Below are 46,926 nucleotides of genomic sequence, written 5' to 3'. Positions count from 1 at the left end.
GATCGAGCCAAAAAGCTCGGGATCACGATCAGAAAGGGACTGGGTGAAAAATCCGGTATCACGAAGATTGGCGTTCATGGGCGCTCCACATGGCTGGGTAAAAATCTTGCGGATTTCCTATCGGAAACGCCACATTCGCAAAAGGCTTAAAGCGACGATTTGGCCCGCTGCGGCGTCAAGACTGGCCTATCGGGGAAAGGTATGTTTGTTTCGGAACCAAATGTGCAGCACCGGAAACCGGAAAACATGAAAAAAAGAATCGCCTTTCTTGCCAGTGAGGTCAAAGTGGCGCAAACGGCCCGGGATGCTCTGGTGTCCAAACACGGTAATGCGGCGCCCCGCGACGCAGATGTTGTGGTTGCTCTTGGTGGGGATGGCTTCATGTTGCATACCCTTCACAACATGCAGCATCTTGATACACCGGTATACGGGATGAACCGTGGCACAATCGGGTTCCTGATGAACGCGTATCACGAAGACGACCTGATGGCCCGCCTAGAGGATGCCGAGGAAGAGGTCATCAATCCGCTGGCGATGCGGGCGATGGATCAGTCCGGAAAGCTGCACGAGGCGTTGGCGATCAACGAAGTGTCATTGTTGCGGGCAGGCCCGCAAGCCGCGCGGCTGAAGATCAGCGTTGATGGCCGCGAGCGAATGGATGAACTTGTATGCGATGGAGCGCTGCTGTCCACAGCAGCGGGGTCCACGGCGTATAATTACTCGGCACACGGGCCTATTCTGCCGATTGGCTCGGACGTTCTCGCGTTGACCCCAATCGCCGCATTCCGCCCCCGCCGATGGCGTGGTGCCTTGTTGCCAAAAATCGCGAAGGTACGGTTCGATGTGCTGGATGCGGACAAGCGACCCGTTATCGTTGCCGCTGATTCCGTAGCTTTCCCAGACATTGACTGGGTCGAAATCCGGTCCGAGCCTACGATTTCACATCGCATTCTTTTCGACCCCGGGCACGGTTTGGAAGAACGACTGATTTCCGAGCAATTCACATAAAATTGTGCCTCTGCGAGGATTTTTTGAAACTGTGTGAAGCAGTTCACAGGGAATCTTTCGGCAATTGGCTAATGTGAAACTGCCCGGAGAACACGCCAAGGTGGGAGTGAGTGGCCACCTAAACGGCGTATTCGAATGATTGCGCAGATTTTGCGCTGGCGAGGGTGGGTGGTGCTACGCTCGTCATCAGAAATCCGGGCTTATTTTAGCAGTCGGGCCCCGGGTACAATGTCCCGGGGTCTATTTTTTGCAGCGGCCCAGCAACTCTGACTTTTCCCAAAGCGGCAGGCACATTTGGCCCACGCGTGCCTCGATTGCCGCGGCCGCATCCACCGCCAGATCTTCGCGCCAGCGCTGTGCCGCAATCTGAACATTGATCGGCTGGGGGCCCTTAGGCAATTCAGCCAGCCGGGCCGGGACACATGCCGCAGGCAGGCCCAGAAAGTTCATCGCATAGGAATATACGGCGCACCCCAGAACCTCATGCACTCCGTCGGCGCCTTCGGTGTCCCGGTCAGGTTTGAAGAACGGTTGTGGCAGGAAAGGCGACAGCACCAAAGGGTAATCCTGCATAAACAGGGACCATTCCCGCGCATAGTGGCTTCGTTTGGCCAGCATCTGAACCATCTCGGTTTCGACAATAGGCGGGAATTCCTGGAAATAGACCGCAAAGATATTCTGAATGGTTTTCGAACCGGCCGCTTCGATATCTGACTGCATGAGCGTGAGCACTTCGCCCATCAGCGTACGGTAACCGATCCGACCGCATTCAAATACATCAGGCGGTTCAATCTCTTGCACCACATAACCCGCATCGGTCAGCGCATCCCGTGCCGTGTCGAGCGCTTTTTCCACCTCGGGGTGCAGGCCATAGCCGAATGTGTTCTTGGTAAAGGCCACCCTGACGGGAACGTCTGGATCAGGACCACGCCAGGGCATCGGCACGTGAAACGGGTCACGCGCGTCGGCGGCGATCAGGCTTGGCATGGACAGATGCAGGTCAGCGGCCGACCGGGTTATCAGGCCCTGAACTGACATCGACTGCGCCAGCGAACCGCGTTCGACTTTCTGGCTTGGGTTCCATGCCGGGACACGCCCCAGCCCGGGTTTCACCGTCACGGCTCCGTTGGCCGCCGCGGGAAAGCGCAGGCTGCCGCCGATATCGTTGCCGTGGGCCAGCGCGCCGATTCCGGCCATGACCGCGGCGCCAGCCCCACCGGAAGAGCCGCCGGGCGAGATATGCCGCCCCCAGGGGTTGTGCGTACGGCCATACAGCGGATTGTCCGTGTCGGCGCGGAAAGAGAACTCGGGCGTGTTGGTTCGCCCGACAACAACAGCCCCGGCCTTTAGCAGATTGCTCACAACCGGGGCGTCATCCGGTGCAATCACATCCTTCAATGCGACGACACCGTTGGTTGTGGCATGGCCTTTTTGGTCAATGTTCACCTTGATCGTGACCGGCACGCCATGCAGCGGACCCGTGGGTTTGCCGCCAGCCCGCGCATTGTCCAGCGCTTCGGCACGTTCCAACGCTTGCTCGCGCAGGTCTTCCACAACCGCATTCAAATCCGGGTTGACCTCATCCATTCGCTCGATCGAGGCCCGAACCGCCTCGGTCGCACTCAGGTCGCCGCGTCTTGTCAGGGTGGTCAGGTCTGTGGCGCTGAGACGCCAGATATCGGTCTGTGTCATGGGTCCTCACTGTCTTAACGTGACAGTAGAGGGGCTGCTTCCGGTTGCAAGAGAAGACAAAAAAATGGGCGGCTGATGCCGCCCCCCGGATTACTTGGCGTAACCGATTGTCTGCAAGGCCTCTTTGATCTCGTCCAGAATGGCTGGATCATCGATCGTTGCAGGCATTTTGTAATCCTGACCGTCTGCAATCGACACCATCGTACCCCGCAGGATTTTACCCGAACGTGTCTTGGGCAACCTGTCGACGACGACGGCCAGTTTGAAGGCCGCCACCGGGCCGATCTTTTCCCGCACCATCTTGACGACTTCCTGAACCACGTCGCCATGATCCCGATCAGCACCGGCATTCAGGCACAGGAACCCAACGGGCATCTGACCCTTTAGCTGATCCGTTACACCGATCACCGCGCATTCGGCCACATCCGGGTGAGCGGCAAGCACTTCCTCCATCCCCCCGGTCGACAGACGGTGACCCGCGACGTTGATGACATCGTCGGTGCGCGCCATGATGTAAAGATATCCGTCCTCGTCGATCATGCCGGCATCGCCGGTTTCATAATAGCCGGGGAAATGTTCAAGATAGGATTTCCTGAACCGTTCCTCGGCGTTCCACAAGGTCGGCAGGGTGCCCGGAGGCAAGGGCAGTTTGACCGCGATGGCCCCCAGTTCGCCGGCTTTCATCTGGTGGCCGCCTTCGTCGAGAATTTGCACGTCATAGCCAGGCATCGGTTTCGCGGGCGAACCCAGCTTGATCGGAAGCTCTTCGATGCCCAGCGGATTTCCGGCGATGGCCCATCCGGTTTCGGTCTGCCACCAATGGTCGATCACCGGAACCTTCAGCGCATCCTGCGCCCAGATGATGGTGTCGGGATCAGCCCGTTCCCCCGCAAGATACAATGCCCGCAGATGAGACAGATCGTACTTGGCGATCATTTCGCCTTTGGGGTCTTCTCGTTTCACGGCACGGATCGCCGTAGGGGCGGTGAAGAAGCTTTTCACCTTATGTTCAGAGATCACGCGCCAGAAGGTTCCCGCATCAGGGGTGCCGACCGGTTTGCCTTCGAACACAATCGTCGTGTTGCCGTGGATCAGGGGGGCATAGCAGATATAGGAATGTCCGACGACCCAACCCACATCGGATGCCGCCCAGAATACATCACCGGGATCAACGTCATAGATGTTCTTCATGGTCCAGTTCAGTGCCACCAGATGCCCGGCCGTGGGCCGCACGACGCCCTTGGGCGCCCCCGTGGTGCCCGAAGTGTACAGGATGTATGCCGGATCGTTGCCGTCGACGGGAACACATTCCGCCGGTTCGACACCGTACTGGAACCCGTGCCAGTTGTAGTCGCGCCCTTCGATCAGCTGCGCAACTTCCTGTTCGCGCTGAAAGATGACGCAGAAATCCGGCTTGTGCTCGGCAAGTTCGATGGCACCGTCCAGAAGCGGCTTGTAGTGCACGACCCGGCCAGGTTCCAAACCGCAGGACGCCGCAATGACGGCTTTGGGTTTGGCGTCGTCGATGCGGACTGCCAGTTCGTTGCTGGCAAATCCGCCGAACACAACGGAATGCACGGCGCCCAGACGCGCGCAGGCGAGCATCGCCTCAAGCGCCTCGGGGATCATCGGCATGTAGATGATGACGCGGTCACCTTTCTCGATGCCTTTCGCGCGCAGCGCACCGGCAAGATTGGCCACGCGGTTGCGCAGCTCGACATATGAAATCTCGCGCTTGGTATGAGTGATCGGGCTGTCATAGATGATGGCGGTCTGCTCGCCACGCCCGTTTTCCACGTGGCGGTCCACGGCGTTCCAGCAGGTATTGACTCGTGCGTCGCTGAACCATTCATACAAAGGCGCGTTGTCGTCGAACAGAGCTTTGCTGGGTTCTTTGACCCAATCGATCCCCTTGGCGGCGTTCATCCAGAACGCCTCGGGGTCTTTCTTCCAACTGTCATAAACGTCCTGATACGCCATCTCGTCCTCCTCACAACGACTTGGTCTTTGTGTTAGGACCCAGAAAACTATCGGGCAAGCGCGTCAAATGACGACGCGTCAGTTTATCGCAAAATATTTGCAGTAATTCGCGCAACAGCTTGCAAATTTTTGCAAACTTCTTTTCCAGCATTGGATTTTCTGCGCCAAATAGGCCATTTTGCAAACTTGCAAATTCAACCGTGCAAAAGATCACGTCCGAGCCGACTCGGCGCAATGCCAATTCGCCCTTCTTCCGCGTGCCCTATGGCTCCCACGGAGATGCAACGGCATATAGCAGTCAAAAGGTGAGAATTGTGTTAACCGCACCCCCGTAGGGGATGCGGTTTTGGGCGTCGGGCGGCCGGCTTACCCGTAATGCGCCACCGGGGTCCCCGCGATGGCAGCCATGTTCAGCAATCCGCGTGCGGTAATGGATGGGGTGACGATGTGCGCCTTGTTGCCCATCCCCATCAGAATGGGGCCAACTTCGATCCCGTCCGCTTTCATTTTCAGGATATTGCGCACGCCGCTGGCCGCATCCGCATGAGCAAAGATCAGCACATTTGCCGCGCCCTGTAGGCGAGATCCCGGAAAAATCCGCGCCCGAAGATCCGCATCAAGGGCCGCATCCAGGTTCATTTCGCCTTCATAGACAAAGTCGCGCGGTTTCTGGTCCAGGATGTCCAATGCAGCGCGCAGGCGTTTTCCCGATCCTTCCGCCTGATTGCCGAATTGTGATTGCGAACAGAATGCGATCTTGGGTTCGATCCCAAATCGGCGAACATGCCGCGCGGCGCCAATGGTGGATTCCGCCAGTTCTTCGGGCGTCGGCAATTGCCGGACATGCGTATCGGCTATGAATAGGGGGCCGTCTTCCAAAATCATCAGCGACAACGCGCCGTGCGGACGCAGGTTGCCATCGTCAAGCACCTGTTCAACATAGTTCAGATGCCAGCGATATTCGCCGAACGTGCCGCAGATCAGGCTGTCAGCCTCGCCCCGATGCACCATGATCGCGCCGATGGCGGTTGTATTTGTGCGCATGATCGCCTTGGCCAGATCCGGGGTCACACCTCGGCGCTGCATGATCTGATGATACGAGCTCCAGTAATCGTAATAACGCGGATCGTTTTCTGGGTTCACGATCTGGCAGTCTGTGCCCGGGCGAATGGTCAGGCCCAGTTTTTCGCATCGGGATTCGATGACTTCGGGACGTCCGATCAGAATCGGTGTTTCCGTCGTTTCCTCAAGAATAGCCTGTGCAGCCCGCAGCACCCTTTCATCTTCGCCTTCGGCAAATACGATGCGACGGGATGCGACGGCTGCGGCCTCGAATACGGGGCGCATCAAAAGCGCCGACTTGAAAACAGACTGGTTGAGTTTTTCCTTATAGGCCTCAAGATCTTTAATGGGGCGCTTAGCGACGCCGCTTTCCATGGCTGCCTTGGCAACGGAAGATGAGACGACACCCACCAAACGCGGATCAAAAGGTTTCGGAATCAGGTAATCCGGCCCAAAGGTCAGTTGCTCGCCCTTGTAGGCGGCTGCCGCCTCGGCGCTTGTCGTCGCGCGGGCCATTTCCGCAATGCCGTCAACGCAGGCGATCTGCATTGCGTCATTGATCTCGGTCGCGCCCACATCCAGAGCACCCCGGAAGATAAACGGAAAGCACAATACGTTGTTGACCTGATTGGGAAAATCGCTGCGCCCCGTGGCGATGATCGCGTCCGGTGCAACCTCACGCGCGGCCTGAGGCAGAATTTCTGGCGTTGGGTTGGCCAGTGCGAAGATGATCGGACGATCGGCCATTTTCTGAACCATTTCAGGCTTCAGGACATTCGGGCCACTAAGGCCCAGAAACAGATCCGCATCGCCGATTACATCATCCAGAGTCCGCAATTCCGTTTTCTGCGCAAACTGCGACTTGTGCGGGTTCATATCCTCGGCGCGCCCCTCGTAGACGAGCCCGTGAATATCGCACAGCCAGATGTTTTCCTGTTTCACACCCAGTTTCACCAGCATGTTCAGGCAGGCAATCCCAGCAGCCCCGCCGCCAGTTGATACGACTTTGATGTCCGCAAAGGATTTCCCCGCCACATGCAAAGCGTTCTTGGCCGCGGCCCCGACGACAATGGCGGTTCCGTGTTGATCGTCGTGGAAAACGGGAATGTTCATGCGCTCGCGGCACAGTTTTTCGACAATGAAACAATCCGGTGCCTTGATGTCTTCCAGGTTGATGGCCCCGAATGTCGGTTCCAGCGCGCAGACGATATCCGCCAGCTTTTCCGGATCAGGCTGGTCTACTTCGATATCAAAACAGTCAATGCCAGCGAATTTCTTGAACAGGACGGCCTTGCCCTCCATCACCGGTTTCGAAGCCAGCGCCCCGATATTGCCCAGACCTAGAACCGCGGTGCCGTTGGATACCACGGCGACAAGGTTGCCGCGTGCCGTGTACTTTTCCGCGTTTGCGGCGTCGGCTTTGATTTCAAGGCTGGCCTCGGCCACGCCGGGCGAATAGGCGCGCGCCAGATCGCGACCGTTGGCCATCGGTTTCGTGGCCTTGATCTCAAGTTTTCCGGGTTTCGGATGGGCGTGATAGTCAAGCGCGGCCTGTCGCAGGCTGGGGGTGTCAGACATTGAAGTTTCAGTTCCCTCTTAGAATTTGATTTAACATTAAACTATTCGTCCAAGCTTGGCTACGTTGCGTAATTTTGCCGACGTGGCGCAGTTGCACACCCGAAATGGGTTGAATTTTGACATATTTTTTTTACATCTAGGCAACTTTGCAAAACGAACAAACACTCAGGCAAGACGAAGCAGTAATGACTTTCAAGGCAAATGATCAGGTCGATGGCCTGTTCTCCGGTTCTGTGGCGGATACCGGAGTTGTGCGGCTAACCCTTTGGTTGGCGGTGCTGTCAGGTGTTGTGCTTCTCGGTGCTGTTGGCATCTGGCCAGAACAGGCACTGGTTTTCAATCAGGAAGGCGGGTTGTTTGAAACAATTTCCGCGGCGTGTTTGTTTGCAGCGGGTGTGGCCGCTTTGTGGCGATATCCGGGTGTCACCCGGCTGTATATCGGGCTGACATTCCTGTTGTTGGCCGAGCGTGAGCTGGAAGCAGGCGTTTATCCTGAAGGCAGCTTGCCGTTCATGATCCTTGACGGTCTGGATTCGGTGCTGGACGTCACTCTGGTCAGGGTCTTGCTGGCCTGCGTTGTTCTGGGCGGTGTCATGTGGCATGGGATCCCGACGGGATGGCGTGCTGTCAAGCGGCGCGCGCCTTTTATGATCGTGTTCATTGCGGCCGGCTGTCTTGCCGTCATCGCTCAGCTTCTTGAAGAATTCACAGGGCTGCACGGCGAAGCTTTGTCGTCAGTTATGAAGGCGCGGCTTTTCGTGATGGAAGAAACGCTCGAGATGTTCTTTTCGATTGGCATTTTGGCCTCTGTTCTGATCGGATGGTCAAAATCGAGTTCTGACGAGACATCTCATGACAAAGACATCCGAGCCTTCCCGGACCCAAGCTGAATTTCGTTTGCCTACCCAGGAAATTCGAAACGACATCCCCTTTTATACCAAGGTGTTGGGGATGCAGATGGACATGATCTATCCCGCGGACGATCCGCGCGTCGCAGTGTTTTCAGGGCACGGTCTGCGGCTGCGGATTGAAAAAGACGCGCCCGAAGGTCCGGGAACATTGCGCATCCTGACAGATGACCCGGAAAGCTTTGCAGATGGCCAACGCGTTCTTGTCGCGCCGAATGGGACCCGGATCGAAATCGAAGAGCGTAACCCGCCGCTGGTGATGCCTGAAACGGTTCATTCCTTCGTGGTGCGCAGGCTCAAGGATCAGGCGCCATGGATCATCGGTCGGGCGGGGATGCACTATCGCGATCTGGTGCCGGATCGTCTGGGCGGATCGATCATCGCCAGCCATATCCGCATCCCGGACGGGGGTCCGGTGCCCGATATGGTGCATTTTCACAAAGTTGGGTTCCAGCTGATATTCTGCATTCATGGCTGGGTGGATGTCGTCTACGAGGATCAGGGAGAGAAAATGCGCCTGACCGCAGGGGATTGCTTTATCCAGCCGCCGGAAATTCGTCACCGCGTGCTCGAGGCGTCAGACAATGTTCAGGTCATCGAGATAGGTGTGCCTGCGGAACATGTCACGGAAATCGACCATGACATGCAGCTTCCCACGCCGCATTTTCGCCCGGACCGTGAATGGCAAGGGCAACGCTTTGTCTACAACCAGGCCAAGGATGCTGAATGGGTGCCATTCCGTCTTCCAGGTTACATCTGCCGCGATACGACAATTGCCGAGAACACCAAAGGGGTCGCCGGGGTCCAGGTCGTCCGTAAAGGGCCGGGCGATACCGAATGGGCCAGTCACGATACGGACATTCACTTTAACTTCGTGATGGACGGGGCGGTCACGCTGGAAGGCGAAGGGCGCGAGCCCTACCGGCTGGAGCAAGGAGACGCCTTTGTCATCCCGCCCGGGATGCGCACGCGCTTGTCCTCGCCCTCGGACAACATCGAGTTGCTGGAAGTCACCTTGCCCGGTACGTTCACGACAACACTGGGCTGACTGAAAAACATCGGCTGGGGGCTTCAATTCTTCGGCCTTTTTACGTAACGATCCAATTTTCTGACCAGATGATCAAAAAACGGGGAATCGCCATGTCGCTCAAAGACGCTGCCTTGTCAGTCCGCGAAAACGCCTATGCGCCTTATTCGAATTTCAAGGTTGGCGCAGCGCTTCGGACGTCGACGGGTCAGATCTTTTCCGGGTGCAACGTTGAAAACGTGGCCTATCCCGAAGGCACTTGTGCCGAGGCCGGCGCAATCGCCGCGATGGTCGCCGCAGGAGAGCAGGAACTGACCGAGGTCTATGTGGTCGCCTCCAGCCCTCAGCCTGTGCCGCCTTGCGGTGGGTGTCGCCAGAAACTGGCCGAGTTTGGCAAGCGCGATGTGAAGGTTACCCTGGCAACCGTGGACGGCGCTGAATTCGAGACAACCATCGGGGATTTGTTGCCGGGCGCATTCGACGCGTCTCATATGGAGGATGTCTGAACGCATGGATGCCCGCTCGATCATAGCAAAACTGCGCAGGCAGGAGGTGCCCGGTCGCGAGGAGCTGACCTGGTTTGCGCAGGGGCTTGCAGATGGAAGCGTCAGCGATGCGCAGGCCGGGGCATTCGCCATGGCTGTCTGCATGGGCGGATTGGGCCCTCGGGGGCGTGCGGATCTGACGATTGCGATGCGCGACAGCGGTGACGTTCTGACCTGGGACGTGGACGGGCCCGTGATCGACAAGCACTCGACCGGAGGGGTCGGGGACAGCGTCAGTCTGGTTCTTGCTCCGGCGTTGGCGGAATGTGGGGCGTATGTCCCAATGATCTCGGGCCGGGGTCTTGGGCATACCGGCGGAACGCTGGACAAGCTAGAGGCGATACCGGGGGTCAGCACTCAGATTGGGCAGGACCGTCTTGCGCAGATTTTACGCGATACCGGCGCGGCCATCGTCGGGGCGACCGGCCAGATCGCGCCGGCAGACAAGCGCCTTTATGCGGTGCGGGATGTGACCGCGACGGTCGAAAGCTTGGATCTGATCACAGCGTCGATCCTGTCCAAAAAGCTGGCCGCCAGCCCGGACGCGCTGGTTCTGGATGTCAAAACCGGCAGCGGTGCTTTCATGAAAACGATGGAAGATGCCCGCAAATTGGCCACCGCATTGACCCAGACCGCAAACGCAGCAGGATGCCGCACGTCGGCGGTTATCACGGATATGAACCAACCATTGGCCCCGGCGTTGGGCAATGCCTTGGAAATCGCGGAAGTGATGAAAGTGCTGACCACGTCGAATGCGTCCCCTTTGGCAGACATTTCCGCCGAGCTGGGAGGCGTCCTGCTGACCGATGCAGGAATGTGCGGAACGGTTGAGGAAGGGCGTGAGAAGATCTTTGAAATCATCCGTGACGGTTGCGCTGCCGAACGGTTCGGTCGCATGATGGCAGCGGTTGGTGGCCCGGTTCAGTTTGTCGATACCTGGGCCCGGTTCCTGCCTGAGGCGAATGTCATCCAAGAGGTTCCGGCCCCGCGGGACGGCTTCATCTCGGCGGTCGATGGTGAAGCTCTGGGTCTTGCCGTGGTTGCGCTGGGGGGTGGCCGTCAGGTCGAAAGTGATGAGATCGACCCCGCCGTCGGCATATCCAGTATTCTTCGGCTTGGGGATCAAGTGTCAAAAGGCGCGCCGATTGCAGTGATCCATGCTGCTCGGGAAGATGCCGCGCGCACAGCCGCAGAAACCGTGCTGAGCGCTATTGAGATCAGCGATACGGCTCCGACGCTTCCGGATCTGATCCAGGAAAGGATCAGCGTATGAGCCGTGCATTTCTCGTCGTCATGGACTCCGTCGGAATAGGCGGTGCGCCTGATGCCGATCGTTTTTTCAATGGCGACGTCCCGGATAGTGGAGCAAATACGCTGGCCCATATCGCGCAGGCCTGTGCCGAAGGGCGGGCCGAAGACGGGCGCTCGGGCCCCTTGAACCTGCCGAACCTCGACGCGCTGGGTTTGGGTGCGGCTGCGCGACTGGCGTCTGGGGACGCAACCCCCGGATTGAACGCGAAACCCAATGGGCTGTGGGGCTGCGCGCGCGAGCATTCGCCCGGCAAAGACACGCCCTCGGGCCACTGGGAACTGGCAGGTCTGCCGGTGCCGTGGGATTGGCACTATTTCCCGGATACGGTTCCGGCTTTTCCTGCGGACCTGAGCCGCGCAGCGGCTCAGGCCGCCGGGACCGAAGGCATCCTTGGCGATTGCCATGCCTCGGGCACGGCGATCATCGCCGAACTGGGTGCCGAGCATATGCGAACCGGCTGGCCGATCTGCTACACCTCAGCCGACAGTGTGTTTCAGATCGCAGCCCATGAAGAGAGTTTCGGACTGGACCGTTTGCTGGGTATGTGCCGCGCCCTTGCACCGCGCTTGCACGAGATGAAAGTGGGCCGTGTCATTGCGCGCCCCTTTGTCGGCTCGCCAGAGGCGGGATTCGAACGAACAACCAACCGCAAGGATTTCGCCATTCTGCCGCCCGCACCGGTTCTGACCAATTGGGCGCAGGATGCCGGGCGGAAGGTGCACGCGGTGGGCAAGATCGGCGACATCTTTTCCATGCAGGGTATCGACACGCTGCGCAAAGGGTCGGACTCTGAACTCATGCGGCACCTTTCAGATCTGGTGGATGACGCCGAACAGGGCAGCCTGACTTTTGCCAACTTTGTTGAATTCGACAGTCTTTACGGACACCGCCGCGATATCAGCGGTTATGCCCGAGCATTGGAATGGTTCGATCACGAGATCGGCAAGATTCTGGCCAGGCTGCGCCCCGGCGACTTGTTGGTGTTGACCGCCGATCATGGCAATGATCCCAGCTGGACCGGGACAGATCACACACGTGAACAAGTGCCGGTTCTGATTTCCGGGTCGGGTACGGGGCAGATCGGCCAGGTAGACTTTGCCGATATTGCCGCCAGCATCGCCCATCACCTGAACATTCCGGCGCAAGGGCCGGGAAGGAACTTTCTATGAGCGTCGCCGATCTGCCGAAAATAGAACTGCACCTGCATCACGAAGGCGCCGCGCCACCGGCATTCATACGTCAGCTTGCGCATGAAAAACGGGTGGACCTGAGCGGTATCTTCAAGCCGGACGGATCCTATGATTTCCGCGATTTCGCGCATTTCCTGAATGTGTATGAAGCTGCTTGCGAAGTCCTGAAGACGCCCGAAGACTTTCGGCGGCTGACATTGGCCATTCTCGAAGAAAGCGCCGAAAACGGTGTCGTCTATTCTGAGACTTTTCTGAGCCCTGATTTTTGTGGTGGCGGCGACCTGCACGCCTGGCGGGACTATCTGAACGCCATTCAGGACGCGGCGGACGAGGCCGAGCGCAAGTTTGACATCACCCTGCGCGGCGTCATTACCTGTGTGCGCCATTTCGGCCCCGATCAAGCCAAGCGCAGCGCCTATTGCGCGGCAGAGACTGCGGGCGACTGGATCACCGGTTTTGGCATGGGTGGAAACGAATCCGTTGGCACTCAGGGCGATTTCAAATGGGCGTTCGATTGCGCGCGCGAGGCCGGCCTGCGGCTGACGACACATGCCGGCGAGTTCGGAGGTCCGGAAAGCGTGCGCGATGCCGTCCGTGATCTGGGGGTCGAGCGCATCGGGCACGGTGTTCGCGCCATCGAGGATCCGGACCTTGTTCGCGAACTGGTCGACCGGGACATCACTCTTGAGGTCTGTCCGGGATCGAATGTGGTTCTGGGGCTTTTCCCGGATTTTGCGACACATCCAATCGCGGCCTTGCGTGATGCGGGCGTGAAGGTCACCGTCTCAACGGATGACCCGCCATTTTTTCACACGACCATGCGGCGGGAATATGAAATGCTGAACGCAGCTTTCGGCTGGGAGGCCGAAGATTTTGCGGCCCTGAACGAAACCGCCCTGGAAGCGGCCTTTTGCGATGACGCTACCCGTGCACGGGTCAAGAAAAGACTGGAGAAAACATGAGCGAACATCTGACCATCGTCGATCACCCTCTGGTGCAACACAAACTGACGCTCATGCGGGACAAGGGCACCTCGACCGCCGTGTTCCGGCAGTTGCTGCGCGAAATAACGCTGCTGCTGGCCTATGAGGTCACGCGCGAAATTCCGTTGACCACGCGCCATATCGAAACACCGATGGAAGAAATGGATGCACCCATTCTGGCGGGCAAGAAAATGGCGTTGGTGTCGATCCTGCGTGCTGGAAACGGGATGCTGGACGGGGTGCTGGAGCTTGTTCCTTCTGCGCGTGTCGGCTTTGTCGGTCTGTATCGCGACGAAGAAACGCTTAAGCCCGTGCAGTATTACTTCAAGGCACCCGAGAGCCTGAAAGACCGTTTGGTTATCGCGGTGGATCCGATGCTGGCCACCGGCAACAGCTCGGCTGCGGCGATTGACCTGCTGAAAGAGGCGGGGGCGACGGATATCCGCTTTCTGTGCCTGTTGGCCGCGCCGGAAGGTGTGGCGCGTATGAAAGAGGCGCACCCGGATGTGCACATCGTCACCGCCGCACTGGACCGCGAGCTGAACTCGAAAGGCTATATCATGCCGGGTCTGGGCGACGCGGGCGACCGGATGTTTGGAACCAAGTAAACCGGCTTATTCACCGCATATGTTTTGCAGCCGGACCCAATCACGGTCCGGCAACACCTGTTCCAGTGTCCGGCCGGCCATGGGATCGGCCTCGATCAGGCCCAATACTGACTCTCCGGTAATGTCCTGAGCATAGGCGTAAGGGGTGGAAGGCAGGGCGCTTTGCGAGAACATCGCCAGCAAGTCTTCGTCCGGAAGGGAAGGTCGGGGCTGCGAGAGGACCTGTTCGGTATAGGTGTCGATGATCTCAGGTGTCAGTTCCCCGGTCGTCAACAGCCGAAAGGCCGAGGCCGCCCCGGTTCTGTCCAGCAGATCATCCAGCGGGTCGTTGAGCGCCGTCCGCGCGCGCTCTGCAACAACATAGCCTGCTGCGACGGCAGGGTCTTCATGGTCTTCAACCAGCGCCCGGTTCAACAGAACGGTGCCACCCGGCAAGCTGAGGCTGTCCTGAACGCCGGCGGGTAGAATAACGATCTGCCGTACGCCCGTACGACTGGCCAAGCGATCCAGTGAAGCCTGCGCATCCACGGAAGAACAGGCCGGTCCCGAGACGCGCTCGATCCGACGCAGGATCGTGTCTCCGATTTCCTGTCGTTTGATTTCGGGCACGACCGAGACAACATGGTTTTGCAACGCACCGGGCAGCCAAAACAACAATACGGCCAGAACCGCAGCCACGACGCCGCCGACGCTCATCCAGCGCAAACGGCCGGGATGGGGGCGCGAACGTTCGATGGCACGTTGCAGCCGATCGATCGCTTCAAGCATCGTGGTTTCGGATTCTCCCAGTTCCAGTGTCTCATCCGGATCACCGTCGGGACAAAAAACAGCCGGAAAGGCGCCGGGGTTCTGCCGTTCAAGCGCCGCCAAAGACCAATGCGTCAAAGCCCTGTCATTGAAATCGGAAATGGTCAGGGTCGCCTTGCCAATCGATACCACGACTTCGCGCCGCTGTTCATCGGGCGAAGGGCGCCACAGACCGGTGGCTTCGATCCGCTGGTACTGTTTCAGGGCCGTCATCTGGTTGGGGTCTGCTCGAAATTGTTTTGCCGCAGCTTAGCATGGTGAAAACGCCGTGCGCAAACCTGTTGCGCAGGTATTCCGATTTGTGCTGGATACCCGTCAGGAAAAAGATCGCCGATCTTTGATCGCAACAAGGGCGCGAACATGCAGGCAGACACGACCACCTCTCCGGTGCTGGCTTCAGCCCTTATGGTAGCAGCAATGGCAATTATCGGCGTGATCGACAATGTTGTGATCCTGCTGGCCGAGACGGTCGGGCTGTGGCAATTCCATTTCATGCGGGCATTGCTGATGCTGCCGCTGATTGTCGGGCTGTCCCTTTTGGGGCTGGGCGGGCTGAGGCCGCAACGGTGGAGGGCGGTCACCTTGCGCAGCCTTCTGATTACGGCGGCCATGTTTTTCTATTTTGCGTCGCTGTCGATGATGCCGATTGCGCAAGCCCTGGCAGGGTTGTTCACCTCGCCGATTTTCGTGCTGTTGATTTCGTCCTTTGCGCTTGGGCAAAAGATCGGGCCCTGGCGCATTCTGGCTGTGCTGGTCGGTTTTTCGGGCACCCTTCTGGTATTGCAACCCAACCCGGTTGAATTTGACATGCGTTCGGTTTTTCCAATTGCCGCAGGTTTTTTCTATGCCTTGAGTTCGATCATGACGCGGACATATTGCGCGCGTGAAAGCACGGTTGCGATGCTGGCAGCCATGGTTATTACCCTTGGGCTGTCAGGGGCCGTGGGCGCCGCCTTGTTCACGGTTGCACCCGTTGCCACGCTGGACGGGCCGGATGGCTTTGTTACACGGGGTTGGGTCTGGGAAGTGGGGCCCGCGCTGCCATGGATTGTTGTTCAGGCCGTCGGGTCGACGATTGCGGTCTTCATGCTCATCAAAGCTTATCAGGTAGGCGAGACCTCTTACGTGGCCGTGTTCGAGTATTCGGTGATGATTTTCGGGCCGCTCTTTGCATTCGTCGCACTGGGTCAGACCCTCGATTTGATGCAAGTGTCCGGGATTGTCCTGATCGCGGCGGCAGGGGTTTTGCTGGGCTGGCGGGCCAGGCGGTCATCCACCCGGCAACGGCTTGCCTGACACCTACAACAGCGCGCTGCCAACGGGTTTTGCGGCTTCAAACTCAACAAGCGGGTTCATTTCAACGGATCAGGTGCAGATGGATTCGTAAGTTCCATGCATGCTGACCGTTTCGAAAATTGCACAAAAGCCTGTTTAAGCCTTGTGAGTGTTTACCAAATCGCCCTGGGAACGCGCTGAGACGGCCCAAATTGGGCATAAATATGTCCGAAATAAGACAGTTCCGGTTTTTGATGTTAGCTGTATTGCATAGTGAGTTTGTGCCAAAGGGGGTTAGGCACGTGTCTGAAGTTACGAGTATTTCTGTTTATCTTGATCAGTCGTCCGATACTGATCCATCCGGTTTGAACCACGCGGTGAACGCGCGCCGTGGTGGTTTTTTGAACGGCACGAAGGTTGCGACGACCAGCGGGTGGAAACCGGTTGAGCGCATTGCAGTCGGCGATCTGGTCCGAACTCTGGATCACGGGTTCAAAGAGGTGCGCCGCATCTCGACCAGCGTCGTGGTCATTCCTGCCGAAGAGCGCCGTTCCGAGTATTTGCCGGTTTTCGTACCGGCACGCGCCGCGTATAACGGGCGCCCCGTTTGGCTGATGCCCGAACAGGGCATTGCTCTGAACCTGTCGCAGATTGATGCCGATGTCAGCGGATGTTCCGTCGTATCCGCAAGACTGCTGAATGGCGTGGGTCGGTTTATGTCGCAGGCACCGGGATCGTCGTTTGAGGTCCGTTCCCTGTTTTTCGACGAAGATCAGGTGATTTTTGTCGAGGGCGGCCTGCAAGCTTACTGCCCTTCCGGCCTGTTCAACATGCGCGGCAGGGTCAGCGGGGCTGGTTACGATGTCGCCGATGAAGAGACCGGCACAAAGCTGGTCAACCTGATTGCAAGCAGGGGAGATATGTCAGCCCTTGCCAACCCATTGGGTGCCCTGCCTGCACCCATTCCGCAGGAACCGATATTTCCGATCCGTCCGCCCTCTGGGGTCAGGCGGCCGGGTCGACCGGGGCGTCCAAACGCGCCGGTGCTGTTTCTGCGGCCCGAATGGCAGATCTAACCAAACACTGACAAAAACGATGCAGGCGCGTGATTTCACGCGCCTGCGTCACTGATTCAGGCAGCTTTTGCTTCTGGGTTGAAACGCCCGTAGAAGGTTTGACCCTTTTCTGCCATCTCACGCAGCAGCGGCGGGCAGGCAAAGCGTTCGCCATATTTCTCGGCCAGCTGATCACATCTTTCGGCTGCGTAGGGCGTGCCGATGATGTCGAGCCAGCTGAGCGGACCACCGGACCACGGCGCAAAGCCCCAGCCCAGAATGGCGCCCACGTCGCCTTCACGAATGTCTTCCAGCACACCTTCTTCCAGCGCCCGAACCGCTTCCAGAACCTGAGCGAACATCAGGCGCTCCTGTACCTCGATCAGGTCGGGCTGGTCTTTGGCAAGCGGATACTTATCCTGAAGACCCTTCCAGTATTCGACGCGCTTGCCTTTTTCGTCATAGTCGAAGAAGCCGGCGTTTGCCTTGCGGCCCAGACGGCCCTGTTCTTCCATCCAGAAGATCAGATCGTCCGAGGGGCTTTCCGGGTAGGCATTGCCCATGGCGGCCTTGGTCGCACGGGCGATCTTGGCGCCCAGATCAATCGAGGTTTCATCGGTCAGCTGGATCGGACCAACCGGAAAGCCCAACTGACGTGCGGCGTTGTCGATCAGCACGGGGCTCACGCCTTCGGTGATCATCCGTGCGCCTTCGTTGATGTACGGAATGATGCAGCGATTGGCGTAGAAGAAGCGCGCATCGTTGACCACGATCGGCGTCTTGCGGATCTGGCGCACGTAGTCGAGCGCCTTGGCAACGGCGCGATCACCGGTTTCCTTGCCCTTGATGATCTCGACCAGCAACATCTTCTCGACCGGTGAGAAGAAGTGGATGCCGATGAATTGGTCGGGACGCACGCTTGCCTTGGCCAGATCGGTGATCGGCAGGGTCGAGGTGTTCGAGGCAAAGATGCAGTCCTCGGGGATGATTGCTTCGACCTTTTTTGTCATCTCGGCCTTTACGCCCATGTCTTCAAACACGGCTTCGATGATCAAGTCACACCCTTTCAGATGGTCCAGATCCGGTGTCGCCGTGATGCGGGCCAGCATGGCCTCTTTCTTTTCGGCCGTGACCTTGCCGCGCTTGATACCCTTGTCCAGATAGGTTTCGGTATAAGCTTTGCCTTTGTCGGCCGCCTCCTGATCGCGGTCGACCAGAACGACTTCCATGCCAGATTGGGCCGAAACCAGCGCGATACCGGCCCCCATCATGCCAGCGCCCAGAACGCCGATCTTCTTGACACGCTGATCGGGCACACCTTTCGGACGGACCGCGCCTTTTTCAAGCGCTTCCTTGTTGAGGAAAAGTGACCGGATCATCGCCGACGAGGACGGGTTCATAAGAACGTTGGTGAACCAGCGGGCTTCAATTTTCAAAGCGGTGTCAAAGTCGACCAGCGCGCCTTCATAGATCGCGCTCAGAAGGGCTTTGGCCGCGGGGAAGGCGCCTTGCGTTTTCCCATGAACCATGGCGCTCGCGCCCACGAAGGTCATGAAACCGGCAGGGTGGTAGGGCGCACCACCGGGCATCTTGTAGCCCTTCGCGTCCCACGGTTTCACCAGGTCGGCGTCCTTGGCATTCAGAACCCATTCCTTGGCCGCAGCGACCGGATCGTCGGCAACTGCGTCGATCAACTGCGCGCCCTTGGCCTTGGCCGGGTCCATCATCTTGCCTTCAAGCAGCACCGGGGCCGCCGCCATGGCGCCCACCATGCGGCTGTAACGGATGGTGCCGCCGCCGCCGGGGAAGATGCCCAGCAGGATTTCGGGCAGCCCGATCTTGGACTTTGGATTGCTTGTCATGACGCGGTGATGGCAGGCCAGTGCGATCTCGGTCCCGATCCCGGCGCAGGTTCCGTTGATCGCACAGGCGATGGGCTTGCCACCTTTCTTGGTCTTGGGGTCCATGCCCGCCAATTCCAGCTTGCGCAGGATGTGATGTCCGCCCATGACGAAATCAAACAACGCCTGCGCAGGTTCGTCCCCGGCTTCCTGACGGATGGTGGCCAATGTGTTCAGGTCCATTCCGCCGGCAAACGAGCCTTCCTTGCCCGAGGTAATGACAATACCTTTGATCTCGTCGTCGCTCAGGGCCTGATCAACCAGTTGGCTGACTTCTTGAAAAGCCTCGCGGGTCAGCACGTTCATGGATTTTCCCTGGGCGTCCCAGGTCACAAAGGCGACGCCGTCCGCGTCTTTGGTCAGAGTGAAATCAGTCATTGTCATCTCCAATCTGGTCAGCCGTCAGCGGGCTGCCGTCTTTCCGGGTGAAAGAGAATCCGTTTTCATCATCCTTCACCATCATGTCTATGTCGCTGTAATAGCCGGTCTCGGTCGGGGTCCGTGTGCCCACCACCAGAAAGGTCGCGGGCGCATCGGTCTTGTTCACAAGGTGGTGGCCATTGGCCTCACCAGCGGGCCAAGCGGCGCAGTCGCCGGGCAGCATCTCATGCTCACCATCGTCATCGATCAGCACGCATGCGCCGCTGAGCATGATGGCAAACTCGTCCTGCTCCATATGGTAGTGGCGCAGCGACGAGAGGCCCTGCGGCTCCAGCCGCACGATGTTGACCCCGTACTGGGTCAGCCCACCCGCACCCCCGACGCGCTGCACGAAACGACCAGTGGTCGCCTCGGCCAGCTTGCCCGGATAGGACGAGCCCCCCTTGAACGGGATCTGAGAGAGATCCAGCTTGGGCATCAGACCCGCTCGATAATCGTTGCCGCACCCATGCCGGACGCAATGCAAAGCGTGGCCAGACCGGTTTCCTTGTCCTGACGCTCCAGTTCATCCAGCAAGGTGCCGATGATGATCGCACCGGTTGCGCCCAGCGGGTGACCCATCGCGATCGAACCGCCGTTGACGTTGACCAGCGCCGGATCGACGTCAAACGCTTGCTGGAACCGCAGCACGACCGAGGCAAAGGCTTCGTTGACCTCGAACAGGTCCAGATCGCTGATCTTCATGCCGTTGTCGGCCAGGATCTTCTCGGTCACAGGAACCGGGCCGGTCAGCATGATGGTCGGGTCGGTACCGATCTTGGCGGTGGCCTTGATGCGGGCGCGCGGTTTCAGGCCGTATTTCTCGCCGAATTCCTTGTTGCCGATCAGCACGGCCGCAGCCCCATCCACGATGCCCGAGCTGTTGCCCGCATGGTGGATGTGATTGATCCGCTCAAGATGTGGGTATTTCAGCATCGCCACCTTGTCGAAGCCGGGCATCTGCTCGCCCATCATCTGGAAGGACGGGTTCAGCGCGCCAAGGCTTTGCATGTCGGTGCCCGGGCGCATGTACTCGTCGCGGTCCAGAATGGGCAGGCCGTTCTGGTCTTTGACCGTGATGATCGACTTTTCGAACCGGTTTTCGGCCCAGGCTTCCGCCGCGCGCTTTTGCGACTCAACAGCCAGAGCGTCCGCGTCATCGCGGCTGAACCCGTATTCCGTGGCAATGATGTCGGCCGAGATGCCCTGCGGCACAAAGTAGGTCTCCATCGCCAGAGAGGGGTCAACGGCAATCGCCGCCCCGTCGCTGCCCATGGGAACACGGCCCATCATCTCAACGCCACCTGCGATGTAAGCGTCGCCCGCGCCGCCCTTGACCTGGTTTGCGGCCAGGTTCACGGCTTCCATCCCGCTCGCGCAGAAGCGGTTGATCGCCAGGCCGGGGATCGACTGGTCCAGATCCGAGGCCAGAACCGCCGAACGTGCCAGACAGCCGCCTTGCTCCATCACCTGCGTGACGTTGCCCCAGATCACGTCCTCGACGGCGTGGCCTTCCAGGTTGTTGCGTTCCTTCATCGCGTTCAGGGTCAGGGCGGACAGACGCACCGAGGTCACCTCGTGCAGGCTGCCATCCTTGCGGCCCTTGCCGCGCGGGGTGCGCAGGGCGTCATAAATATAAGCTTCGGTCATGGGTCTTCTCCTCAAGCTCGATCCGACGGGTTGCCGGGCATCAGGTCATATGGGTGTTTCCAGCCGGGCTGTTCGGACACGCGAGTCAGCCAAGCGTCGATATGGGGCCAGTCGGCGCGGTCAAAGCCGAATGGTTCAGGGTAATACAGATAGCCGCAGCAGCTGAGATCGGCGTTGGTCACGCCGTCGCCGACGATCCAGTCGCGGCCTTCCAAATGCGCGTTCAGCACCTGGTAGGCGGCCTTCAGGCGGCCCTGGTTGAAGGCGATCACATCCGGGTTGCGGTGCTGTTCGGGCAGAAAGTTGATCAGGAACCGGGTCAGGCCCGCCATCGAGCTGAGCTTGTGATTGTCCCACAGCACCCAGCGCAGGATGTCATAGTTCTCTTCCCGCGTTTTGCCGCCGAACTTGCCGGATTTTTCAGTCACGTAGGCCTGAATGGCACCGGATTGGGAGGTTTGAAAATCACCATCGACCATGAAGGGCGCTTCGCCCATCACGTTGATTTCCGAACGGAACTCGGGGCTTCGGGTGACGCCGTTGAAGAAATCGACAAAGACCGGTTCCCAATCGAGGCCAGACATTTCCAACGCCAGAGCGGCCTTGTAGGAATTGCCGCTTTCTCCGAAGCAGTGCAGTTTAATGGTCATGCAATCGCCCCTCCCGTGGCGTTTTGTGCGTCTTTTACCCTAGCTTGGCGGTTTTGGTGCCTAGCGCTTGCGCGCCTCCAACTCGGAATTGAAAAGACGCAATCGATGGGTAAGGTTGTCTTCATCAATGACGCTGTTGAAATTTTCGAACAGAAAAGACAGCGCTTCGCCTTCATCTAATCCTGCCTCACGGGCAAAAGCCCTGAGCTTTCGATAGCCGTCCTCGGTCATGGCGACCGGGAATCGGCGGGTCAGGCGAAATCGTTTTGGCATTGTATCTCCTCCGAAAACCGGCTCCGGGGCGGGACCCCGGAACCGGAGAAAGATCAGAAGTTTGCAGCTTCCAGCGCCATGACGGTATCCGCGCCGGTTTGAATGCGCGACAGATGCAACGCCGTGGCCGGCAGACGGCGGGCCATGTAGAAGCGGCCGGTGTTGATCTTGGTCTCGTAGAACTCTTTGTCCGACGTGCCACTGTCCAGCGCTTCTTGTGCGGCCTTGGCCATACGCGCCCACATCAGGCCCAGGCAGACATGACCGAACATGTGCATGAAATCGTAGGAACCGGACAGCGCGTTGTTCGGATTTTTCATGCCTTCCTGCATGAAATACATACCAGCCGCCTGCAAATCCTTGGACGCAGCCTTCAGCGGTTCGATGAAGGCTGCGTCATACGCCTCGTTCTGGCCTGAGTTTTCCTTGCAGAAGGTTTTGACCATGTCGAAGAAGGCCATGACGTGCTTGCCGCCGTCCTGCGCCAGTTTGCGGCCAACAAGGTCCAGCGCCTGAACGCCGTTGGCGCCTTCATAGATCATGGCGATCCGGGCATCGCGGGTATATTGCGACATGCCCCATTCCTCGATGTAGCCGTGCCCGCCATAGACTTGCTGCGCCTGAACGGTCATGTCGTAACCTTCATCCGTCAGGAAGCCCTTGATGACCGGGGTCAGAAGCGAGATCAGCCCGTCCGCGTCTTTGTCACCCGATCGGTGGGCTTTATCGATCATGGTCGCGCCCCAAAGGATGAACGCGCGTGCGCCTTCGGTGAAGCTTTTCTGATCCATCAGATTGCGACGGATGTCAGGGTGAACGATCAGCGGATCAGCCGGGCCATCGGGGTTCTTTACACCGGTTACATCGCGGCCCTGCAGGCGGTCTTTGGCGTATTCCAGAGCGTTCTGATACGCCGCTTCGGCCTGCGACAGGCCTTGCATGCCCACACCCAGACGCGCTTCGTTCATCATGGTGAACATCGCACGCATACCTTTGTGCTCTTCGCCCAGCAGCCAGCCGGTGGCCTCGTCATAGTTCATGACGCAGGTCGAGTTACCGTGGATGCCCATCTTTTCTTCGATCTTGCCGACCGAGACGCCGTTGCGTTCGCCCAAAGAGCCGTCCTCGTTCACGATGAACTTGGGCACGATGAACAGCGACACGCCTTTGATACCCTCGGGGCCGCCCGGAATTTTCGCCAACACCAGATGGATAATGTTGTCGGCCATGTCGTGATCGCCAGCCGAGATAAAGATCTTCTGACCCGAGATTTTGTAGCTGCCGTCGCCCTGCGGTTCCGCTTTGGTGCGCATCAGGCCCAGATCAGTGCCGCAATGCGGTTCAGTCAGGTTCATGGTACCGGTCCATTCACAGCTGACCATTTTGGGCAGGTACTTGTTCTTCTGCTCGTCCGTTCCGTGCGCCAGAATCGCCGAGGCCGCGCCGTGCGTCAGGCCCTGGTACATTGTGAAAGCCTGGTTTGAGCCCGAGAACATCTCACCCACAGCAGTGCCCAACACATAGGGCATGTTTTGGCCGCCATACTCTTCCGGCATGTCGAGGCCAGTCCAGCCGCCTTCCTTCATCTGCTCGAAGGCTTCCTTGAACCCGGTCGGGGTGTACACAATACCGTTTTCCAACCGGCATCCTTCGGTGTCGCCGACAACGTTCAGCGGATGCAGAACATTTGTGGCAACCTTGCCAGCTTCTTCCAGAACCGCGCCGGTAAACTCGGCTTCCAGTTCGTTATAGCCGGGTATGTCCGACTGCGAGACATTCAGCACGTCGTGCAGGATGAACTGCATGTCTTTGGTTGGCGCGTTGTAAACGGGCATGTGAAGCTCCCTTAATTCATATGTCCGGATGACAGGTCGAGGTTACTCGGCTGCCTTCTTTTCCTGTTTCATCGAGGCGATGACTTTCTCGCCCCAGCGCAACTGCTCTTTCAGATCGTCGATGGCCTGCGTCAGCTCTTCACGGCGCGCTTCCATGTCCTCCAGACGCTCGCACGCGATTTCATAGGTGCGGGTCATCTGTGTGACCTGCTGGTCGCCTACATGGTACAAATCCAGCAGTTGTCGAATTTCTTCCAGGCTGAACCCAAATCGTTTGCCGCGCAGGATCAGTTTGAGCCGCGCCCGATCACGCTTGGTGAACAGACGTTTCTGGCCTTCACGGATCGGGAACAGAAGTTCCTTGGCCTCATAGAACCGCAAGGTGCGTGGCGTGACATCATAGGTCTCGCACATCTCACGGATGGTCATCACATCTTCGGTCATTCGTCATACTCTCGTCACTGGCGTCATGAGATATGAGTTGCGCAGTTGGTACGCGCTTTACAACACGAGAGTGACGTTTACGTAATCCAGACGCTGCGTCATTTCAAAGTTGACGTAACATCCGGTCACGTAAGCACGGTCTGACGCAATTTTCTTTCCGTAGCGTCATGCGGAATTTCCCGCCAAAGCTGTCGCAATTGCGGAAACACCGCGCATCTGCTTGCGCAGCTTCAGGGTGATCAATTCGATTTTTCGGATGGGGGGCGGCTATCCCAAGGACTTGGCCGTCTGGTCGCGCAGACGCTTGAGTTCGTCCATGGCTTCGTCCAGTTGCTGGCGCTGCTGCTGAAGCTCGTTCATCTGGCGATCCGCCATCTCGACGAAGGTGGCCATTTGCGCCTCATTGCCCTGATCTTCGTAGATCAAAAGCCATTGGCGGATCTCTTCCAGAGGAAATCCGAACTTGCGGCCGCGCATGATCAGCTTCATCCGCGCGCATTCGCGCGGGCCGTAAAACCGGGACCGACCTTCACGGTCCGGTTGCAAAAGTTCGATGTATTCGTAATAGCGCAGAGTGCGCGGGGTTACGTCGAACTCGGCGCACATCTCTTTGAATGACAAACGGTTGTTGGACATTCCCGATCTCCTTGTCAGCAACCTAGGCGGTCCCGATCCCAAGCGCAACAGGTGGGCTTGCCCTTTGCGGAAACAGCGGCTCATAAAGGACGGGCAGAGAACAGGACGCAAACCAATGGTCGACAAGACAGTTTTAGCCCGCCAGTTTATCGAGGCGATCCCCCATGCGCGGGCATTGAACCTCATGCTCACGCAGATCGGTGAGGGCGAGGCAGAGATCACGTTGCCCTACAATGAGGATCTGATCGGGGATCCGCGCACAGGGGTGATTCACGGTGGGGCGATTTCCACAATTCTGGACACATGCTGCGGTGCTGCTGTGATGAGCCACCCCTCGGCCCCCGGCGGGACAGCCACGATCGATCTGCGCATTGACTACATGCGCGCAGCGACACCGGGTCAGACGGTGACAGCGCATGCCGTCTGCTATCACATCACGCGGAACGTGGCGTTTGTACGAGCCACGGCTATGGACCATGACAAAGACCTGCCGGTGGCCACGGCCTCGGGGTCCTTTACGGTTGAGGGGAAATAACATGGCAAGACCTCGTCCCGAACCAATGCAGGTGGTCAAGCAGCGACGCGACGCAGCGTTGCGTGCGCTGGTTGACGGTGTCCCTTACATCCGATTTCTCAATATCAGCTTCGACCGGCGCGGGGATGAACTGACCGGCGTTCTGAACTTCGATGACAAGTTGATCGGCAACCCGTTCCTGCCTGCGATTCACGGCGGTGTAACCGCGGCATTCCTCGAAGTGACCGCTGTCATCACCCTTAGTTGGGAACATATGTTCCCGCGTATCGAAAGTGGCGAGATCGACGGAGAGGCCATTGTGACCGACCCGAATATTCGCTTTCCCAAGACCATCGACTTTACCGTCGACTATCTGCGCTCGGGCCTTCCACGGGACGCATATGCACGGGCCTTCATCAGCAGATCCGGGCGGCGGTACGCCTCGGTCCGGGTCGAAGCCTGGCAGGATAACCATGCGAAACTGTTTGCGCAGGCTTCCGGACATTTTCTGATGCCGCAACCTCCCAGAGACAAGAGCTGACCGTGCAGGACGCCTCGGCGCCCATCACGCACAGGCGGGTGCTGAAGATCGCGGTGCCCATAGTCCTGTCGAATGCCACCGTGCCGATACTGGGTGCGGTGGATACGGGCGTTGTCGGTCAGATGGGCGAGGCGGCCCCGATCGGGGCGGTCGGCATCGGGGCTGTGATCCTGTCCACAATCTATTGGATCTTCGGTTTCCTGCGGATGGGCACAACCGGGATGGCGGCGCAGGCACGCGGGGCAGGCGACACCGTTGAAACCCGGGCGCTGCTGATGCGCGGCCTGATCCTGGGAGGCGCGGCAGGACTGTTCTTTATCCTTGCGCAGGTGGCCGTGTTTGCGGGTGCATTCGCGCTTTCCCCGGCAAGCCCCGAAGTCGAAGCCCTGACCCGATCCTATCTGGAAATCCGCATCTGGGGGGCGCCTGCAACCATCGCGTTATATGCCGTTACCGGCTGGCTGATCGCCGTCGAGCGTACGCGCGGCGTGTTCATCCTTCAGGTCTGGATGAATGGGTTGAATATCGGTCTCGACCTGTGGTTCGTTCTGGGCCTTGGCTGGGGGGTCGAAGGGGTTGCCATTGCCACCCTGATCGCAGAATGGACCGGTTTGGCCTTGGGGGTGTGGCTTTGCCGGGATGGGTTCGCTGATGGAATCTGGCGCGATTGGGCTCGGGTTTTCGATGCCGTCCGGCTGCGGCGCATGTTGCAGGTCAACGGTGATATCATGCTGCGATCGGTTCTGTTGACCGGATCGTTCACGACATTCCTTTTTGTTGGCTCGGATCTGGGTGACGTGAATCTGGCGGCCAATCAAGTCTTGCTTCAATTTCTTGAAATCACCGCCTTTGCGCTTGATGGGTTCGCCTTTTCCGCCGAAGCGCTGGTCGGAGGCGCAGTCGGTGCCAGAGACAGGTATCAGGTGCGTCGCGCCTCTGTCATGGCCTCGCAATGGGGTGTGGGGGGGGCGCTGTTGCTGGCTGCGGTTTTCTTCGTTGCCGGTCCGGCGCTGATCGACCTGATGTCAACTTCACCGCAAGTGCGTGAAGCCGGGCGCGAATACCTGTTCTGGGCCGCGATCGCCCCGGTGATCGGGGTGGCAAGCTGGATGTTCGACGGTATCTACATCGGTGCCACCTGGACCCGCGCCATGCGAAACGCGATGATTCAGTCTGTGGCGATCTATGTGGTCGCTTTGTTCATGCTGGTGCCTGTCTTCGGCAATCACGGCCTGTGGGCCGCGCTAATGGTTCTTAATATCGCACGTGGTGTGACAATGGGCTGGCGCTATCCCAAGCTTGAAGCCCAGGTGGCCTAGAGCAACGTCAACAGGTTTTCCGGCGGACGTCCGATGGCGGCTTTGTCTCCGGCAATTGCAAGAGGGCGCTCGATCAGGATCGGGTTTTCGGCCATGGCACGGATCAGGTCTTCGTCGGGCGAGGTTTTGACCAGCCCCAGTTCCTTGAACCGTTTTTCTCCTGTGCGCATCATTTCGATCGGCGACAGCCCAAGGGCGGATTGCGCAGCGCGCAACTCGTCGATTGACGGTGCGTCTTCCAGGTACTTTCGAACGCAGACCTGCGCACCGTTTTCTTCCAAAAGCGCCAGACCGGCGCGGGATTTGGAACAGCGGGGGTTGTGCCAGTATTCGATCACAGCCAATCCTCTCGTTTGCTGCCGACGGCTTGCGATACGGTGTCAAAACCGTCACGCGCCAGCAAGTCATCCAGCCCTTTGGCGATGTCGGCAGCCAGGGAAATGCCGCCATACACCATTGCGGTATAGAACTGCACGGCCGATGCCCCGGCACAGATCTTGGCATAGGCTTGCTCGGCATTGCTGATGCCGCCCACGCCTATCAGGGGGATATCCCCGTCCGTCAGTTTGCTCAGCCGAGCCAGTACGCTGGTCGACTTTTCAAACAGCGGGGCGCCCGACAAACCACCACTTTCGTCTTTCTGCGCGCTGCGCAACCCGTCGCGGGACAAGGTGGTATTGGTGGCGATCACAGCGTCCACCCCGGTTTCGCGTGCGACTTCGGCGATGTCCTGCAATTCCGCCTCGGTGAGATCCGGAGCGATTTTCAGGAAGATCGGCAACGGGCGCGGCAGCGCGTCACGTGTCTCGATCACACCGCTCAACAACGCGGTGAGAGCGGCTTTGCCCTGCAAATCCCGCAGCTTCTCCGTATTCGGGGATGATACGTTGACGGTTGCAAAATCCAGGTGTTCGGCACAATGGGCCAGCACTTTGACAAAATCGCCGGCACGGTCTTCGCTGTCCTTGTTGGCCCCCAGATTCAGGCCGATGACCGCGTCTTTGGGGCGGTCTGCCAGCCGTTTTGCCATCACCTCCATGCCTTCATTGTTGAAGCCAAAGCGGTTGATGGCTGCCTTGTCCTCGGTCAGGCGAAAAAGACGGGGTTTGGGGTTTCCCGGTTGCGGGCGCGGCGTGACCGCCCCGACCTCGACAAAACCGAACCCGGCGCGGGACAGCGGGGCCAAAACCTCACCATTCTTGTCGAACCCGGCAGCCAGCCCAACCGGGTTCGGCAGGGTCAACCCGGCAACGACCGTTTTCAGGCGCGGCGTCGTTACCGGCCCGGGTGCGGGTGCCAGCCCTGACTTCAACGCCCTAATCGACATCCCGTGGGCTGTCTCGGGGTCCATGCGGTGCAGGGCGGCAAGGCCCAGTTTCTCTGTCAGTTTCATCCGAACGCCGCCCCGGCTTCACCTGAACCGCATCGGATCAGGCGCGACGTTTCCACCGCCGCCTGACGGTGGATCACCGCCGCCCGATAGGCTGGGTCGGTGACCATTTCCAGAAATGCGTGTGCCGTCGGATAGCGGGCGATGAAGACGGCATCCCACGCCTCGTCCGCCGGGCCAATCAGGGTTGATTCAAACACCCCACGCCAAAGGATGCGCGCCCCGATACGTTCAATGATCGCAGCGGTTTCAGCTCCGTAGTTCTTGTAGGCTTGCGCTCCGGTCAGGTCTGCATTCGCCAGTTCATGCGCGGGTGGGTACTGCGCCTTGGCCCGAAACTTCACCAGGTTGAGCATTTCGATCGGCTGGTCCCGATCCAATGCCTTGAAGGCCTCGAACTGGTCGCGGTCCGGGTCGATATAGGATGTCATGACATGTCCTTTGGGAACTGGTGCGCGGTGCCGTCAAACGGCAGAGGGCGTGACCAGACAACATCGCTCATCCGGATCTGGCGATAGAGATGCGGGAACAGGGCACCGCCGCGCGAGACCTCCCATTTCAGGTCGTCGCCCATCGCATCTGCGTCACAGGCCAGCAAAACCAGACCATCGACACCGGCAAAATGTTTGGCTGCGGTTTCAGCTGCTTGTTCAGCGGTGGAAAAGTGGACAAACCCGTCAGCGATGTCGATCGGAGCACCGTTCGAGGCACCTTGGTCCTGCAAGGTGGCCCACTCTTCGGCTCGGAAAATCTTGTAAATCAGCATACGGACCTGATGCCCCGCGTACGCGTTGGAATCAAGCCGGATTTCTTCTTTGACTCTTTGGCGTCATCGGCGCACGATCCCTGCAAATTAAAACAGGGAGATTCAATATGTTGACGCGTTTCCTGGCTTCGGCTGCAATTCTTGGCCTGACCGCTGGCGTGGCGGCGGCAGAATACAAGCTGACCATTCTGCATACTAACGACATTCACAGTCGTATCGAGTCGATCAACAAATACGACTCGACCTGTGACGCAGAAGGCGAAGCCGAAGGTAAGTGTTTTGGCGGCGTTGCACGCCTCAAGACCATGGTAGACGCCCGACGCGATGCGCTGGCGGATCAGAATGTGCTGCTGCTGGATGCGGGGGATCCGTTCCAGGGATCGCTTTACTACACAACATATAAGGGCGCGGCAGAGGCCGAGTTCATGGAAGCCATCGGTTACGATGTCATGGCTGTTGGCAACCACGAATTCGACGATGGCCCGGAAGGTCTGGCGTCGTTCATCGACGCGGTCAGTTTCCCAGTGATCTCGGGCAATCTGGACCTGTCGTCGTCGGCCGAGTTGAAGGACAAGGTCGGCAACCATGTTGTGCTTGACGTTGGCGGTCAGAAGGTCGGCATAATTTCAGCACTGGCAACGGACACGGTTGAAACGTCAAGCCCCGGCAAGGACATAATTTTCAAGGATGAGATAGAAAGCCTGCAAGCTGATGTAGCTGCGTTGCAAGATGAAGGTGTCAATATCATCATTGCATTGAACCATGTTGGATTGGCCAAGGATCTGGAGATCGCAGAGCAGGTGCCGGGGCTTGACCTTGTTGTCGGCGGCCATTCGCACACGCTGCTCTCGAACACGCAGGAAGGTGCGGCTGGGTCATATCCGATGATGGTCGGTGATGTCCCGATCGTGCAGGCCTATGCCTATTCCAAATATCTGGGCGAGATCACACTTACCTTTGATGATGACGGCAACCTGATTTCAGCGGAAGGTGAGCCTATCCTGCTTGATGCGTCTGTCACGCCCGATGCGGATATCGCTGCACGCGTGGCCGAGATGGGCGCACCGATCGAAGAAATGAAGCAACGCGTCGTTGCCAACTCGGCCGCTGCAATTGAAGGCGATCGGGCGGTTTGCCGCGTACAAGAATGCGAAATGGGTAACCTTGTCGCCGACGCCATGCTGGCGCGGGTTGCCGATCAGGGCGCTCAGATTGCGATTGCGAATTCTGGCGGTCTGCGCGCGTCGATTGACGAAGGCGAAGTGACCATGGGCGAAGTGCTGACCGTGCTGCCGTTTCAGAACACGCTGTCCACTTTTGAGATCACCGGGCAGACCGTCATTGACGCTCTGGAAAACGGCGTAAGCCAGGTGGAAGAGGTCAAGGGCCGGTTCCCGCAAGTGGCGGGCCTGCGCTTTACCTGGGATCCCAGCGTAGCGCCGAACGAAGGGCGTATCATTGATGTGATGGTCGCCGAGGGTGATGGGTTCGTTCCGATTGATCCGAACAAAACCTACCTGGTCGTAACCAACAACTACGTCCGCAACGGTGGCGATGGGTATTCGATGTTCGAGGGCGATGACAAGAACGCCTATGACTTCGGTCCGGATCTTGCGGATGTAACCGCGGAATATCTGGCCGAAAACGCGCCGTACCAGCCTTATGTCGACGGACGCATCAAGCAGAAGTGACTCTGTTTTTGAAAAGGAAAAAAGCCGCGTCATCATGATGCGGCTTTTCTGCTTCTGCGGATCAACTGAAATCGTATTCCGGCCAAAGTTCCGGGTCAAAGCCATCCAGCATCGGTTTGATCTGATCCGCGACCTCGCGCCAGCGCCCGATTGACTTGGTCGAGATCTTGTTGCGCACCTGATCCACGCTGGCCGTACGCACCTGTCTGGTGTTCTTTTCGGGGTGTACCATGGATTGGCACCACTCAATACCGCAAAACTCGGCAACGCGCTGGCTGTGGGTCAGGGGGTCAGCCACCAGATCTTCATAGGGCATTGTCAGAATGCGGTTTCCGAACAGCTTATCCCAATGAGACATGTAACGGCGATACAGATTTGCGGTATGCGCGATCGCTTCAAGGTTGGATGTGTCGTTCATGCCGTCTGCTAGGAACCGCTGGATCCATTTTGACAAACCGACATCGCGTGGATCCCGCAGCATGTTGATGATCCGGGCATTCGGGAAGGCTGCAAGAATGAAGCCGACATTTTGGTAGTTGTGCGGCATCTTGTCGACAAAGGCGATTGAATCCGTCGGAATCCCAGGCATCTGGTCCAGGTAGCTTTGGGCAATCGCCTTCGCGGCTTCTGAATCGAGCGACGTGCCGGACGTATAAAACTTGGCGGAAAGGTCGGTTATCAGCATCAGTTCACCGCAACCGGCGATAACGGGCGCAGAGCTCAGCATCATCTCCATCAAAGTGGTTCCGGATCGCGGCTGACCGATAACAAAAATTGGTACCGGCATACTGTTTTGCTCTGCATTGACCCGAGGCGATCCTTCAGGGAACAGGTCCAGAATATCGGATATTTTATTCTCTTCAGCTTCGGGGTCGTAGGGCAGGATGCTCTGTTGGATTGCGTTTGCCTTTGCAAATTGCGGCAACGCCTTGGCCAAGCCTTCGCTTTTTTCGATCAGATGTGCCTTGGCAAACTCGAGCTCTTGCAAAGGTTGATCTGTCTGAGCGATGGCCTCGTTCAACGCAGGGATCATCTGCGGCACGTTTTCCGGTGCGGTCAATATTGCGGATTGCAACAGGGCATTCGGGTTGTGGGGATCGGTTTCCAGGATGTTTTGCAGAACTTTGATCGCTTGGGCTCTGTCACCGGCCTGATGCAGATTGATGGCCATTTGCAATGCAATCGTTGTATTCTTTGCTGCCAGCTCGTACGCGCGTTGGATATCCCGCGTGCTTTCCTCGACAAAACCGATGCTTTGGTAGGCGCGGGCACGCTTTGAAAGCAATTCCGCGTTGTCCGGATCTGACGCCAGTTTGTGTGTAGTGAACTGGATGATGGATCGCCAGTTTTCCCCTTGGCGCTGTATTTCGTCAATGACTCTGGTGAGTTCCCGATTGTTTGGAAATCTTTCAATCTTTTTCTCTGCGTAGGTCAATGCCTGCACAATTTGCCCTGTTTGCATCAAGGCGTTAGCCAGATTCTCGGCAAATTGCGGATCATCGGGCTTCATCCGCGAGGCTTCAACAAAATACGGAATGGATTTCCTGTACTGCTTCATCTCTGTCAAAACGAAACCGGCGATGGCTTGGTAGTCCGAGTCCTTCGGGAATTTCTTGATACCCAGCTGGGCCTTTTTCAGCGCCTGTGACAGCTTGCCCGCATCCAAAAGGGCCATTGCTTTGCTCTTGAGGGATTGCGTTATTTGGTTTTCCATATGACCCCGTAAGATCCTGCGCCAGTATCAATGTAGTATCGGTGGTTCATTACCCATGTGCGGACGGTTTGCAATAACTCTTCCCAATGACGCGATGGCGCAGCTGTTCTCCGCGCGTCCGGCAAACGCGTTGCCGACAGTACCGAATTTCAATGTTTGCCCGACAAATCAGGTGCATGTGGTTCGGGGTGGTGACTCAGGTCGGCGTCTGGATGCGCTGCGCTGGGGGTTCCTGCCACATTGGTACAAGACGGAAACCGCCGGGCCTTTGCTGATCAACGCCCGCGCCGAGACTTTGGCGGAAAAGCCTGCCTTTCGCGATGCCTGCCGGTCGCGTCGCTGTCTGATTGTCGCAACGGGGTTCTACGAATGGACCAAGACGGACGAGGGAACGCGCTTGCCATGGTACATCCATCGTAGGGACGGCGCCCCCATTGCCTTTGCGGGGATCTGGCAGGATTGGGGGGTGGATGAAAACCGTCAGGGCACCTGTGCCATCGTGACGACGGCGGCCAACGAAAACCTTGGCACCATCCATCATCGGATGCCCCTGATCCTCGAGCCCGAGCACTGGTCATTGTGGCTGGGAGAAGCGGGAAAAGGCGCTGCTCGTTTGATGCAGCCGGGGGCAGAGGATGTGCTGACGTTTCATCGCGTTGATCCAGTCGTGAACTCGAACCGCGCAAGCGGACCTGATCTGGTCAAGCCTTTGCACGAGTGAGGGCGTGCGGCCTTTCCTTTGCAAACGCGGCAAGCTAGACCATCGGCATGGCCCTGACCTTTTCTGATCTGACACAGCTTTATGCGCATGGTTTTGACACGGTCATCGATGTGCGCAGCCCGGCAGAGTTCGCTGAAGATCATCTGCCAGGCGCGATCAACCTGCCGGTTCTGAACAACGAGGAACGCGCCCGTGTCGGAACCATGTATGTACAGGAAAGCCCGTTTCTGGCGCGTAAACTCGGGGCCGCTCTGGTGTTCCGCAATGCGGCCAACCACATCGAGCAACATCTGAGCCACCACGAAGGCAGATGGCGCCCTCTGATCTATTGCTGGCGTGGCGGACAGCGTTCCGGGTCGTTCACTTGGATGCTGCAACAAATCGGCTGGCGAGCGGATGTGATCGAGGGCGGCTATCGCACCTACCGCAGGCTGGTGAATGCGTATTTGTACGATGATCCGTTGCCGCATCGGTTGGTGGCGCTGGATGGCTACACCGGAACGGCCAAGACAGAATTGCTGGCACGTTTGCAGGCACGCGGGGTGCAAGTTCTTGACCTCGAAGCACTGGCCAATCACCGAGGATCTCTGCTGGGGGAAAGACCGGGCGGCCAGCCCAGCCAGAAAGCTTTTGAATCGGCCCTGGCAAGGGCGCTTTGTGCGATGCATACGGCGCGCCCGGTCGTCATCGAAGCGGAATCGTCCAAGATCGGCAGCCTGATACTGCCGCCCAGCCTTTGGAACGCTTTGTGCGCAGCCCCACGGGTGAACATCACGGCTCCGCTCGAGGCGCGCGCTGCCTATCTCGTTCAGGCCTATGACGACATCCTGTCTGACGGTGACCGTTTGCGGGACCGGTTGTCGCCGCTGCGCTTTCATCGCGGGCACGAGGTCGTGGATGGTTGGATGCAGCTGATCGAAGCAGGTCAAAAACAGGTGCTGACCCAGGCCCTGATGGAGCAGCATTACGACCCGGCATACGCAAAGTCGCGGCGATCCCGTTCCGTCGAGGTTCTGGCCGATATTGAGATCGCCGTTCTGAACGATGCCGGCCTGAGCAAGGCGGCCACCCGGATCGAAACCCTGCTGGATCAGTCCTGAAGGCGCAGTCCCGGTGCATCGGTGAGTTCGCCGATTGCCATGGCCGGAAATCCTGCGTTCCTGAGGTCGTTCAAGACGGTTTCGGCACCCTTTGCCGCCACTGCGGCCAGCAGGCCGCCTGCTGTCTGCGGATCGAATATCAGGGCGGCTTTGCCCGCGGCGGGCAGGGCAGGTGTTATTGCCCGGTTGTCTGCAAAAAGGGTTGATCGAACACCCCGGTCCCTCAGTTCCTGCGCGCCATCCATCAACTCCACGGCATCCAAATCCATAATTGCCCCGCATCCGGAAGCGTCGCAGATACCTTGCAGATGTCCGGCCAGACCAAACCCGGTCACGTCGGTCATCGCATGGGCCCCTGCCAATATGCGGGCCGCCTTGCCCTGCGGCTGCGCCATATGCCGGTAGGCTGCGGCGACCCAGGCACCGTTGGCCTGGCCTGCCATCTCGGCCGCCATAAGAACGCCGCTTCCTATGGGTTTGGTCAGGATCAGACAGTCGCCCGGTTGCCCGCCGGCCAGCGTAATCGGGTCGGCGTCGCACAGGCCGGTCAGTGTGAAACCGATTGTCATCTCGTCACCCATGGAACTGTGCCCGCCCACGATATCGGCACCGGCGTCCCGCATGACGTCTCCTGCGATCGACATGATTTCCGACATGGTACGGCGTTGCAGGGCAGCAGACATGCGCGGAAGGATGATCGTTGCCGTGGCGGCCTGAGGTGCGGCCCCCATGGCCCACACATCCCCCAGGGCATGTACAGCGGCGATGCGCGCCATAAGTGCGGGATCATTGGTAAAAGCCCGTAGGTGATCTGATGTCATGACCTGCCGAACCCCGCCCGTCTGAAGCAGAGCCGCGTCGTCGCCGGGCAGGGGGATGATATCCGGGCGAACGGGATCGGGCTGCGATTTCAGCGCCACCTGCAATGCTCCGCGCCCGACCTTGGCGCCGCATCCGCCACACATCGGTTTTTCGCCCAGCGCCTCGACAAGCCCGGCGGCGTGTGCGCGCGGCAGCGCGGGTGGCTTCATCTGAGGCAGGTCCCGGAACTTGTTCATGAAAGTCTGGTCGATGTGGTTCTTCCATTTCCACATCATCGCTCCGCTGTGGGACAACCCCAACCGCTCGCCCAGCGCTGATTTGCAGCCCAGCGAAATCAGCTTCAGGTAATCTTTCTGCGGGACGTACTTGCGCATCCGTCCAACCCCCAGCGCCGCGCGCAGATTGTCGAACAGAACCGGTGCTTCGCGCACTGCATAAACACCGGCTTTGGGTCTGGGATTGTCCGTCAGATGGGCGCAATCACCGGCGGCAAAAACCCCGGGATCGCTGGATTGCAGGTAGCTGTTTACCCGGATGAAGCCATCCTCAAGGTCCAGCCCGGTCTTTTCGATCCAGCCATACGGGCGGGCTCCGGCCGCACCTGTCACGAAACCAGCCGGGATCTTGCGCCCGTCCTGCAATGCGACGTGATCCGAAGCGATCCGGCTGATCGCGGCGTTTTCGATCACCTCTACACCAAGATCCTGCATCGCACGGCGGATCGTCTCTGCTGCTTTGGGTCTGGTGGCCGTCAGGGCAAAGGCATTGTCGATCAGCGCAACCTGCGCTGACCGACCCTTGGCCCTGAGCGCATGAGCCATCGCCATGGCCAGTTCAACCCCGGCGACCCCACCGCCGATTACGACGACCGAGGCAGGGCCGCTGCCTTCCAGATAAGCAGCCCACTTTGCCGCGAATGGCCCCAGTGGTTTGGCTGGTACCGCATGTTCCGCAAAGCCGGGCATTGCGGGCATGTCCGAAGTGATCCCAACATTGACCGACGCCACATCGAAACCTACCGGAGGACGCCCGGGAACATGGATTTCCTGACGATCGGTATCGATTCCATCGACCGCGCCCAGAATGACGCGCGCGCCTGCGAAGCGGGCCAGTCTGACCAGATCGATGTCCAGCTCCGACCGGTCATAATGCCCGGCGACATAGCCTGGCAGCATCCCGGAATACGGGGCCGTCGGGCCGGGGTTTATCACGGTCACACGCGCCCCCGGCAACGGGTCCATCCCCCATTTGCGCAGCAGCAGCGCGTGGGTGTGACCTCCGCCAACAAGAACCAGATCGCGGGTCAGGGGCAGCGGAGGAATATGCATCGGTTTCAATTCGCGCTATGATCCGGAACGTCTTCGACCTGCTCGACGGCGTGGGTGGCCCAAAGTTCATCCTCGCCGGCATCCGGCAGGTCTTCGGGTTTTTCATGCCGGTGTATGTGCCACTTTGCAATGAACAGGGCCGTGATCGGAGCGGTCAGGAACAGGAACAGAGTGATCAGCAGCTCGTGCAGGGACAGCTTTCCTTCCAGAAGGACAGAATGCACGATCGAAGCCAGAAGCACGCCGCCCACCCCCAAGGTCGTTGCCTTGGTCGGGGCGTGCAGGCGGGACATCGGGTCTTTCAGCTTGATCATGCCAAAAGACCCGACAAAGCCGAAGATACCCGAGACGATCAGGAAAAAGGCGATCAGCAGTTCCACGATGAATGTCATCCCGCCCTCATTCGATAATGTTGCCGCGCAACATGAAGCGCGCATAGGCCACGGTGGAAACAAAACCGAGCATGGCAATGATCATGGCGGCCTCGAAAAAAATCTCGGTCCCCTGATCCAACCCATATAGGATCATCAGGGCGATGGTGTTGATTACCATAGTGTCCAAGGCCAGAACCCGGGTGCCGACCCCGTCAGCGGTTATGATACGCCACAGACACATCATGATCGCCGCACCGAAACAGGCAAATGCAAAATAAATCGCGTAGTCGATCATTCGAAAATCTCCTTCAGGCGACGTTCATAGCGCTGTTTGATCTGGTCCCGCACGGCCTCGGGGTCGGGGGCATCAAGACAGTGCACCAGCAGATTATGCCCCTGAGCTGACAAATCACAACTGACGGTGCCCGGAGTCATCGTGATGGTGCCCGCAAGAACCGTGATCGCTTCGGGCGTGCGCAGTTCAAGCGGGACGCAGATCCAGTTGGGCTGGCGGCTATCATTGCGTTTGAACAGGATGATCCGGGCCACCGTCACGTTCGCAACCACGATATCCCAAAGCACCACCAGCATATATTCCACAACCATTGGCCAGTTGCGAAGCTTGGGACGATCCGGCCAGTAGGGTTGTGTGACGAATGGAATGATGATCCCGAGGATCAGGCCAAAAATCAAAGAGTTCAGCGAAGGCTTGTTCGCCAGCAGAATCCAGACAAGCGTCAGCAAAATCGTCAGGTGGGGGTGCGGGAAAATTCGGCGCAGCAGTTTCATCACTCTTCCCTTCCCAAGACGGCAGAGATGTAGTTTTCAGGCGTAAACAACTGCTCTGCGGTTTTGCTCGTGTACTCCAAGGCCGGACCTGCGAACAGGGTCAGCAGGACCAGACCTGCCACGGCCCCGAACACAGCCGTAAAAGCAAGGCCGGGTTGCGGTTCGGGGGCGGCGGGTGCAGACGCGTTTTCGCCTTCGGCGGCTTCATCGGTTGTGACAATCTCAGCGTCGTAGCTTTTCCAGAAAATCAGCGTCCCGGCACGGGCCAGCCCGACGATGGTGACGAATGATCCAATCAGGATAACGGCCCAGACCGAGGTGGCATCGGATGCATCACGCGAAGCGTCCAGAACCAAAAGCTTGCCAACAAAGCCGGACAACGGCGGCATTCCAGCCATCGCGATGGCGCCGACAAAGAACAGGGCAGCAATCAACCCGCTTTGCGGCATCGGCGGCTTGGGGGCTATGGCCCCTCCCTGCCGTTCCATGATCAGGTCAGCAATGAGGAACAGCAACGCGGTCGCAAGTGTCGAATGGAACACGTAATAAAGGGCGGCTGCCGTCGCGCCGGGCGTGAACTGCGAAATCGCGATCAGCAAAGTACCCATGGACGCGATGGCGCAAAAGGCAACCATGCGGGCAATATGCTGCGATCCCAGAATGCCGATGGCACCGACGGCAAGCGTCAGCAGCGCCGCGGGTTGCAACCAATCGCCAACCAGACCCTGCGTGACTTCGACGTCGGGACCGAAGGCCAGAGTGTACATTCGCAGGATCGAATAGGCCCCTACCTTGGTCATGATTGCAAACAGGGCCGCAACAGGCAGCGGGGCGTTGGCATAGCTGGCGGGCAGCCAGAAGTGCAGCGGCAGAACGGCAGCCTTGATGCAGAAGACCAGCAGCAACAGCACCGCACCAACCCGCAGCAATGCGGTATCTTCAGCCGGAATCTCCGCAACGCGCAGGGCGATGTCCGCCATGTTCAGCGTACCGGTCACGCCATAGATCGTGCCAAGGGCAAACAGAAACAGGGTCGACCCCAACAGGTTATACGCCACATACTGCACACCCGCTTTCAACCGTACCGCGCCACCGCCATGTGTCATAAGGCCGTAAGACGCGATCAGCAGCACCTCGAAAAACACGAAAAGGTTGAAGGCGTCGCCGGTCAGGAAGGCGCCACAGACGCCCATGAGCTGGAAATGAAACAGCGCGTGGAAATGCTTGCCCCGGTCATCCCAGCCCGAGGCGATGGCATAAAGCACGATCGGCAGGGCCAGCAGGGCGGTCAGCAGAACCATCATTGCGGACATGCGGTCCAGCACCATGACAATGCCAAAGGGGGCGGGCCAGTCGCCAAGCTCGTACACCTGAATGTCCCCGCCCGAGGCCTGAGCCGTGATCGTCAGCGCAATCCCAAGCAAAGCCACGACACCCGCGACCGAGAAGATACGTTGCAGGTCCAGGTGGTATCGCAGAACCATGATGATGAAAGGGGCCAGAATCGCGGGCAGGACGATCGGCGCAACGATCCAGTGGTTCATGCGTCATCTCCCGGCGCGTCAACACTGTCCTGAGCGGTCATGTCGATATGGTCGTCTTTGGCGGACAGGTATGCGCTGAGTGAGATCATCACGATCACGGCGGTCATCCCGAACGAGATCACGATAGCCGTCAGGACCAGCGCCTGTGGCAGAGGGTCGGTATAGGGCACGTCCTTGTACTTGTTCAGAACCGCTGGCGCGTTCAGCGCCAGTCGTCCGGTCGCGAACAGGAAGACGTTCACCGCGTATGTGATCAGAGACAGGCCCAGAATGACCGGAAACGTCCGGCGGCGCAGGATCAGGAAGATCCCGGCGGCAGTCATGATGCCAACGGCGGAGGCTACGAGCGCTTCCATCAGGACTGCTCCTTCTCTTGTTTTTCTTCCAGAAGATCATCCCGCAGTGGGTTGATATCCATCGGGAATTCCTGGGCCATTCCCGGCTGCCACGCAAAGCGGGACAGGCTGTCCAATGCAAGCATGACCGCACCCAGAACCGCCAGGAATACGCCTGTATCAAACAGCATGGCGGTGGCCCATTCGAACTCCTCCAGCGGAGGCCAGTCGATGTAGCCGAAATCGCTGGTGAGGAAGGGACGTTCATTGAACCACGCGCCCAACCCGGTTGCCGCGGCGATCAGAACGCCCCAGCCGATGGTGCCGTGGTAATAGAACCTCTGCCGCTCGATGGCCCAAGTATAGCCGCTGGCCATGTATTGCATCAGATAGGCGATGGCGACGATCAGGCCGGCGATAAAGCCGCCACCGGGCTGGTTGTGCCCGCGAAAGAAGATGTACGCCCCGACCATCAGTGCGATCGGCATCATGACGCGGGTGACCACAACCATCATCAGCGGATGCGAATCCCCGGATTGCGGCCAATGCGGTTTGCGGTTCAGCAGATAGCTGCGGACATTTGTACCGAGAACGGATTCCGTCAGTGCAAAGATGATCAGCGCGGCGATGCCCAGAACGATGATCTCGCCAAAGGTATCAAAGCCCCGGAAGTCGACAAGGATCACGTTGACCACATTGGTGCCGCCGCCGCCTTTGTAGGAATTGGCCAAATGGAACTCTGAAATCGTCGGGAACGCGAAATCGCGCATCATCATCGCGTAGATCAGCGCACCGGTGCCAAGTCCCGCGACCACGGAAATCGCCGCGTCCCGCCAGCGCCGTGCCGCCGAACTGTCCCAGGGCGTTTCGGTCGGCAGGAAGTTCAGCGACAGCAACAAAAGGATCATTGTCACCACTTCGACCGAGATCTGCGTCAAAGCAAGATCGGGGGCCGAGAGATAGTTGAAGGCAATCGAAACGATCAGGCCGACGACGCCGATCAATACCAATGACAAAAGACGATTCCGATGGAACCACATAATGCCCAGCGTCGCACCCACAAGGCAGATCCAGCCAATGATCGGAATGATCTGGGCCGGCAGCGGAACGCGGGTTTCAATGCCGATGGTTCCGGTCGAATACGCGTAATAACCCAAGCCAACGGTAAAGGCGACAAAGATGATCGCATAGCGGCTGAGGACCCCGTTGTGCATCTCATCGGTAATCCAGCGGCTCAACCTGGTCAGCGCTTCTATGATTGCTTCAAAGATCTGCTTGGCTTCGGGGCGGGGCAGAGCGTTCCAGATCTGCTCACCTCGTCTGTGCAACGCCAGCAGGAACAGACCACCCAGCGTGGCCACGACCGACATGTAAAGGGCCGGTGTGAAGCCATGCCAGAGTTTGAGTGAGTAATACGGAAGCTTCTCTCCGCCGATCACCGCGCTGGACACCACTGCGACCAATGGGCCGACAATGGCCGCGGAATAGAGGCCGATCAGGATGACAAGTACGACCAGGAACGCGGGTGCGATCCACAACCCAACGGGCGGATCATGCGGATGTGCCGGATAATCTTCCCGCTGAGGTCCAAGAAAGACGTGGCTGACGAAGCGGAAGGAATACGCGGCCGAGAACAACGCAGCCAACAGCGCCAGCCCCGGCACCAGGTAATGAGAGTGCAGCCATGTGGTGTGCACGGTTTCCTCAAGCATCATCTCTTTAGACAGGAAACCGTTCAGAGGCGGCAGCCCAGCCATCGAGAGGGCGGCAATCGTGCCGATTGTGAAGGTGATCGGCATCAGGTGGCGCAAACCGCCCAGCCTTTTGATATCGCGCGTGCCGGTTTCGTGATCCACGATCCCGGCGGTCATGAACAAGGCGGCTTTGAACGTTGCGTGGTTGATGATGTGGAACACGGCAGCGACGGCGGCAATTTTTGTGCCAAAGCCCAGCAGCATGGTGATGAGGCCCAGATGCGAAACGGTCGAAAACGCCAGAAGCGCCTTGAGGTCGTCCTTGAACAACGCGATAGACGCGCCAATCAGCATGGTGACCAGCCCCGTCGTGGCAACGATGTAGAACCACGCATCCGTGCCGGCCAGAACCGGCCACATCCGCGCCATCAGAAACAGGCCAGCCTTCACCATTGTGGCAGAGTGCAGATAGGCCGAAACCGGTGTCGGCGCGGCCATGGCGTGCGGCAGCCAGAAATGAAACGGGAACTGCGCCGACTTGGTGAAACAGCCCAGCAGGATCAGGATCAGCGCAGGCATGTAGAAGGGTGAGGCCTGGATCAGGTCTTTGTTCTGCAAAATGACGCTGAGGTCGTAAGACCCCACGATATTGCCGAGGATCAGCATCCCGGCAATCATCGCCAAGCCGCCAGAGCCAGTGACGGCCAAGGCCATGCGCGCACCCTGACGACCTTCGGGAAGGTGCTTCCAATAGCCGATCAGCAAGAATGAGCTGAGCGATGTAAGTTCCCAAAATATAAGCAGAAGCAGGATGTTGTCGGACAGGACGATCCCGACCATCGCGCCCTGAAACAGCAAAAGATAGGTAAAGAACTGCCCCATCGGATCTTCGCGCGACAGATAGAACCTTGCATAAAGGATGATCAGCAACCCTATGCCCAGGATCAGCAACGCGAACAAAAATCCCAGGCCGTCCAGCATGAAGTTCGCGTTCAGCCCCAGCCCCGGTATCCAGTCGAACCGGGCGGTCACGACGTCTCCGCGCATCACCGCAGGGATATGGATCAACAGGCCCATCAGGGCCAGGAATGTGGTCAACCCGGCGGCGGAGGCGGCTGCGTTCCGGCCTGCCCGGATCAGCAGGGCAGGAAAAACAGCGCCGAGAAAGGGAAGGGCCGCGATAAGGAATAGGGACAAGTGCGATACTCCGGTCTGGGCGGTCAGTGTGAAGCCAATTTTGTAAGGATATTTTCCCGACTGTCCAGATATTGTAACTTTTTTACAGAGTCCTATAGGCCGCATCAAAAACTCTGCAAGGATTCGAAAAAATGACGTGATCTTGATGCGGGTCGGGTTTTTCGACGCCCCGGTTTCAGACCATCTGTGATAGAACACATGTCAGCGAACAGGAGGCTGAATCTTGGCCGAGAAAGTGAACCGAGCCCGAAGATGGATGTTGATCGGCGCATGCGCGGCGATTGCAGGCGGGTTTGCGATCAGGGAATACCGTTTGATCCCCGAAGACCACGGCGGCGGCCGGATAACGGTTGCCGAGGCCCATGAGCAGGCCTCGAAGGGAAACGTTCTGTTGATCGATATCCGCACGCCGCGTGAATGGCGCGCATCGGGCATTGGCGAAGGTGCCGTGCCGCTGGACATGCGGCGCGAGGATTTTGTCAAAGCACTGACGGAATTGGCTGGCGGCGATCCGGCGACCCCGGTGGCCTTGATTTGCGCGCGCGGCGTGCGCTCGGCGCGCCTGAGCAACCGCCTGATCGAAGCTGGATTCACCAATGTGATCGACGTGCCCGAGGGTATGTTGGGTTCGGCCGCAGGGCCGGGATGGGTTCGGGCCGGATTGCCGGTGCGCAAATATGATGAGGATGCAGGATGATCCGGGAATTCAGTCTGGCGTTGGCCTTGGCAGTGACCGGGCAAATCGCTTTCGCGGGGTGTGCCGGACAAGAGGATACCTGTGAGATTCCCATGGGCGCCTATCACATCGAACTGCCCGACGCGGACAATGCGCCCATGGTGGTGTTCCTGCATGGGTATGGCGGCAGCGGGTCGGGCACGATGCGCAATCGCGGGATGGTCGAGCCGCTGCTGGAGCGCGGCTATGCGGTGATGGCCCCTGAGGGGTTGGAAAGGCCCGACCGGGGCGGCACCAAAAGCTGGAATTTCTATCCCGGTTTTGGTGAGCGGGACGAAACCGCCTTTCTGACCGAAGCGGTGCAAGATGCGGCACGGCGGTTTGGCATCGACGCTGACCGTGTCCTGCTGGGCGGGTTCTCCGCCGGCGCCTTCATGGTCAACTATCTGGCCTGCGAGAGCCCCGATACGTTCTCGGCCTATGTCCCGGTGTCCGGTGGTTTCTGGCGCCCGCACCCCGAAACCTGCAACGGTCCGATCCGTATGTTCCACACGCATGGCTGGACCGACAATGTGGTGCCGCTGGAAGGGCGTTTGCTGGGCGGAGGACGCTTTCAGCAGGGTGATATCTATGCGGGTCTCGAAATCTGGCGGGATGCGAACGGCTGTGTCGATCACAAACCGACCGGGTTCAGCACGACGGGTGATTTCATGCGCCGCCGCTGGACCACCTGTGCCAAAGGCAGCGCGCTGGAATTTGCACTGTTTCCCGGAGGGCACACCGTTCCCGCGGGCTGGGCCGACATGATAGTCGATTGGTACGAAGGGCTTCCCGGCAGTTGATCACTCGGCCGGGGTCATGCTGCCTTTGCCTTCGACCAGGCGCTTCAGTTCATCGCGATAGCGGCGTGCTGACCGGGTAATGGCGGGTTCGCTGAAGTCTTCCCGCATTCCGACCATCTTGCGCGCGGCACCTGCCGAGACACCGCTGAGCGCAGACAACGGGATAGCCAGCGCCAGACTGATGGCGATCGGGGCCAGCCAGATCGACACCAGACCGGACAGGATACCGACGCTCAGCGCGACTCCAATGACGGTTTCCAGCGCATGGCACAGGATCAGCGTTCGCAGACCATAGGTGCCACCGTCGCGGGCCTGAGGCGACCAGCCGCGCTGAATGCCGAAAGCCGTACGGAACACAGCGATCATCTGTTGCACCATCAGGATCGGAGCGTAGAGGATCGACAACAGAACCTCGGCCAGGAAAGAGGCAAGGAATTTGCGCCCGCCACCGAAATCCGCGTAGCGTACGCCGCTCAGCGGCAGGGCCAGAACGCCCAGAACCTTGGGGGCCAACAGCATCGCGTACATGACCAGAATGATCAGCACGTGACGGGTTTCCGACATCTCGGGCCATTGCGGGAACAGAGGATTGTCGGGGCTGAAATAATGCAGGACAGAGGCATCCTGACCCTGACCGATCAGCGCCCACATCAACAATAGTGCAAACCACAACGGAGACATCAGATAGCCGACCGCGCCGTGGAACATGTGAAACCGCGACACGGCACGGAACCCGGAAGAACCCAGCAGTTTCAGGTGTTGCAGGTTGCCCTGACACCAGCGGCGGTCCCGCATGGCGTGATCGATGAGGGTCGGCGGTGTTTCTTCATATGACCCGCGAATACGCGGCAGAAATCGCACGGCCCATCCGGCGCGGCGCAGCAGGCCGGCCTCGACGAAATCGTGGCTCATGATCAGCTTGTCCTGACCGCTGAACGAACGCAGCTTGGGCAGGCCGGCGCTGGTGGCAAAGGCCTTGGTGCGGATAATCGCGTTATGGCCCCAATAGTTGCCTTCTTGCCCGCACCAACGGGCCAGACCTTCGGCAAAGGCGATGCCATAGACACCATTTGCAAATTGCTGCATCCGGGCAAAGACCGACTGTGCGCCGATCAGCTGCGGATAGCTTTGAATCAAGCCCGCACCCGGATCGCATGCCAGTGCATCGGTCAGGCGATGGATCGCGCGCCCGGTCATCAGGCTGTCGGCATCCAGCACCAGCATGGCATCCCAATCCGCGCCCCAACGGCTGACCCAGTCGGCGATGTTGCCGACTTTGCGGTCGGTATTCTGTTCGCGGCGGCGATAATACAGCTCGAGCCCGGGTGCCAGCGTGGTGCGCAGTGCTTCGACGCTGGCCTGTTCCTGCGCCGCAATCTCGGGATCGCGCGTGTCCGACAGGATGAACATGGCATAGTGGTGTTTGCCGCCCCGCGCCTGAAGATCCTCCAGCATGGTGCGGGCATTGCCCAACACGTTCCAGGGGACTTCGTTGTAGACCGGGGTCAGCAGGGCCACCCGCAGGGGTTGCGCCGCGGTCCGACGCTCGGGGCGTTCCTGTTTCGCCAGCGACACCATGCCCAGCAAAACGGTGCAGACGGTGAAGGAAATCCAGAAGAAGTTGAACGAAATCAAAGCCAAAAGGATGGCTTCGACCACGTTTATGCCTTCCGCGCCGAACCAGTCGCACATGACCCATAGCAACGCCAGAGTGGCGGCCATAGCAGGCGAAAAAACCAGCGCGCGCCAGAAACCGGCAGAGGATTTGTGCTGACCGGAAGGCGCATCGGCATCCCGGAACCGTGCGCTGAAGTTCTGCGCAGGCATCGCCAGAGGCGCCTCGGGTGGCATGATATGCAGATCGCGGCTCATGTGGTCCAACGGTACAGCCAGACTTCCGAGGCGGGCTGTTTGTCTTTCAACAATTGCGCGCGCAACTCGACATGGTTGCGTTCGCCGGGCTGGAATGAAAACGCCAGGCGTGGACCACCGGTATCCGGGTTGCGCTGCAAGACGCCTTCCGAAGTTTCCGCATGTGGCGAATCCACAAAGACAGTGATTGCGCCCAGGTCCTCGAACAGCTCGCTGTCTTCAAAATCGATGACGGCCAGCCGGCCTTCGCCAAAGGTGTTTTCGCCCATCGCGGTGTTGATCACGCGCGGCATCGGTGTACGCTGGGGTTCTTCCCCCCAGATCAGGCGATAGGACAGATCAACCTGACTGCCTGCCGCATAGGGTTCAGCGGGCCTCCAGTAGGCGACGATGTTGTCATAGATTTCCTGATCTGCCGGGATCTCGACCAGCGTGACCGAGCCTTTGCCCCAGTCTTCCTGGGGCTCGACCCATAGGCCCGGGCGCTTGTGGTAATTGGCCTCGAGATCGGCATAGTCCGAAAACTCTCGTTTGCGCTGCATCAGACCAAACCCGCGCGGGTTTGTATCGACGAAGGATGAAACCTGCAATCGGGTCGGATTGGCCAACGGACGCCACAGGACCTCGCCCGCGCCATTGCGGATCATCAACCCGTCGCTGTCATGCACAGCAGGGCGGAAATCGTCGAACCGGCTGTGGTTGGTCTGGTCGAACAGGAACATCGAAGTTCCCGGAGCGATACCCACATGGGGCAGGTCTTCGCGCGGGAACAGCGTTGCCTCGATATCCATGATGCAATCCGCGCCCGCCGTGACGTTGAAACGATAGGCGCCGGTCACGCTGGGGCTGTCCAACAAT

The 46,926-nt window shown here is 58.9% G+C and carries 45 protein-coding genes (1 of these 45 cut by a window edge); 18 read left to right on the top strand and 27 right to left on the bottom strand.

Translation table 11 applies throughout. The annotated features are described in order from the left end of the window. The first annotated feature begins 246 nt into the window (after positions 1-246). Complete coding sequence (locus GS612_RS10055) at positions 247-1,008, top strand: NAD kinase (RefSeq protein ID WP_253285366.1); 762 nt, start codon at positions 247-249, stop codon at positions 1,006-1,008. Positions 1,009-1,248: 240 nt separating this feature from the next. Here the strand turns inward: GS612_RS10055 and GS612_RS10050 are convergent, their stop codons facing one another. From GS612_RS10050 to GS612_RS10035, 4 genes are all read right to left on the bottom strand, one after another. Next, a complete protein-coding gene (locus GS612_RS10050; RefSeq protein ID WP_171639870.1) occupies positions 1,249-2,700 on the bottom strand; it encodes an amidase family protein in 1,452 nt (483 codons plus the stop codon). 90 nt (positions 2,701-2,790) lie between these two features. After that, positions 2,791-4,680 (bottom strand): propionate-CoA ligase PrpE, encoded by a 1,890-nt coding sequence (gene prpE / locus GS612_RS10045; RefSeq protein WP_171639868.1) that lies wholly within the window; start codon positions 4,678-4,680, stop codon positions 2,791-2,793. 10 nt (positions 4,681-4,690) lie between these two features. Then, a complete protein-coding gene (locus GS612_RS10040; protein ID WP_171639866.1) occupies positions 4,691-4,921 on the bottom strand; it encodes a hypothetical protein in 231 nt (76 codons plus the stop codon). A 125-nt stretch (positions 4,922-5,046) separates the two neighbouring features. Continuing rightward, the gene (locus GS612_RS10035) at positions 5,047-7,320 is read right to left on the bottom strand and encodes an NADP-dependent malic enzyme (RefSeq protein WP_171329025.1); all 2,274 of its coding nucleotides are present in this window, start codon (positions 7,318-7,320) and stop codon (positions 5,047-5,049) included. A gap of 185 nt (positions 7,321-7,505) precedes the next feature. On the opposite strand from GS612_RS10035, the gene GS612_RS10030 reads away from it, so the two are divergent. Genes GS612_RS10030 through upp form a run of 7 tightly spaced genes read left to right on the top strand, consistent with a single transcriptional unit; the run spans position 7,506 to position 13,893 of the window. Then, positions 7,506-8,210, top strand: a complete 705-nt coding sequence (locus GS612_RS10030; protein WP_171639864.1) for a hypothetical protein — start codon at positions 7,506-7,508, stop codon at positions 8,208-8,210. Beyond that, a complete protein-coding gene (locus GS612_RS10025) occupies positions 8,173-9,276 on the top strand; it encodes a cupin domain-containing protein (protein WP_171639862.1) in 1,104 nt (367 codons plus the stop codon). The genes GS612_RS10030 and GS612_RS10025 overlap by 38 nt, the downstream gene beginning before the upstream one ends. A 50-nt stretch (positions 9,277-9,326) precedes the next feature. After that, a complete protein-coding gene (locus GS612_RS10020; protein WP_371809330.1) occupies positions 9,327-9,761 on the top strand; it encodes a cytidine deaminase in 435 nt (144 codons plus the stop codon). Between the two features lie 4 nt (positions 9,762-9,765). After that, positions 9,766-11,073 (top strand): thymidine phosphorylase, encoded by a 1,308-nt coding sequence (locus GS612_RS10015; RefSeq protein ID WP_171640022.1) that lies wholly within the window; start codon positions 9,766-9,768, stop codon positions 11,071-11,073. Next, positions 11,070-12,281, top strand: a complete 1,212-nt coding sequence (locus tag GS612_RS10010; protein ID WP_171639858.1) for a phosphopentomutase — start codon at positions 11,070-11,072, stop codon at positions 12,279-12,281. Before GS612_RS10015 ends, GS612_RS10010 begins: the two co-directional genes overlap by 4 nt. Continuing rightward, complete coding sequence (locus tag GS612_RS10005; protein ID WP_171119417.1) at positions 12,278-13,264, top strand: adenosine deaminase; 987 nt, start codon at positions 12,278-12,280, stop codon at positions 13,262-13,264. Before GS612_RS10010 ends, GS612_RS10005 begins: the two co-directional genes overlap by 4 nt. Next, positions 13,261-13,893 carry a uracil phosphoribosyltransferase gene (upp, locus tag GS612_RS10000; protein WP_152457415.1) on the top strand — a complete coding sequence of 211 codons (633 nt, stop codon included), beginning with the start codon at positions 13,261-13,263 and terminating at the stop codon, positions 13,891-13,893. The genes GS612_RS10005 and upp overlap by 4 nt, the downstream gene beginning before the upstream one ends. Positions 13,894-13,899: 6 nt before the next feature. Here upp and GS612_RS09995 read toward each other — a convergent pair whose 3' ends face one another. Next, positions 13,900-14,913 (bottom strand): hypothetical protein, encoded by a 1,014-nt coding sequence (locus tag GS612_RS09995; RefSeq protein WP_152457416.1) that lies wholly within the window; start codon positions 14,911-14,913, stop codon positions 13,900-13,902. Positions 14,914-15,060: 147 nt separating this feature from the next. Between GS612_RS09995 and GS612_RS09990 the strand changes: the two genes are divergently transcribed. Together GS612_RS09990 and GS612_RS09985 are read left to right on the top strand one after the other, a co-directional pair. Next, positions 15,061-15,996: a DMT family transporter gene (locus GS612_RS09990; RefSeq protein WP_171639856.1), complete on the top strand. Its 936-nt coding sequence runs from the start codon at positions 15,061-15,063 to the stop codon at positions 15,994-15,996. Between the two features lie 281 nt (positions 15,997-16,277). After that, positions 16,278-17,051, top strand: coding sequence for a Hint domain-containing protein (locus GS612_RS09985; RefSeq protein ID WP_367396931.1), 774 nt, complete (start codon positions 16,278-16,280; stop codon positions 17,049-17,051). A gap of 56 nt (positions 17,052-17,107) precedes the next feature. Here GS612_RS09985 and GS612_RS09980 read toward each other — a convergent pair whose 3' ends face one another. The 8 genes from GS612_RS09980 to GS612_RS09945 form a co-directional block, all read right to left on the bottom strand. Then, positions 17,108-19,309, bottom strand: coding sequence for a 3-hydroxyacyl-CoA dehydrogenase NAD-binding domain-containing protein (locus GS612_RS09980; RefSeq protein WP_171639854.1), 2,202 nt, complete (start codon positions 19,307-19,309; stop codon positions 17,108-17,110). Beyond that, the gene (locus GS612_RS09975; protein WP_171639852.1) at positions 19,302-19,790 is read right to left on the bottom strand and encodes a cupin domain-containing protein; all 489 of its coding nucleotides are present in this window, start codon (positions 19,788-19,790) and stop codon (positions 19,302-19,304) included. The genes GS612_RS09980 and GS612_RS09975 overlap by 8 nt, the downstream gene beginning before the upstream one ends. Beyond that, positions 19,790-21,001, bottom strand: a complete 1,212-nt coding sequence (locus tag GS612_RS09970) for an acetyl-CoA C-acetyltransferase (protein ID WP_152457420.1) — start codon at positions 20,999-21,001, stop codon at positions 19,790-19,792. Before GS612_RS09970 ends, GS612_RS09975 begins: the two co-directional genes overlap by 1 nt. Positions 21,002-21,012: 11 nt before the next feature. After that, entirely contained in the window at positions 21,013-21,651 is a 639-nt protein-coding gene (locus GS612_RS09965) for a glutathione S-transferase family protein (protein ID WP_171639850.1), read from the bottom strand. A 60-nt stretch (positions 21,652-21,711) separates the two neighbouring features. Beyond that, positions 21,712-21,924: a hypothetical protein gene (locus tag GS612_RS09960; protein WP_152457422.1), complete on the bottom strand. Its 213-nt coding sequence runs from the start codon at positions 21,922-21,924 to the stop codon at positions 21,712-21,714. Positions 21,925-21,977: 53 nt separating this feature from the next. Then, complete coding sequence (locus GS612_RS09955) at positions 21,978-23,759, bottom strand: acyl-CoA dehydrogenase C-terminal domain-containing protein (protein ID WP_171639848.1); 1,782 nt, start codon at positions 23,757-23,759, stop codon at positions 21,978-21,980. A gap of 42 nt (positions 23,760-23,801) precedes the next feature. Further along, positions 23,802-24,203: a MerR family DNA-binding transcriptional regulator gene (locus tag GS612_RS09950; protein ID WP_152457424.1), complete on the bottom strand. Its 402-nt coding sequence runs from the start codon at positions 24,201-24,203 to the stop codon at positions 23,802-23,804. 267 nt (positions 24,204-24,470) lie between these two features. After that, positions 24,471-24,839 (bottom strand): MerR family DNA-binding transcriptional regulator, encoded by a 369-nt coding sequence (locus tag GS612_RS09945; RefSeq protein WP_152457425.1) that lies wholly within the window; start codon positions 24,837-24,839, stop codon positions 24,471-24,473. 115 nt (positions 24,840-24,954) lie between these two features. Between GS612_RS09945 and GS612_RS09940 the strand changes: the two genes are divergently transcribed. From GS612_RS09940 to GS612_RS09930, 3 genes are read left to right on the top strand one after another with little or no spacing between them, the layout of a single operon-like run. Further along, positions 24,955-25,374 (top strand): PaaI family thioesterase, encoded by a 420-nt coding sequence (locus GS612_RS09940; protein WP_171639846.1) that lies wholly within the window; start codon positions 24,955-24,957, stop codon positions 25,372-25,374. Position 25,375: 1 nt separating this feature from the next. Further along, on the top strand, positions 25,376-25,894 hold the full coding sequence (locus tag GS612_RS09935; RefSeq protein WP_152457427.1) for a PaaI family thioesterase: 519 nt from the start codon (positions 25,376-25,378) through the stop codon (positions 25,892-25,894). Positions 25,895-25,896: 2 nt separating this feature from the next. Further along, a complete protein-coding gene (locus GS612_RS09930) occupies positions 25,897-27,213 on the top strand; it encodes an MATE family efflux transporter (RefSeq protein WP_171639843.1) in 1,317 nt (438 codons plus the stop codon). Here GS612_RS09930 and arsC read toward each other — a convergent pair. The 4 genes from arsC to GS612_RS09910 are packed head-to-tail and all read right to left on the bottom strand — an operon-like array spanning position 27,210 to position 29,369. After that, the gene (gene arsC / locus GS612_RS09925) at positions 27,210-27,551 is read right to left on the bottom strand and encodes an arsenate reductase (glutaredoxin) (protein WP_171170673.1); all 342 of its coding nucleotides are present in this window, start codon (positions 27,549-27,551) and stop codon (positions 27,210-27,212) included. The two genes, GS612_RS09930 and arsC, sit on opposite strands and share 4 nt — an antisense overlap. Then, positions 27,548-28,606, bottom strand: a complete 1,059-nt coding sequence (locus tag GS612_RS09920; protein ID WP_171639841.1) for a quinone-dependent dihydroorotate dehydrogenase — start codon at positions 28,604-28,606, stop codon at positions 27,548-27,550. Before GS612_RS09920 ends, arsC begins: the two co-directional genes overlap by 4 nt. Further along, positions 28,603-29,034, bottom strand: coding sequence for a DUF1330 domain-containing protein (locus GS612_RS09915; protein WP_171639839.1), 432 nt, complete (start codon positions 29,032-29,034; stop codon positions 28,603-28,605). The genes GS612_RS09920 and GS612_RS09915 overlap by 4 nt, the downstream gene beginning before the upstream one ends. Beyond that, entirely contained in the window at positions 29,031-29,369 is a 339-nt protein-coding gene (locus GS612_RS09910; protein ID WP_171328997.1) for a DUF952 domain-containing protein, read from the bottom strand. The genes GS612_RS09915 and GS612_RS09910 overlap by 4 nt, the downstream gene beginning before the upstream one ends. A gap of 107 nt (positions 29,370-29,476) precedes the next feature. Here GS612_RS09910 and GS612_RS09905 point away from each other — a divergent pair, with 107 nt between their 5' ends. Further along, the gene (locus GS612_RS09905) at positions 29,477-31,060 is read left to right on the top strand and encodes a bifunctional UDP-sugar hydrolase/5'-nucleotidase (RefSeq protein WP_171639837.1); all 1,584 of its coding nucleotides are present in this window, start codon (positions 29,477-29,479) and stop codon (positions 31,058-31,060) included. A gap of 61 nt (positions 31,061-31,121) precedes the next feature. Here the strand turns inward: GS612_RS09905 and GS612_RS09900 are convergent, their stop codons facing one another. Continuing rightward, entirely contained in the window at positions 31,122-32,735 is a 1,614-nt protein-coding gene (locus GS612_RS09900; RefSeq protein WP_253286115.1) for a tetratricopeptide repeat-containing sulfotransferase family protein, read from the bottom strand. A 94-nt stretch (positions 32,736-32,829) separates the two neighbouring features. Here GS612_RS09900 and GS612_RS09895 point away from each other — a divergent pair, with 94 nt between their 5' ends. Both GS612_RS09895 and mnmH read left to right on the top strand, forming a co-directional pair. Then, positions 32,830-33,495 carry an SOS response-associated peptidase gene (locus tag GS612_RS09895; protein WP_171639833.1) on the top strand — a complete coding sequence of 222 codons (666 nt, stop codon included), beginning with the start codon at positions 32,830-32,832 and terminating at the stop codon, positions 33,493-33,495. Positions 33,496-33,542: 47 nt separating this feature from the next. After that, on the top strand, positions 33,543-34,595 hold the full coding sequence (gene mnmH, locus GS612_RS09890) for a tRNA 2-selenouridine(34) synthase MnmH (RefSeq protein ID WP_171639831.1): 1,053 nt from the start codon (positions 33,543-33,545) through the stop codon (positions 34,593-34,595). Here mnmH and selD read toward each other — a convergent pair. Genes selD through GS612_RS09855 form a run of 7 tightly spaced genes read right to left on the bottom strand, consistent with a single transcriptional unit; the run spans position 34,586 to position 42,678 of the window. Continuing rightward, positions 34,586-36,745 (bottom strand): selenide, water dikinase SelD, encoded by a 2,160-nt coding sequence (gene selD, locus GS612_RS09885; RefSeq protein ID WP_171639829.1) that lies wholly within the window; start codon positions 36,743-36,745, stop codon positions 34,586-34,588. The genes mnmH and selD overlap by 10 nt on opposite strands. Positions 36,746-36,750: 5 nt before the next feature. Next, positions 36,751-37,137: a Na+/H+ antiporter subunit G gene (locus GS612_RS09880; protein WP_152457438.1), complete on the bottom strand. Its 387-nt coding sequence runs from the start codon at positions 37,135-37,137 to the stop codon at positions 36,751-36,753. 7 nt (positions 37,138-37,144) lie between these two features. Further along, positions 37,145-37,414, bottom strand: coding sequence for a K+/H+ antiporter subunit F (locus GS612_RS09875; protein WP_152457439.1), 270 nt, complete (start codon positions 37,412-37,414; stop codon positions 37,145-37,147). Further along, positions 37,411-37,908: a Na+/H+ antiporter subunit E gene (locus tag GS612_RS09870; RefSeq protein WP_152457440.1), complete on the bottom strand. Its 498-nt coding sequence runs from the start codon at positions 37,906-37,908 to the stop codon at positions 37,411-37,413. Before GS612_RS09870 ends, GS612_RS09875 begins: the two co-directional genes overlap by 4 nt. After that, positions 37,908-39,452, bottom strand: coding sequence for a monovalent cation/H+ antiporter subunit D (locus tag GS612_RS09865; RefSeq protein WP_171639827.1), 1,545 nt, complete (start codon positions 39,450-39,452; stop codon positions 37,908-37,910). Before GS612_RS09865 ends, GS612_RS09870 begins: the two co-directional genes overlap by 1 nt. After that, positions 39,449-39,808 (bottom strand): Na+/H+ antiporter subunit C, encoded by a 360-nt coding sequence (locus tag GS612_RS09860; protein ID WP_117869526.1) that lies wholly within the window; start codon positions 39,806-39,808, stop codon positions 39,449-39,451. Before GS612_RS09860 ends, GS612_RS09865 begins: the two co-directional genes overlap by 4 nt. Continuing rightward, entirely contained in the window at positions 39,808-42,678 is a 2,871-nt protein-coding gene (locus tag GS612_RS09855; protein ID WP_171639825.1) for a monovalent cation/H+ antiporter subunit A, read from the bottom strand. Before GS612_RS09855 ends, GS612_RS09860 begins: the two co-directional genes overlap by 1 nt. A 256-nt stretch (positions 42,679-42,934) precedes the next feature. On the opposite strand from GS612_RS09855, the gene GS612_RS09850 reads away from it, so the two are divergent. Then, a complete protein-coding gene (locus tag GS612_RS09850; protein ID WP_171119614.1) occupies positions 42,935-43,375 on the top strand; it encodes a rhodanese-like domain-containing protein in 441 nt (146 codons plus the stop codon). Continuing rightward, positions 43,372-44,196 (top strand): PHB depolymerase family esterase, encoded by an 825-nt coding sequence (locus GS612_RS09845; protein ID WP_171639823.1) that lies wholly within the window; start codon positions 43,372-43,374, stop codon positions 44,194-44,196. The genes GS612_RS09850 and GS612_RS09845 overlap by 4 nt, the downstream gene beginning before the upstream one ends. Here GS612_RS09845 and mdoH read toward each other — a convergent pair whose 3' ends face one another. Beyond that, complete coding sequence (mdoH, locus tag GS612_RS09840; RefSeq protein ID WP_171639821.1) at positions 44,197-46,068, bottom strand: glucans biosynthesis glucosyltransferase MdoH; 1,872 nt, start codon at positions 46,066-46,068, stop codon at positions 44,197-44,199. Next, positions 46,065-46,926, bottom strand: partial view of a glucan biosynthesis protein gene (locus GS612_RS09835; RefSeq protein WP_171639819.1) — the 3' portion only. Its footprint extends 638 nt past the window's final position; 862 of the gene's 1,500 nt are visible here — the last part of the coding sequence; its start codon lies off the right edge, out of view — the gene reads right to left on this strand; it ends in the stop codon at positions 46,065-46,067. Before GS612_RS09835 ends, mdoH begins: the two co-directional genes overlap by 4 nt.

Origin of the sequence: Ruegeria sp. HKCCD6157 (assembly GCF_013110685.1) — a bacterium.
Lineage (GTDB): Bacteria > Pseudomonadota > Alphaproteobacteria > Rhodobacterales > Rhodobacteraceae > Ruegeria.
Note: the sequence above shows the minus strand (reverse complement) of the source record. Positions and strands in the feature narration are given on the sequence as shown.

What these genes read in the sequence shown, in the direction of transcription:
- GS612_RS10055 (WP_253285366.1), top strand. Translation starts at nt 247, where the DNA reads ATGAAAAAAAGAATCGCCTTTCTTGCCAGTGAGGTCAAAGTGGCGCAA.
- GS612_RS10050 (WP_171639870.1), bottom strand. Translation starts at nt 2,700, where the DNA reads ATGACACAGACCGATATCTGGCGTCTCAGCGCCACAGACCTGACCACC.
- prpE (WP_171639868.1), bottom strand. Translation starts at nt 4,680, where the DNA reads ATGGCGTATCAGGACGTTTATGACAGTTGGAAGAAAGACCCCGAGGCG.
- GS612_RS10035 (WP_171329025.1), bottom strand. Translation starts at nt 7,320, where the DNA reads ATGTCTGACACCCCCAGCCTGCGACAGGCCGCGCTTGACTATCACGCC.
- GS612_RS10030 (WP_171639864.1), top strand. Translation starts at nt 7,506, where the DNA reads ATGACTTTCAAGGCAAATGATCAGGTCGATGGCCTGTTCTCCGGTTCT.
- GS612_RS10025 (WP_171639862.1), top strand. Translation starts at nt 8,173, where the DNA reads ATGACAAAGACATCCGAGCCTTCCCGGACCCAAGCTGAATTTCGTTTG.
- GS612_RS10015 (WP_171640022.1), top strand. Translation starts at nt 9,766, where the DNA reads ATGGATGCCCGCTCGATCATAGCAAAACTGCGCAGGCAGGAGGTGCCC.
- GS612_RS10010 (WP_171639858.1), top strand. Translation starts at nt 11,070, where the DNA reads ATGAGCCGTGCATTTCTCGTCGTCATGGACTCCGTCGGAATAGGCGGT.
- GS612_RS10005 (WP_171119417.1), top strand. Translation starts at nt 12,278, where the DNA reads ATGAGCGTCGCCGATCTGCCGAAAATAGAACTGCACCTGCATCACGAA.
- upp (WP_152457415.1), top strand. Translation starts at nt 13,261, where the DNA reads ATGAGCGAACATCTGACCATCGTCGATCACCCTCTGGTGCAACACAAA.
- GS612_RS09995 (WP_152457416.1), bottom strand. Translation starts at nt 14,913, where the DNA reads ATGACGGCCCTGAAACAGTACCAGCGGATCGAAGCCACCGGTCTGTGG.
- GS612_RS09990 (WP_171639856.1), top strand. Translation starts at nt 15,061, where the DNA reads ATGCAGGCAGACACGACCACCTCTCCGGTGCTGGCTTCAGCCCTTATG.
- GS612_RS09980 (WP_171639854.1), bottom strand. Translation starts at nt 19,309, where the DNA reads ATGACTGATTTCACTCTGACCAAAGACGCGGACGGCGTCGCCTTTGTG.
- GS612_RS09975 (WP_171639852.1), bottom strand. Translation starts at nt 19,790, where the DNA reads ATGCCCAAGCTGGATCTCTCTCAGATCCCGTTCAAGGGGGGCTCGTCC.
- GS612_RS09970 (WP_152457420.1), bottom strand. Translation starts at nt 21,001, where the DNA reads ATGACCGAAGCTTATATTTATGACGCCCTGCGCACCCCGCGCGGCAAG.
- GS612_RS09965 (WP_171639850.1), bottom strand. Translation starts at nt 21,651, where the DNA reads ATGACCATTAAACTGCACTGCTTCGGAGAAAGCGGCAATTCCTACAAG.
- GS612_RS09960 (WP_152457422.1), bottom strand. Translation starts at nt 21,924, where the DNA reads ATGCCAAAACGATTTCGCCTGACCCGCCGATTCCCGGTCGCCATGACC.
- GS612_RS09955 (WP_171639848.1), bottom strand. Translation starts at nt 23,759, where the DNA reads ATGCCCGTTTACAACGCGCCAACCAAAGACATGCAGTTCATCCTGCAC.
- GS612_RS09950 (WP_152457424.1), bottom strand. Translation starts at nt 24,203, where the DNA reads ATGACCGAAGATGTGATGACCATCCGTGAGATGTGCGAGACCTATGAT.
- GS612_RS09945 (WP_152457425.1), bottom strand. Translation starts at nt 24,839, where the DNA reads ATGTCCAACAACCGTTTGTCATTCAAAGAGATGTGCGCCGAGTTCGAC.
- GS612_RS09940 (WP_171639846.1), top strand. Translation starts at nt 24,955, where the DNA reads ATGGTCGACAAGACAGTTTTAGCCCGCCAGTTTATCGAGGCGATCCCC.
- GS612_RS09935 (WP_152457427.1), top strand. Translation starts at nt 25,376, where the DNA reads ATGGCAAGACCTCGTCCCGAACCAATGCAGGTGGTCAAGCAGCGACGC.
- GS612_RS09920 (WP_171639841.1), bottom strand. Translation starts at nt 28,606, where the DNA reads ATGAAACTGACAGAGAAACTGGGCCTTGCCGCCCTGCACCGCATGGAC.
- GS612_RS09915 (WP_171639839.1), bottom strand. Translation starts at nt 29,034, where the DNA reads ATGACATCCTATATCGACCCGGACCGCGACCAGTTCGAGGCCTTCAAG.
- GS612_RS09910 (WP_171328997.1), bottom strand. Translation starts at nt 29,369, where the DNA reads ATGCTGATTTACAAGATTTTCCGAGCCGAAGAGTGGGCCACCTTGCAG.
- GS612_RS09905 (WP_171639837.1), top strand. Translation starts at nt 29,477, where the DNA reads ATGTTGACGCGTTTCCTGGCTTCGGCTGCAATTCTTGGCCTGACCGCT.
- GS612_RS09900 (WP_253286115.1), bottom strand. Translation starts at nt 32,735, where the DNA reads ATGGCCCTTTTGGATGCGGGCAAGCTGTCACAGGCGCTGAAAAAGGCC.
- GS612_RS09895 (WP_171639833.1), top strand. Translation starts at nt 32,830, where the DNA reads ATGTGCGGACGGTTTGCAATAACTCTTCCCAATGACGCGATGGCGCAG.
- mnmH (WP_171639831.1), top strand. Translation starts at nt 33,543, where the DNA reads ATGGCCCTGACCTTTTCTGATCTGACACAGCTTTATGCGCATGGTTTT.
- selD (WP_171639829.1), bottom strand. Translation starts at nt 36,745, where the DNA reads ATGCATATTCCTCCGCTGCCCCTGACCCGCGATCTGGTTCTTGTTGGC.
- GS612_RS09880 (WP_152457438.1), bottom strand. Translation starts at nt 37,137, where the DNA reads ATGACATTCATCGTGGAACTGCTGATCGCCTTTTTCCTGATCGTCTCG.
- GS612_RS09875 (WP_152457439.1), bottom strand. Translation starts at nt 37,414, where the DNA reads ATGATCGACTACGCGATTTATTTTGCATTTGCCTGTTTCGGTGCGGCG.
- GS612_RS09870 (WP_152457440.1), bottom strand. Translation starts at nt 37,908, where the DNA reads ATGAAACTGCTGCGCCGAATTTTCCCGCACCCCCACCTGACGATTTTG.
- GS612_RS09865 (WP_171639827.1), bottom strand. Translation starts at nt 39,452, where the DNA reads ATGAACCACTGGATCGTTGCGCCGATCGTCCTGCCCGCGATTCTGGCC.
- GS612_RS09860 (WP_117869526.1), bottom strand. Translation starts at nt 39,808, where the DNA reads ATGGAAGCGCTCGTAGCCTCCGCCGTTGGCATCATGACTGCCGCCGGG.
- GS612_RS09850 (WP_171119614.1), top strand. Translation starts at nt 42,935, where the DNA reads ATGTTGATCGGCGCATGCGCGGCGATTGCAGGCGGGTTTGCGATCAGG.
- GS612_RS09845 (WP_171639823.1), top strand. Translation starts at nt 43,372, where the DNA reads ATGATCCGGGAATTCAGTCTGGCGTTGGCCTTGGCAGTGACCGGGCAA.
- mdoH (WP_171639821.1), bottom strand. Translation starts at nt 46,068, where the DNA reads ATGAGCCGCGATCTGCATATCATGCCACCCGAGGCGCCTCTGGCGATG.